Raw genomic sequence first — 57,044 nt, 5'->3', positions numbered from 1 at the left:
CGCCGCCGGCGAGCGCGAACTGCGTGGCGTACGAGCCGAGTCCGCCGCTCGCGCCCCAGATGAGGACGTTGTCGCCCTGCTTCATCTGGGCGCCGTTGCGGGAGACCAGCTGGCGGTAGGCGGTGGAGTTGACCAGGCCCGGGGCCGCCGCCTCCTCCCAGCTGAGATGGCCCGGCTTCGGCATCAGCTGGTTGGACTTGACGAGCGCGATCTCGGCGAGGCCGCCGAAGTTGGTCTCGAAGCCCCAGATGCGCTGCTCGGGGTCGAGCATCGTGTCGTTGTGCCCGTCGCTCGACTCCAGCTCGACGGACAGGCAGTGCGCGACGACCTCGTCACCGGGCTTCCAGGCGTTGACGCCCGGGCCGGTGCGCAGGACGACGCCCGCGAGGTCGGAGCCGATGACGTGGTACGGCAGGTCGTGCCGCTTGGTGAGCTCGCTGACCTTGCCGTAGCGCTCCAGGAACCCGAACGTGGACAGCGGCTCGAAGATCGAGGTCCACACCGAGTTGTAGTTGACCGAGGAGGCCATGACGGCCACCAGGGCCTCGCCCGGGCCGAGTTCGGGCACGGGCACCTCGTCGAGGTGGATCGACTTGCGCGGGTCCTTGTCGCGGGTCGAGAGCCCCGCGAACATCTCCGTCTCGTCCTTGTGCACGGTGATCGCGCGGTACGACTCGGGGAGCGGCAGGGCGGCGAAGTCGGCGGACGTGGCGTCCTTCGACTGGATCGCGTCCAGGATGTCCTTCATGGTCACGGTGTTGCCTCCGGCGGTGAACGCCCCTGAGGGAGGGGGCGCTGAGGGTTCGTCGGTGCTGCTGAGGGTTTTCGGTGCTGAAGGTGCCGTCGGTTCGGCGCAGTGGTGTTTCGGCAGCGCTTTGTGGCGCGGGAGGTTGCCTGTGACGCAGGCGTCCGGCGCACGAGCTGGTGGGCTCGCCGGGACAGGCCGGACACCTTCAACGTATGACACCGCGTGTCAGGTGGCAAGGCACTGAGTGCCAGAACAAGCCCTCAGATGAAATCTTTACGTAACAAATGAGCGATGATCGATCGAACGCGTCCGGAATTCTGCTCAAAAACGGGCCCTGACATGGCAAAACGGCCACCCCGAGGGGTGGCCGTCATCACAGCCGGGAGACGGGAGGAGAGGCGCTCAGCGCTCCTTGAGTGCCTGCTCGATGGTCCGCATGACCTCCTCCAGCGGGGCGTCCGTCCGGGCCACCGTCACCAGGACCTCCCCCTGTACCGACGACGTGGCCGGGGCGGCGGGCGTCCGCGGTGCCGGGCCGCGGCCCGCGCCGATCCCCGTGCCGAACGTCTTGCGCACGATCGCGAAGGCGTGGTCGAGCTGCGTCTCCACGTCCCCCTGCCCGCCCGCCCGCAGCCAGCGCCGCAGGACGTGGTTGTGGGCGGTGACGACGGCGGAGGCGGCGACCTCGGCCAGCAGCGGGTCGTCGCCCACGTCGTCGGCGTGCGCGTGCTCGTCGAAGTGGCCGAGCAGGTAGCGCGTGAACAGGCGCTCGTAACGGGCCACCGAGGCGATCTCGGCCTCGCGCAGGGTGGGCACCTCGCGGGTGAGCTTGTAGCGGGCGACCGAGATGGCCGGCTGCGCCGCGTACATCTTCATGACTTCCTTGATGCCGCGGCACACGGTGTCGAGCGGGTGCTCGTGCGCCGGGGCGGCGTTGAGGACCGCCTCGGCGCGGACCAGCGTGTCGTCGTGGTCCGGGAAGATCGCCTCTTCCTTGGAGCGGAAGTGGCGGAAGAAGGTGCGGCGGGCCACCCCGGCGGCGGCCGCGATCTCGTCGACCGTGGTCGCCTCGTACCCCTTGGTCGCGAACAGCTCCATGGCTGCGGCCGCCAGCTCCCGGCGCATCTTGAGCCGCTGGGCGGCGGCGCGACTGCCTGCGGCACTTTCCGGCGCGTCGGGCGTAGCTGGTGTACGTGAGGACTTGGCGGGCTGGGACATGCCCCGAACGTACTGCATGTGCGCAGCTCTTTGCGCAGGTGTGGGGGTTTCCCCACCCGGGACGGGCGGGGGACCGCCTGCCCGGGCGGGGAGGAGACGCGCGGCGGGATCGAGCAGCCCGCCCCAGTCCGTCTCCGCGGGGGACCAGTCGCCGACGCCGTCAGCGGCGGGCATACTCGCGAAAGCCGCGGCCGGTCTTGCGGCCGAGGCAGCCCGCCGCCACCAGGTGCTCCAGCAGCGGGGCCGGGGCGAGGCCCGGGTCGCGGAACTCGCGGTGCAGGACCTTCTCGATGGCCAGCGAGACGTCCAGCCCGACCACGTCCAGCAGCTCGAAGGGGCCCATCGGGTAGCCGCCGCCGAGCTTCATCGCGGCGTCGATGTCGTCGAGGGACGCGTAGTGCTCCTCGACCATCTTGATCGCGTTGTTCAGGTACGGGAACAGCAGCGCGTTCACGATGAAGCCGGCCCGGTCGCCGCAGTCCACCGCGTGCTTCCTGATCTTCGCGCAGACCTCGCGGACGGTGGCGTGGACGTCGTCGGCCGTGAGCACGGTCCGCACGACCTCGACCAGCTTCATCGCGGGCGCCGGGTTGAAGAAGTGCATGCCGATGACGTCCTGCGGGCGCGAGGTGGCGCGGGCGCAGGCGACGACGGGCAGCGAGGAGGTGGTGGTGGCGAGGACCGCGCCGGGCTTGCAGACCTTGTCCAGCGTCCGGAACAGCTCCCGCTTGACCTCCAGGTCCTCGGCGATGGCCTCGACGGCCAGGTCGACGCCGGCGAAGGCGTCGTAGGACCCGGCCGGGGTGATCCGGTCCAGGACCTGGGCGGCGGCCTCGGCGGTCAGCCGGCCCTTGTCGACCGAGCGGGACAGGGACGTGCCGATCCGGGCCTTGGCGGCCTGCGCCTTCTCCTCGCTGCGGGCGGCCAGCACGACCTCGTAGCCCGCCTTGGCGAACACCTCGGCGATGCCGGAGGCCATCGTGCCCGAGCCGGCGACGCCGACCGAGCGGACGGTGCGGCCGGCGGCACCGGTGGTCCCGTCCGCCGGGGTCAGGGCGTCCGGGACGACCGTGGCGCTGCCCGGCGCCTCGTAGCTGTAGAAACCGCGCCCGGACTTGCGGCCGGTCAGGCCCGCCTCGCTGAACTGCTTCAGGATCGGCGCGGGGGCGTGCAGCCGGTCGCGGGACTCGGCGTACATGGCCTCCAGGACCGTGCGCGCGGTGTCGATGCCGATCAGGTCCAGCAGGGCGAGCGGGCCCATCGGCAGGCCGCAGCCGAGCCGCATGGCCGCGTCGATGTCCTCGCGGGAGGCGTAGCGGGCCTCGTACATCGCGGCGGCCTGGTTGAGGTAGCCGAACAGCAGGCCGTCGGCGACGAAGCCGGGGCGGTCGCCGACCGCGACGGGCTCCTTGCCGAGCTCCATGGCGAGGTCGGTGACGGCGGCGACGGCGCTCGGCGCGGTCAGCACCGAGGAGACCACCTCGACCAGCTTCATCGCGGGCGCCGGGTTGAAGAAGTGCAGGCCCAGCACCCGCTCCGGGTGCGCGGAGTCCGCGGCGAGCCGGGTCACGGACAGGGCGTTGGTGCCGGTGGCGAGGATCGTGTCGGGGCGGACGACGGTGTCCAGCTCGCGGAAGATCCGGTGCTTGACCTCGTACGACTCCGGGGCCACCTCGATGACGAGGTCGGCGTCGGCCGCCGCCGCGAGGTCGGTGCCGGTGCGCAGCCGGCCGAGGGCGTCGGCGCGCTCCTGCTCGGTGAGCCGACCGCGCTCCACGGCGCGGGCGGTGGAGGCCTGAAGGGCGGTGACGCAGCGCGCGGCCTGGGCCTCGCTGACGTCGATGCCGATCACCTCGCGGCCGGCCTTCACGAGGACCTCGGTGATGCCGGTGCCCATGGTGCCGAGACCGACGACGGCGATCGTCTTCGGTGTGGCGGCGGTGCCGGACTGGGGGGACAGGGGAGTGGCCATCGCGGGACTCCAGAAAAGAGGGTGACGACGAGGAGCGCGCCGGGTGCGCCGAAGACGCACCACGGGGCGTGAGGAATGCGGGTGTTGCCGGGCTGCGAGCGCACACGCCCGGTGGTGCCGGTGCCACGGGCGCGCACAACGCCCGTACGAACGGCGGGAATCCGACCGGCCCTGTCCCGGAGCCCGGCCGTACATCGGTACTGGCGTACCGAACCGACTACGCGTGCGGCGGCTGCGTCACCAAACCGTCGCCAGCGGAAGATGCGAGTGGGTAACTCGCTCGTCTGAGCTTAACCGGCGGGTAACGAGCGCGCCAGAGGGGCGCTCGCATCGGACTGTGTGATGTAGCTCCCCCCGCGGCCGCCACCCGCCTACGCTGGACTTCGTGGACGAAGAGTTGCGATCGCTCACGGAGCGCTTACGGCAGGAGTCGCGCGGCTCGGCGGCGTTCGACCGGCTGCTGGCGACGCAGGACGACGACGAACTCGCGGAGGTGCTCACCGCCCCAGGACAGCCGCTGTGGGCCAGGGAACTGGCCGCGTTCCGCCTCGGGCGCGCGGGCGACCGGCGCGCCTTCGAGTCGCTGGTCCTGCTCCTCAACCACCGTGACCCCCCGCGCTGCGCCTCCGCCGCGCACGCCCTGGCCCGCCTCGGCGATCCGCGCACCGCCCGCGCCGCCGCCGCCCTCGCCACCAACGAACTGCGCGTCGCCTACGCCCTGCACCCGGTGCGCCTGCTGGCCGCACTGCGCGCCCCGGAGTCCGTGCCCGCGCTCATCACCACCCTGGAGCGCCGGCTGCGCCCGCACGACCCCTACCGCAGGGTCGCCCTCGCGTGCGTGGAGGGCCTCGGTACCCTCGGCGATCCCCGCGCCCGCCGGGTCCTGAACGAGGCGCTAGCCCACCCGGCCCTCGCGGAGGCGGCCGTGCACGCCCTGGCGTGCATCCCCCAGCAGAGGGAGGCGAGGTGACACCGGGTCAGCGGCCGCCCGGGGCGCTCACCCGGCCACCACCGCGAGCGCCTCGACCTCCATCAGGAACTCCGGCGCGACCAGCCCCGCCACCCGGACCGCGGAGGACGCGGGCAGCCGGTCGTCGGGTATGTGGGCGGCGCGGGCCGCGCGGATCGCCGGCAGATGGGCCGTGTCCGTCACGAAGTAGGTCAGCTTGACGACGTGCTCGAATCCGGCGCCCGCGGCGGCCAGGCACCGCCGCAGATTCTCAAACACCTGCCGGGCCTGCGCCGCGGCGTCGCCCGCGCCGACCAACTCCCCCTTCTCGTCCAGGGGAAGCTGACCGGACACGGCGACGAGCCGCCCGCTCGCGGTGACCACATGGCTGTACTGGGCGGCGGGCGCGACGCCCTCGGGGGCGGGAATGCGGATCGGTTCGCTCATGGGTCCTATGGTGACCCACGGCACTGACAACGCCCCGAAAAGGGGCCGCCGCCGGCGCCCTTACGGGCGCGTCCCGAGCAACCGGTGAAGTGCCCACCCCGGCGAGGACGCCGACGCCCGCCCCGTCCGCGGCTTCGGGTCGGCGGTCTTCGCGCAGACCGCGTCGGCCGTACCGGCGGCAGCGCGCGGTACCCAGCCGTCCGCCAGATAGGCGCTCAGATACCGGTCCAGGCAGGGGTTCCCGCCCAGCGTGATCCCGTGGTTGCCGCCGCCCTGCTCGACCACCAGGCTGGAGCGGGCGAGCAGCCGGTGCACCCGGACACCGCCGGGGTACGGCGTGGCCGCGTCCTCGGTCGCCTGGAAGAGCAGCACCGGCGGCAGCTCGGCGTTGGCGACGTTCACCGGCGCGCGCCGCACGCCCGGCCAGAACGCGCACGGCGCGTTGTACCAGGCGTTGTTCCAGGCGAAGAACGGCGCCTTGTCGTACACCCGCCAGGTGTCCGTGCGCCACCGGTTCCAGGAGGCGGGCCAGGAGGTGTCCCGGCACTGCACCGCCGAGTAGACGCTGTAGCCGTTGTCTCCCGCGTGGTCCACGGCGCCGAGGTTCTCGTACGCCTCCACCAGCGGCCCGGTCTCGCCCTCGCGGACGTACGCCGAGAACGCCTCGGCGAGGTAGGGCCAGTAGCCGTCGTAGTAGCCGCCGGGGACGAAGGTGTCCTCCAGCTCTGCGGCGCCGATCTTGCCGGCGGCCGGCTTCTTCGCCAGGGCCGCGCGCATCGCGTACCAGCGGGCCTCGATCCTCGCGGGGTCCGTGCCGAGGTGGTAGGTGGCGTCGTACCGGGCGATCCAGGCCATCAGGGCGCGGTGGCGGTCGTCGAAGGCGTAGTCCTGGCCGATGTTGTCCCGGTACCAGACGCCGGTCGGGTCGACGATCGAGTCGAGCACCAGGCGGCGCACCCGCGTGGGGAACAGCTTGGCGTAGACCGCGCCGAGATAGGTGCCGTAGGAGTAGCCGAAGTAGTTGAGCTTCGGGGCGCCGAGGGCCGCGCGGATGGCGTCCATGTCGCGTACGGCGCCGACGGTGTCGATGTAGGGCAGTACGTCGGCGTGTCTGCGGAAGCAGGCGGCGGTGAAGGCCTTCGCGCGCGCGAGGTTCGCCTGTTCCAGCGCCGGTGTCACGGGCAGGGAGTCCGGGCGCACCGGCTTGGCGTGGCCGGGCGAGCAGTCCAGCGCGGGGGAGGACGCGCCGACGCCGCGCGGGTCGAAGCCGACGACGTCGTACTGGGCGGCGACGTTCTTCGGCAGCGCGGAGGCGACGAATCCGGCGAGCCGCAGCCCGCTGCCGCCGGGGCCGCCGGGGTTGACGAGCAGCGGGCCCTGGAAGGTCTTCGCCGTGTGCGGGACGCGGGACAGGGCGAGCGTGATCTGCCGGCCCGCCGGGTTCGCGTGGTCCAGCGGCACCTTCAGAAAGGCGCACTGGAGCTTCGGGTAGTCGCCGGAGCCGCACTTCTTCCAGGCGAGCCGGGCGGCGGGGGCGGCCGGGGTCCCGTGCGCGGGGACGGCGGTGACCGAGCCCGCCACCACGGCGGCGGCAGCGCACAGCACGGCTGCGCGTCTTCTCATGGGTCCTCCCGGGACGGCGGGGTCGGCGGACCGTGATGATCACGCCGTTCGCCGCATCGTCCCGGCCCAGGGGGCCGAAGCTAACGTATTACGGGCTTACTTGACCCGATTGCGCCGTCCGATGCCCTCGAACGCTCCCACCCGGACACGGTCGTGCGCGCCGCCGTCCGGCCGCGGTCACAGGAGGGTCAGCTGGACCGGCCCGGCCGCGGCGTCCGGCGCGTCCGGGGCCGCGTCGGCGGGCGGCGGGATCCGGCGGGCCGGCCCCGCGCGCGTGGGGCCGATGCCGTACTTCCGTGCCAGCTCGTGCACCTGACGGGTGATCCGGCGCTGGTACCACGTCGGCGCGTAGGCGCCCGCCGCGTACAGCCGCTCGTAGCGCCGCACCAGGTGCGGGTGGTGCCGGCCGAGCCAGGACATGAACCACTCCCGGGCCCCCGGGCGCAGATGCAGCGTCAGCGGCGTGACCGAGGTGGCCCCGGCCGCCGCGATCGCCCGTACCGTGGCCCGCAGTTGGTCCGGATGGTCGCTCAGGAACGGGACGACCGGTGCCATCAGCACCCCGCAGCCGATGCCGTGCCCGCCGAGGGTGCGCACGACGTCCAGGCGCCGCTCGGGCGCGGGCGTGCCCGGCTCCACCGTGCGCCACAGCTCGGTGTCGAGGAAGCCGACCGAGACCGAGATGCCCACGTCCGTCACCTCGGACGCCCGCACCAGCAGGTCCAGGTCCCGCGCAGGATCAGCGTGCCCTTGGTGAGGATCGAGAACGGGTTCGCGTGCTCGGTCAGGGCGCCGATGATGCCCGGCATCAGGCGGTAACAGCCCTCGGCGCGCTGGTAGCAGCCGACGTTCGTGCCCATCGCCACGTGCTCGCCCCGCCAGCGGGCGGCGGCGAGCTGGCGGCGCAGCACCTCGGGCGCGTTCACCTTGACCACGATCTGGGTGTCGAAGCCGACGCCCGTGTCGAGGTCCAGATAGCTGTGCGTCCTGCGGGCGAAGCAGTACACGCAGGCCGCCTTCTACGACCTGATGGTCAAACACAACACGAAGCTCATCAGCGCCGGGTTCTTCGGCCGCCCCACCTCCGTCGGCAAGAACGACGACAGCGCCGAGGCCGAGACCGCCCACAGCCTTAGTGGTCGGCTCCGGAAGTCCTTCGGGGGTTGACTTGAGCACTCGTCTTATGGAGTCCAGGTAGCGGAGCGGACGTGCCACCGGTGTCGTTGCGCATGACGCCAGCGTGGCCCATCTGCACGTCAGCTGGGGGATCCGGATGTGGACCTGGTCTGTGGCAGCTTTCCGTCCACGGTTTCCGGGCTGGTTGGCCGCTGCGGGTCAGCCGCGCACCGCAGCCATGCACTCGTCGTATAGGTCCATGATTTCGCCCTTGCCGTCGTTGGTGACCCACGTCATCGATGCGGCATCCAGGCATGCGAACGCCGTCGCGATCACCGCGCGGGCCTTCGCACTCTCGTTGCCGGTAGCTGCGTCCATACGGGTCTCGATGAGCGGCAGCAGGTTCTCCTGGAACCGCAGTCGCTTTTCGAGCCAACCAGCACGCAGTGAGGCGGTGTTGTGCAGGAGGCGGAACCGCTCCAGGGCCTGTTCTCGGCTGTCGTGCAAGGCCAGTACGGCAGCAACCCCTGCGCGCAGGGCCTCCCAGACACCGGCGTCGGCGGGCTGTTCGCTGATGGTGTCCATCAGGACCTGCCCGAACCGGTCCTGGCCGCCGCCGAGAAGGTCTTCCTTGGCGCCGAAGTAGCGGAAGAGGGTGCGCTGGGAGACGCCGGCCTCCCGGGCGATCTGGGCGATGGTCGTCTCGTCGTAGCCCTGCTCGGTGAACAGGCGCAGCGCCGTCTCCAGGATCTCCTGGGAAGCCAGCTGCCGTGTTCGGTCCCACAGCGTGGTCGGTGCGCCCGTCGCTGACTTGGCTTCCTGATTCATGCCACCAGACTAGCCCAGCACTGTCAGGTCGACAGTCACATCATGTTTGGCAGTCACTGTCAGACTGTCGTACGCTGCCAGCGGCGGTGGCGCGACACCGCCCACTGCCCACGGACAGAGCTGCTCACCTCCCGCCCAGAAGTACGCAAAGGAGCGCATCATGCCTGCACCCACAGCTTTGATCACCGGTGGAACCAGCGGCATCGGCAAGGCGACCGCCGAACTGCTTCACTCCCGCGGCTACCGCGTCATGGTCACCGGCCTCGGCAATGTCACCGACACCGGACTTCCCGAAGACGTCACGGCTGTCCGGGCCGATGCACGATCCCTGCCGGACATCGACCAGGCGATGGACCAGGCGCGCCGGCAACTCGGCTCCCTCGACCTGCTCTTCCTCAACGCGGGCATCTCCCGCCCCGGCCCGATTGAATCAACCGACGAAGTCGCCTTCGACGCCCTGTTCGACACCAATGTCAAGGGAAACTTCTTCACCCTGCAAAAGGCGCTGCCGCTCCTCAACGAGGGCGCCTCGGTCGTATTCACCGTGGGCGCCGCCGAAGGGCTCGGAGCCGCGATGACAGCTGCCAAGGGCGCACTGCTGCCCCTCATGCGGTCCCTCGCGCTCGAACTCGCCCCCCGCCGCATCCGCGTCAACGCCGTCAGCCCGGGAATCATCAACACCCCCGCCTACAGCAAGATGGGTGTCTCCCAGGAAATGATCGACTCCTGGGCTCAAGGCGTCCCGCTCGGCCGCGTCGGCGCTCCCGCCGACATCGCCGAAGCCGTGGCCTTCCTCGCCTCGGACGCCGCCAGCTACATCACCGGCGACAACCTCACCGTCTCCGGTGGCATCGGTGTTCACGCCAACGCCTGACGAGTAATTCGGCTCTGCCCCGAAAGGTTCACGGGGTCTGATGCTCAGGCTGCGGCCCTGGCGAGCCAACGGCCCCTGTGGGAAGCCGACCCCGCCACTTCGTTCTCCACCACGGACAGATGGGCCGCCCTCCTTCCATGCCCGTGTGCTCCGCCGTGCCCTTGGAACTGACCGCTGCCGAACGCCACCGGCTCAAGAAGTTGGCCCACGGCCACAAGACCCCGCACCAGGCACGCCAGCGGGCGACGATCGTGCTCCTGGCAGCACGAGGCCGCAGCAACGCCCGGATCGCCGCCGAAACCCACCCGCACGTGGACACCGTGCGCCGCTGGCGCGGCCGATTCGCGGCCGGCCGGGTGCCCGCCCTGGCCGACCGCAAGCGGTCGGGGCGGCCTCCGACGTTCACCGCGCTGCAGATCGCCGAAGTCAAAGCACGGGCCTGCCAGTTGCCCACCGAGTCCGGAGCCCCGCTCTCGCGCTGGTCGTGCGCCGAGCTCGCGCGTGAGGCCGTCACCCGGGCTGTCACCGACACGATCTCCGCCTCCACTGTGCGCCGCTGGCTCAGGGACGACGCACTCAAGCCCTGGCAGCACCGTTCCTGGATCTTCATCCGCGACCCGAACTTCCGCGCCACGGCTCAACGGGTCCTGGACCTGTACGCGCGCATCTTCGATGGCACCGCGCTCGAAGAGGGCGAGTACGTCATCTCCGCGGACGAGAAGACCTCCATCCAGGCCCGCTGCCGCTGCCATCCCACCGTGACCCCGGGCCAGGCCCGTTCGATGTGCGTCAACCACACCTACGGGCGCGGCGGAGCCCTGGCCTACCTGGCCGCCTACGACATCCACCGGGCCGAGGTTTTCGGCCGCTGCGAACAGCGCACAGGCATCGCGCCGTTCATGAGACTCGTTGAGCAGGTGATGGGCAACGAACCCTACGCCAGCGCGAAACGGGTCTTCTTCATCGTCGATAACGGCTCCTCGCACCGCGGCAGGTCGGCCATCGACCGGCTGGCCTCCCGGTTCCCGAACGCCGTCATGGTCCACACACCCGTCCACGCCTCCTGGCTGAACCAGATAGAGATCTTCTTCTCCATCGTGCAGCGCAAGGTCGTCTCACCCAACGACTTCACAGACCTCGACGAGGTCCGAAACCGGCTCCGAGCATTCGAAGACCGCTACAACGCCACGGCACAGCCGTTCCAGTGGAGGTTCACCACCACCGACCTGGACGATCTACTGGCGAGGCTCGACCGGCACACCGCCGATCACCAGGAAGAATCCTCCGCCGCGCTGGCAGCGTGATCAACCCCCGAAGGACTTCCGGAATCGACCACTTAGCACGAAGGAGAGCTGACCGTGCAGAAGCCGAAGTTCAACCCGCCCTACGGTGGCGCCATCAATCATGTCACCGATCCCGCCGAGCATCACGGCTACCTGCACATGGTCGCCTGGGCCGTAGAGATCGGATCCCACGCCGAGTACATCAAGGATCGGTGCGCGAAGGCGAAGGCCGCAGGCGCTCCGCTGGACACCCTGTACGAGCGTTCGGGTCCCTGCGGGGTCGGTACCGGAGAGTGGGTGCGGTTCAGCGACATCGACACCACCGGCCACGACGCGGCCCGCGGGTTCGTACGCATCGAGCAGTATGTGCGGGAGCTGGTGCGCTACCAGCACGCCGTTGCTCAGGACCGTAAGTGGCACAGGACGGCGCCGCCGCTCAAGACGTTCACGGTCACGATCACGGCCCCGATCACAACCACCGTCCGTGCGCTGGACGAGGAGGACGCGCGCCGCACGGCGATGGCCGGCTGGGCGCCGAACCCGAACGGCTCCGCAACGGCCCGCCTGACCGGACCGCCCGGAGCGTGGGTCGCGAAGTTCAACGGCACCCCGAGCGTCAAGGAGGTCTGGCGATGAGCCCGATCGGGCCGCGCACACTGATCCATACCGTGCTGAACAAGTAGGCCGGCACACAGTACGGCGACATCCTCACCGTCGAACCGATCCCGCCCGTGCCCAGCGAGCCGGTGCGCCTGCAGGCGCCGGACCCGACGGGCGCGATCCGCACCTGATCGAGATCATCCGCCTGCTTCCGTCGCCCCCCGGGCCGGTCTCAGGAGCACCCGCCGGGCCGTCCAGACGCTCTTCCCACCACACCACGGAGTCTCAATGATGAAGTCAAGCCGCTTGCGTGACCGGCGGGGCGGAGGTGAACACCCGGTTGTCGCGCAGAAGTGCCCACAGAACGCCGGCCCGTCGGCGGGCCAGAGCGATGACGGCCTGGACGTGCTTGCAGCCCTCACCGCGCTTCTTGAGATAGAAGTCCCGGTTAGGTCCTTCGCGGATGATGCTGGTCTGCGCGGACATGTAGAACCCCCTGCGCAGGCGGCGGCTGTAGCGCTTGGGCCGATGCAGGTTGCCGGTGCGCCGTCCGGAGTCGCGGGGGACGGGCACCAGCCCGGCCGCGGAGGCGAGGTGGCCAGCATCCGCGTAGGCCGCAAGGTCACCTGCGGCGACGATGAACTCGGCGCCGAGTATGGGGCCCATGCCGGGCAGGGACTCGATGATCTCGGCCTGCGGATGGCTGCGGAAGGTGTCGCGGATCTGCTTGTCGATCCGTTTGAGCCGGTCGTCCAGATCCAGGATCTGGGCCGCCAGGTCGGCGACGATCTGTGCGGCGACGTCCTCCCCGGGCAGCGCGGTCTGCTGCGCCTGAGCCGCTTCCAGGGCGGTGGCCGCGACCGCGTCGGCACTGCGGACACTGCGGTTGGCGAGCCAGGCCGTCAGCCTCGCCCGACCCCGCCGGCGGATCGCGGCCGGGGTCTGGTAACCGGTCAGCAGCACCAGCGCGCCCTTGTGGCTGCTGTAGTCGAAGGCCTGCTCCAGGGCGGGGAAGACGCCGGTCAGCACGTCGCGAAGCCGGTTGATCATCCGCACCCGGTCGGCCACCAGGTCGGCGCGGTGGGCAGTCAGCAGCGCGAGGTCGGCGGCCAGCTGGGCGGGCACGTCAATGACAGCGAAGTCGCCACGGTGGCGGGCGGTCTCCGCGATGACGTAGGCGTCGCGGGCATCGGTTTTCGCCTCACCCCGGTAGGCGCCCGACATGCGGTTGACCGTGCGGCCCGGCACGTAGACGGCCCGCTGACCGTGCGCCGCGAGCAACGCCAGCAGCAGCGCGGAGGACGTCCCGGAGATGTCCACCGCCCAGTGGACCTCGTCCGCCAGGTCCAGGATCTCGCCGAGCGCGGTGAGGATCGTCGACTCGTCGTTGTCGACCTTCTTCGACCACAAGGTGGCGCCAGTGTCGTCGACCACCGCCGCCCAGTGGTAGCCCTTACCGGCATCGACACCGGCCCAGACTCGGGCCCGCCGCTTGCTCACTCGCCCCTCCTCGTTCCGCACAGCATGCCGTCGGCCCAAGGAACACCCCGCTGTCATCTCCATAAACAGCGACCGCACAAGGCGCGCACATCTCAATCAGCAGCCAGGGCGCCCCGGAGAGCCGGACGGCCACTCCGTGGGAGCCACTGAAGGCAAGAACCCATTAGCCACATCCGGCCCTCCCGGGCCGTGCAACACCTTATGGAGAATCCATGCCTGACGAAGCGGCGCGCGCCCGCCCAAGGTGTTTCGGTCGAAACACCTTCCGAGGGATCATCACACCGCAGGTGGTTCGCCAGACTGGGGCCAGGTGCGACGACGCTTCCTGACGTGCCGTTCATGACAACGGGTGCAGTCGTGATCAGGTCGGCCGTCGGCAGTGTCGCATGGGTGAGCATGTCGTCGAGGTCGTAGATCTCCGCCGGACCCGGCACGGACGGGACGACGGCCGCCGCCTCGTTTGGAGCGAGCACCGCCTCACCGAGTTCGGCGGCCACGGTCAGCGTCGAGGCGGCCAGCACGTAGTCGAGGAATCTCCGCCGCCCCACCCCGACCGCCGCGGGTTCTTGTCCCCGTCGCGCGGAGGGGGTCTCCATGTCCGTCAACTGTCCTCGCGGCGGTGCGTGTCGCCTGCCTTCACCACGGCTCCGTGTGATGCGCTTCCCGTTCCTGCACCCGCTTGAGGATCTCCCCGGTCGAGACCACCGGCAAGACCTTCGCGGCCCCGCACCCGCCCCCGATGACGACGTGGCCGCAGGTCTCACGTGATGTCCTTCGTTCCGTCATGTCTTGTGCACACGCTCATGGGTGCTGTCTCGGTGCGAACACGCCGTCGGTGATGCCACCGTTCACCCCGGGTCAGGAGTGGGTGCCCGACGGCTGCCCGTGCTGTCGGGTGACCGTCACGGTGACGTCGTAGCGTCCCTGGCCCGGTGGGCAGCGCATCGCCTCGCCGCACGAGTCGCGCTGGGCGGTGATGTGAACCGTGCCGGGCCGCAGGGCGGTGAATCGCGCGGAAGACGTGCCGCAGCCGCGGCCGGGCGGGCAGGTGGCGGTGGCTGTGGTCCCGCCGCCGACGGGCGTGAGCACCCGCGGGTTCGAGCTGGCGGGGGTCGACCAGTAGGCGCCGTGCAGTCGCACCACGATGAGCGTGCCGGCGGTCACCCGGACCGTGGTTCCGCGTGACCGTTCGTCGAGGGCGGCCGACCCGGTGGAGGACGCGGATGACGCGGAAGACGCGGGAGTGCGCGACGGCGGGGGAGGGGGCGATCCGGCGGGGCCGGACGAACAGCCGCCCAGGACGCCGGTCGCGGCTGCTGCGGCCACGGCGGCGAGCCCGGCGCGCAGTGCGCGCCGGGCGGGGCTCGTGCGGGCTGACGAAGGAAGCACGGGTCCTCCGGTGGATGCCGCCCGGAGCGGGCGCTGGGACGGGGGTGGGGGCGAGCCGTCGGCTCGCCCCCACCGTGCGGTGCGAGGTCAGGAGACGGTTACGTCGTCGTAGTAGGTGTACGTCGCGTCACCCGCGTAGTTGTCGTCCTTGTTGGTGAGGGTGAGCGTGTAGGTGTGGCCCGCGGTCACTGTGCCGGAGACCTGCTTCCAGCCCGCACCCTGGGTGCAGGTCTTGCCGAGCAGTGTCGTGGTGGTGCCCGCCGTGGTGTCCTGGAGGGTCGCCGTCGCCCAGTCGTAGCTCACGGTGTCCGGGCAGGTGACGTCGTACCAGAAGGAGACCTTGCTGCTGCCGGACGGGGCGGTGAAGGACTGGGAGACCGACGAGGTGTTCGTCGGGTTGGTGGAGCCGACCATCGCACCGTAGGTGCCGCTGTGCGCCGCCGAGGTGGTGGCGGAGGTGGTGCCGCTGGTCGTCCAGCCCGACAGGCTGCCGGTCTCGAAGGTGCCGTTGGTGAAGGTGCCGCCGGTGCCGCCGCCACCGCCACCGACGATCGGGTGGGAGATGGCGCAGTTGTTGGTGTCGTTGGACCAGCTCGCCTGCTCGGCGAAGGTACCGGTGCCCATCGTGACGTTGGCCGCCCCGCCCGTGCTGCCGGGCGAGATCCAGGCGCACTCGTCGGAGTTCTCCTGGCCGTTGTAGGAGCTGCCGGTCTGGTTGGTCCAACCGCCGGCCGGGTTCTGGTCGGACATCATCTCGTGCCATTCATGGCCGAGCGTCATGGTCCAGCCGTCCAGCGTGCCGGGCGAGTTGACGAAGCCGACGCCGCAGCCGGAGCCGGAGTCCATGTTGTACGGCTGGTTGCTGAACGCGATGTCCCCGTAGGAGGAGGACACCGGCCCGCCGGTGAGCGTGCTGTCGCCGTTGTAGTCGTGCCAGGCGCAGTACTGCCCCTGGTAGTTGTCCGGGTTGGTGTTGTGCGGCGAGAGGACGACGTAGTAGGCGTCCCGGTTGGACGCGGCGGTGGTGTTGCCGAAGTGCCCGGCCGCCTTGACGGCTTCGGCGCCGAGTTGGTGCCCGGTCGCGGCGCTGGGTGAGGCCGCCGAGTTGTCGTACCACACGCCGGCCAGTACGCCGCCGCTCTGGTACGGGATGAAGTTCGCGTTGGACGGGCAACTCGTGGCGCCCGCCGACACGTTCGGCCCGTCACACCACTGGGTGAGGTCCGCGGACCACAGCTCGTTCCCGGTGCCGATGCCCTTGAACATCTCCTGGGTGACCGGGGCCGCGCCGTCCGGGTCGCCGGAGAACGTGGCGTCGCCGTTGCCGTTGGTGCTCTGTGTGCCCCACTGCGAGCCGTAGAAGACCAGGTAGACCTTGGAGTGGCCGCTCTGGACACCGATGCCGTCGATGCCGCCGCCGTAGGACAGCGTCTCCGGTCCGGTCGCCGTGGTGGCCGCCGGCTGCTCGGCGGCCCAGGACTTCATCTTGGCGTTCTGCCGGATGGTCGGTATGGCACCGTGCCGGTACGGGTGCTGGTAGGCCGGGCTGTAGGGGTTGGGGCTCGCGGTGCGAGCCGGAACCTGGGTGGCGGCTGCCGCCTGGGGTACGAAGGCGAGTGCCACGCCGGTGACGAGGGACAACGACGCGAGACCGGTCAGGGTCGCGCGGGCTGCGCCGCGTATGTGGGGTCTGCCCATGGGTGTTGGGGCCCTTTCTTCGCACGGATCTCCGCCGTCGGTCCGGCGGAGGTGAGCTGAACGGGACGTCGACGGGGCGTATCACCCGGTATGCCTAACCCGGCCACCGACGTTGACGTCGGTTCCGCCGAGGAACAGGAGAAGAGGCCCGAGCCGCGCCGGGTGACTGCACGGGCGATGTGCTCGGCAGCTGGGGAAACTCACGCACGGCGTTGTGATGCGCGGGGGAACTCTCGTCCTGGACCTGACGAATGAAAAAGGCAGTGAGAAGGGTTCGCACTGCGACTTCTTGCTGGCCGGATTGGTGATGCCCTGTCAGACGCGGAGAAGCAAAGCAGTTTGACGGGTTCAGGTCAATGGGCGCGCGTGGCCTTCTCGTGGGGGGAGGTCGTGGCCCTCCCGGACGGGCGGCTTCGACGTCGACCGCCCGCTGATTCCGCAGGTCGAACGCGAAGTCCGGGCACGCGACGGCCGGTTGCCACGGCGAGGCCGACTGCGGGTCGTGGCAGGTCATTCATCGACTTGGGGCCTCCTATGAACCGGCTCTGAATTCGGTTAAGTCAGAGGAAATGCTCGGTCAAAGGGAAGTAATCGGCGTAGCAATTGGGTGTCGTGGCCGCTGTTCGGATTCCGCTCCCCTGATGAATCCCAGGCCTTGCCCCAGCTCTCCATACCCCTGGTCACCCACGCGGGGGCACGGCTGCCGCACCGGGCGCATCGCTCTTGACGCCCGTCCCGCCGACGCCTGCCGCGAGATACGCCGGACACTCATCGCCATCGAGGCGGCCGAGCTCCAGCGCCGCTACGAAGCGAACAAGATCGGCAACGCTACTTGGCGCCGGATCCAGCACGAACCCGGCCTCGAAGAGGGCGCGCGCCTGGTGGCAGAACGTCAGCAGCCGTGCCAGCGGGAGGGCGATCCAGTCCCGGGCGTCGCCCGTCGACTCGTCCAGCAGCGTCTGGGCGGGTGTCTGGACCAGTGCGTGCCTGCCCCGGCACGCGTGCCTCCCCCGGCATGGGAATCGCTGACCACCGAGGAGATCGACCGCATCAAGGTCGTGGTGCTGGCTGCGGTGCGTTCGGGCCGCAGCTGCGTGAGGTGTACGCCGAGGTGGGGATCACGTTCCCGACTCTGCTTCACCTGCGCCGGGCCGACCCGGAGTTCAACCGGGCAGTAATCGACAACTACTACCCGCGGGCTCGCAGACGCTGTTCGGTATCCGGCTGCCCGGCAACCAAGATCCGGGCCGAGAGCCTGTGCTCTCGGCACAACTACCAGTGGTACCGAACGGTGTAGGTCCAACACCCTGGGACCTCACCGGTGGCGGGCCGTTCCCCCAGGTCACAAGGGGTACGACATGGCAACGGCCACTCTGACTCGCTCCGCCCGGCAAGAATCGCGCCCTACCAGCGGTATGGAAACGACCACTCAAAACGGGTCTGCGCGTGCCACGGTCGCCCGTGGGTGGACCTGCTGCTACCCAAGTCCAAGATCGTGCGCGAGGGCGAGCGCGCGTTGTCCATCCGTGCACAGGAAGACCGGGGCCGTGAGTGGGCCGACGAACACGGGTACTGCGTTCGTAAGGTCTGGAGAGAGAACCTGTCCGCGTGGTCCGACGTGCAGCGCCCCAAGTACGACGCTGCCATGTCCGCCGTGCTGAACGGTGAGGTTCCGTAGTTGCCGCCCTGGTCGCAGGGGTGTTCCTCTGGCTCAACCACATGAAGGAGCAAGACGCCCAGGAGCGCGCTGCCATGGCGAGCACGAAGATCGTCTACATGGCAGACCCCGTGCAGAAGCTCGTCAAGCGCGCCGACGGCTCTTACTACAAGGCGACCCCCCCCGAGGCGGAGACTCCGTACACCGGCACCTACGACTGCACGACCATCGAAGACCACGACGTCGTCGTGCCCAGAAGCGTGTCGGTGAAAGAACAACGTGAGCAGCGTCAGTTCCCGTGGCACCACTCGACGTTCATCAACGACATCACCGTCCGAGTCATCCAGCCACACGAAGCAGACCGGACGCCGCGCGTCGAGCGGCTGCGCTGCACGGTCGAGCCCGTCGATGCGTCGAAGCCGAGCTACACCGGTGACCCGCACGACAGGAGTCGGCTGAAGATCGGGCCCGACCAGGAAGGCACGGACACAGGAAGCCTGAGTGGTCTCTTCTCGAACGACGGCCAGCAACTGTGCCAGGACCGGATCACGATCCTCGTGCCGGACGGCAGTATCCAGCCGTAGCCGACTGGGTGTTGCCCGGCACTCAAAATGCCGATGACTTCGGCATTCACGGTTCCGATGTTCGGCGACGACGACGCCCCGCCGACGGGGCGGCTCATCGGCAAGGTGCCGCCGCCCACGAACACCCGCCCTCGCCGGCATGCCACCGAACTCGTCGGCAATATCAACGCCGCAAACCCGCCCGCGACATGGGCATCTTGAAAGTCGCTCCACACCCCGGCCGCCCGGTTCGCCGACAAGGTGAACACCTCGGGCCCCTGGTCACTCCGCCGGGACTGCCCCGGCCCCTGCCACCCGTGGGACGGAGCCACCACTGCGAAGCGCCGGAACGCCGGTCACCGTGGCCTCGCCGGCGGCCGGCGGGAATCGTGCCTGACGCCGGTGCTACGCCCTGACGGCCTCGACGTCGCGCGGCGACCGCGGATCGATCTCGTAGTGGCTGCCGAACTGGCTGCTGAAACCGGTCACCCGCACGGTCTCGCCTTGCTGCAGTCCAGCGACCCCGATTCCCGTCTGCAGGTTGACGTAGATCTGCACCGCACCGGAGCCGTCGTCGACGAAGAACTTGTACCCGTACGGGAGGTCGCTCGCCGGCGCCTGGATGATCCTGCCGACGACCTTGACGATCCGTCCCTCAGTGGCCTCACCGATCCCCGCGGTGCTGACCCGTTTCGGTTTCACCGCCCGGCCCCGCGCGCCGAGTTCGACGCCGGAAGGGTCGGCCGGCGCCAGGGTGAGCAGCCCGGAACTGTCCCGGAGCGTGCCGGTGACGCGCGCGTGCCGGCACGGGCTGGCGTGCACGTCGGTCTGCAGGCTGACGTAGATCCCGGCGGTCCTGTCCTGGAGAGCGAACCCCTTGTCGCCGAAGCTCGATGCGAAGGCTCCCGAGGGAGTGCTCACCGTGCCCTCCACCGTGACCACCGTCCCCAGCGGCAGACTGCGCGCCTGGGCGATCGGGATCGCTGTCACCCGCGGCGCGGCAACCGCGGAACCGGCCCCCGGTGCGGACGTCGCGATCAGCGCGAGCAGTGGTACGACGAGCAGAGTGAGGAGACGACGGGACAGGCCCATGGGCTCTGGATTCCTTCCGTGGACGGACGACAACTGTCCGCCAATTCTTGCGGCTTGACTATCGGCGACCGGCGGCGCACCGGCGTGTCGAGGCGCTTCGTGCCCGAAGTCACGGGCCCGTTCGGTACGTCGTACGAGGTGCTGGTCGAGTGGGGACCTCGACCAGCACGTGATCCGACCGGCCTGGCGTGCGTGGCCGGAGGGGTCAGCCGAGGTGGAGGCAGGTCAGGACGACTCACCGCAGGGGGCCGATGTTCGAGAGGAGGAATACCTCTACCGCGACGAGTCACGGCTCAGGGCAGGGTCGCTGCTGACCTCCCGCACCATGGCGCGGCGTCTACCCTCGCTCGTACGGCGCTCGGTGCAGATGGCCTGGCGGGTGGACCGCGGCGCGACCATCGGACTGCTGGTGTGCCAGATCGGGACGGGCGTCCTCGCGGCCCTCGGCCTCCTGGCCGTCACGGGCACGATCACCGCGCTGATCTCCTCGGGCGACATCACCGAGCGGCTGTGGGGCGCCGCTCCGCAACTGAGCGTCATCGCCGCCACCACCGGCCTGCGCGCGCTGCTGGGCATCACCGTCGTCTGGCTGACCGGGCGTCTACGCCCGGTGCTCGGCCGGGCAGCGGAGCTGACGATGGTCGAGGCCGCGCTCGGAGCGGAACTGGCCGCCAACAACAAGCCCGGTTACAACGACGCCTACGACATCGCCGACCGCGGCGCCCAGGTCACCCCCGACCTCGTGGAAGAAGCACAGGACGTCCTCGCGGCGACCGCGACGCTCGCGGCCGGCGCAGCCGTCCTGGCCGTCCTGCACCCGCTGCTCCTCCCCCTCGTCTTCCTCGCATGCCTGCCGCAGGCCGCCGCCTACGTCCGGTCCGCCCGCGTGATCTACCTCGCCAGCCTGGAGACCTCCGGGCGGCGCCGGATGCTGGGCAAACTGCGATGGCACATGGCCTACATGGAGTCCAGCGAGGAGATGCGAGCCGGCCTGGCCGGCCCCTTTCTGATCGGCCAGTATCGGAAGCTGGCCGCCTCGGTCAACGCGGCCGAACGCAAGGCCGCCAACACCGGCGCCTGGACGGGACTGGCCGGAGCCGTCGCGGGCGGGATCGCCTCGACCGCCGTGTGGGCAGCACTGCTGTGGCTCCTGGCCTCAGGCCGCATGAGCCTGGCGGCCGGAGGCGGCGCCGTCTTCGCCCTCCAGACGGCCACCGGCTCGGTGCGCGGCATCATCAACGGCGGGGCCCGCCTGGTGCGCACCGGCTGGTACGTGCAGGACCGGCAGAACTTCCTCGACAACGCCCACGGCCAGGCGATGACCGACTCCCGCGGCACCGCGTCCCTGACCGCAGTCCCGGAGCGTTTCGAGGTCCGCGACGTCACCTACCGCTACGACGGCGCCCCGAAGGACAGCCTGAGCGGCGTCTCCCTCCACGTGCGCCGCGGCGAGATCGCGGCGCTGGTAGGAGAGAACGGCTCCGGCAAGACGACCCTCTCCCGCCTGCTGTGCGGACTGTTGCTGCCCACCGAGGGTGACGTGGCCTGGGATCACGCTTCCACGGCGGACCTGGACCCGTGGGGGTCGTGGGAGCACGTCGCTCTGGTGCCGCAGAAGTTCACGTATCTGCCGCTGACCATGCGCCAGCGCACGCAACTCGGCGGCCTCCTGGAAGCCCTCGACCGGCCCACCGACATCACCAGTCGCTCCACCTTCTCCGGCCACGTCACCTGCGGCGCCGTCGTCGATCCGCTCGGCCGCGTCCTGCACGTGCTGCACCTCGCGAGCGGGAAGGTCCTCGCTCCCGGCGGACACACCGAACCCGGAGACGACTCCCTGGCCGAGGCGGCCCTTCGGGAGCTGCACGAGGGGGTGCTCACGGAGGACCGGGACGGCTGCTGAGGTCGGTTGTGTGCGATGGGTCACTCCGGGCGTGATTTACGCGTCCGTAATGCGGAGGTCTCCGGCGGGATCAAGAGCACCTTGAGAGTGATCGTCACGGAAGCCGCTTTCCGTATCGCAGAAGTCCATCCCCGGCTTCTGCGTGCTCACGTCCCCTCTAGGAGTGCCCCGTGCCGCCGACTGCACCCTCCCTGCCGCGACGCGTCGCACGCATACTGCGTACCTCTCTCTTCGCGCAGGTCCTCTGCGCGCTCGTGCTCGGGATCGTCATCGGGAAGCTGTGGCCCGGCTTCGCCGCGGATCTCAAGCCGCTCGGCGACGGTTTCACCCGGCTCATCAAGACGATCATCTCGCCGCTGGTGTTCTGCGTGGTCGTCGTCGGCATCGCCAAGGCCGGTGACCTCAAGGCCTTCGGCCGGATCGGGCTCAAGGCCCTGATCTGGTTCGAGGTCGCGAGCACCGCGGCGCTGATCATCGGCCTGGTCGCCGCCAACGTCGTCCAGCCCGGCTCGGGGATGCATGTCGACCCGTCCACCCTGAGCACCAAGGCGGTCGACGCGAAGACGGGCGGCGCCGCGCTGCCCTCGACGACCGAGTTCGTCGTCAACGCGCTGCCCACCAGTTTCATCGGCGCGTTCGCCGAGAACTCCCTGCTCCAGGTGCTCATCCTGGCCTGTCTGGTGGGCGCCGCGCTGCTCCACCTCGGCCACACCAAGGTGCCGAAGGTCCTGCCCGCCGTCGAGCAGGCCCAGGAGATCATCTTCGCGATCGTCGGCTTCGTCATGCGCCTCGCCCCGATCGCGGTGTTCGGCGCGATGGCCGTCCTCATCGGCCAGTACGGGCTCGGCGTGATCAAGACCTACAGCGAGCTGATCATCCTGTGCTACGTCGCCGCCGCGCTGTTCGTCGCGCTGCTCGCAGTCGCCCTGCGCATCGTCACCGGGCTCAGCCTCTGGAAGTTCCTGCGCTACATCCGCGAGGAGATGCTTCTCGCGCTGGGCACCGCGTCCACCGAGTCCGTCATGCCGCGCGTGATGCAGAAGCTGCGCGGGGCCGGCGCCCGCGACGACGCCGTGGGCCTGGTGCTGCCCACCGGCTACTCCTTCAACCTCGACGGCGCCTCGCTCTACCTCTCCATCGGCACCCTGTTCATCGCCCAGGCCGTCGGCGTCGACCTCAGCCTGAGCCAGCAGATCACCGTCGTCCTGGTGCTGATGCTGACCAGCAAGGGCATGGCGGGCATCCCCGGCTCCGCCTTCCTCGCCCTGTCCGCGACCGCCTCCTCGCTCGGCGCCATTCCCGCCGGGGCGGTGGCGCTGCTGCTGGGCGTGGACCGGATCATGGACTCGATGCGGGTGGTGACGAACCTGCTCGGCAACTGTGTCGCCGTCTTCGCCGTCTCCCGCTGGGAGGGCGCGCTGGATGTGGAACAGGCGAAGAAGGTGCTGGACGGTTCAGCTGCCGCTGCCGCTGCCGAGTCGGAGGCCTCGGTGCTAGAACCGTCGGTGCGTGTCACCCAGTAGCTCTGGGCGCGTTGTTTCACGGCTGACGCGCAGGGCCGGGATCGATCCCGCGTCCGAACGGAGTTCCAGCACGTGGGCAGCTTTCCTGCGTTCCCAGGCCGACGCCCTTGTGGCGTGCGGCTTCTTCGAGATGGTCACCCTGACCGGGGCGCGGCTGTACGTGTTCGCGGTGATCGAGCACGCGACCCGCCGGATCCGGGTCCTGGGGGCCACCGCGCACCCGACCGCCTCCCGGGTGGTACAGGCCGCGAGGAATCTCGTCATGGACCTTGAGGAGTCGGGCTGCCGGGCACGGTTCCTCATCCGGGACCGGGACGGCAAGTTCCCCGAGTTGTTCGACAGCGTCCTGGAAGACGCGGGGATCGAGGTCGTACTCAGCGGCATCCGTATGCCGCGCATGAACTCGATCACGGAACGCTGGGTACTGACCTGCCGACCGATCACCGACCCGGACGCCATCGCCCACCTCGACGTACGACGACGCGACCGCCTCGGCGGAATCCTCCACGAGTACGAACATGCCGCGTGACCTTCGCGGACGAGTTTTCCGGCAAGAGCAATGTCACCGAGTTGCGGACCTGGCCGGATGAGCGCTTCAGAGTGTCGGCAGGCCGAGCGCGATCATGGTGGACGACAGTCCGTGCCAGGTGCGTACATCCCAGTCGGTGAGTTGCTGCCAGCGCTGAAGGCGGTACTTCACAGTGTTCGGATGCACGTGCAGGACGCGGGCTGTCGCGGTGAGCGAGAAGCCGTTCTCGGCGAACCTGAGTACGGTCTCTGCCAGGTCGGGGTGTTGTTGCGCGGCCTCTCGGCGCGGTTCGAGCAGCACCGCGAAGCGTTGCGCCGTGGGCGCCAAGGTGGCGAGCAGCCAGTGGTCTGCGAAGGATTTCACCTGTCCCGGATCCGCCAGGGGCAGCGCCGCTCTCGCGTCCGCCATGCTCATCGCGGCGCCGGGGAGCCCGGTCCGCGGCAGGCCGATGCCGAAGCTCGCGTCAGGGTTCTGCCGCTGGGCCGCTTCGACCACGGCCTGCGGCGGGATGTCCTGGACCAGGGCGATCATGAGGTTGCCGCGGGTCGCGCAGCGCAGCGTGCCCGGCCACCGGCGGTGCCGCAGATCCATCATGCGCTCGTCGGTCCAGGCCTCGGCCGGTGAGCACAGCGCCTGGAACCCGCCGGCAGGGTCGAAGGTGAGGGCGGCAGCCAGTTGCTCGAGGTCGACGCCGGCGGGCGCGGCGGTGGCAAGTCCGTCGAGGAACTGGTGGGTCAGTCTCAGGAGCGTGGCATCGGCAGCGCGGACGGCAACGCCGTACGCCTCGGCGGCCGCGCTGCTGGAAGCCTGCACCCACGTCCAGACCATCCCGACGATCGACAGGAGTTGCGCGCCGGCCTGGGTGTCGTGCGACTGAGCACGCGCGAGCAGTACGTTCCACATCTCGCGGTAGCCGACGTGGTAGGCCTCGATGAGGGCGTGCAGCGGCAGGCCGGTGGCGGCGCGTTCGGCTCCGAGCGCATGTGCGGCCTCGACCTCTTCGCGGGTGGGTGAGCGGCGTGCGGCCACGCCGGTCAGCAGTCCCTGGTAGTGACGGGTGACGTCGCGTTCCTGCTGCTCGCGGTCCACGATTCTGTAGCTCGGGATCTCGAGCCGTATGCGGTCGACGATCCTCGGGATCACCGTGGGCAGTTCTGCGGCGAGTGATGCGCAGAGTTCGACGACGGGCTGCCACGCCGCGGCGGTGTCGCCCTGCGCCCCGGCCCCTTCGGTCACGGGCTCCACCATGGCCCCTCCCGATATGTGGATTTCGTAGTGCTCTCTCTCGCGATTGCATGGCAGCGGCGCTGCGACCACGCCTCGACGATAGGAGATCAAGAACGCGCACGCTGCACTTTTGTGGACTTCGCAAAAACGGTGCCGGGAAGTTCTCGGATTCGGTTCTGGTCCCGCTGACCGGCCGTCAGCAGGCTGGACAGCGGACGCCGCAGGGGCCTGGCCTGGCCCCGGTGAGGGGTCCTGAAGATCCGGGTGCACGGGAGGACACGTGGAGACTCCGATGGAGTTCAGTCATGAATCGGTCGTGGTGCGACGCGGGCGGCGAAGCCGGCTGCCGATCGTCGTCGCAGTGCACTCCACTGCTCTCGGCCGTGCGGTCGGCGGCTGCCGGATGTGGGCGTACGACAGCTGGGAGGACGGCCTGCGCGACGCGCTGCGCCTGTCAGAGGGCATGACCCGTAAGTGTGCTGCCGCCGGACTGCCGAACGGCGGCGGCAAGACGGTCGTGGTCCTTCCCGCCGGGCGGAGCCTCACCGCGGAGGAACGCCGCGCGGCGCTGCACGATGTCGGCGACATCGTGGCGGAGTTCGGCGGCGCCTACGTGACCGGCCCCGACGCGGGTACCGGACCGGCCGACATGGCGGTCATCGGCGAACGGACCGAGCACGTGTTCTGCCGACCGCAGGCCGCCGGCGGAAGCGGTGACCCCTCGCCGTTCACGGCCCTGGGCGTCGTCGCCGCGCTGCGCTCGACCTGCCTGGCGCTGTTCGGCTCGCCGGCCTTGGCGGGCAGGAAATTCGCGGTGATAGGTCTCGGACACGTCGGGGAGCAGATAGCCCGGCAGTTGGCGGCCGCGGGAGCCGGCCTGATCCTGAGCGACGTCGACCCGGCGAAGCGCTCCCTCGGCGCGGAACTGGGCGCGGTGTTCGCCGCACCCGACGCGGCGGCCACCGCCGAGGTGGACGTGCTCGTCCCCGCCGCGCTCGGCGGCCTGCTGACCCGGGATCTGGTGGCGCGGCTGCGCTGCGGCGCGGTGGCGGGCGCGGCCAACAACCAACTGGCCGACCCCGGCGTGGCGGAGCTGTTGCGGGAGCGCGAGATCCTCTGGGCCCCCGACTACATCGCCAACGCCGGCGGTGTCGTCAACGCGGTCTCTCGCGAAGTCCTGGGCGACGAACCGGAGGAAGCGGTCAAGCGCATCGAGTCGATCGCCGACACGCTGACCGGCCTGTTCGAAACGGCCGCGCGCACGAAGATCACGACCGCGCAGGCCGCCGACGACCTCGCGCGCCGGCGCGTTGCCGCACCGGTTCCCACCGCGCCGGAACCGGCATGAACCCCCGGGTATACGTGTTGGCCCTGGCCACTTTCACCGTCGGCACCGAGGGGTATGTCATCGCCGGCGTGCTGCCGGAGGTCGCGCACTCCATGCATGTGTCCGTGTCGGTGTGCGGGCAGCTGGTCACGGTCTTCGCGCTGGTCTACGCCCTGGGCGGGCCGCCGCTGATCGGCGCGTTCCGCAGAGTGCCGCCGAAGTCGGTGCTGATCGGGGCCATGCTGGCTTTCGCGCTCAGCAACGCCCTCGCGGCGTGCGCACTCGACTATGCCGTGCTCGCCGCGGCGCGCGTGCTGGCCGCGTTGAGCGCGGCCCTGCTGGCCGCGCCGGCCGCCGCCGCCGCGGCGGCGCTGTGCCGTCCGCAGGACATGCCCAACGCGATCGCGGTCACCGCCAGCGGCAACGCGCTGGCGCTCACTCTGGGCGCGCCGATCGGCACCTTGATCGGCGGACTGTTCGGCTGGCGGGGTACGTTCCTGTTCGTCACGGTCCTGGCGCTGGTCACTGCGTTGATGCTGGCGGCTTTGCTGCCGACGGTGCCGGTGGCTCCCGTCGGCACCGGCCGGGCCGAACTGCTGCGCAACCCGGCCGTCCGGTGGAGTCTGCTGACCACCTTCGGGGTCTTCCTCGCCGCGTACTGCACCTACACGTATCTTGCGCCGATCGTCGAGCGGGCGACCGGGATGGGAAGTCAGGGTGTCGCGGCGCTGATGATCGTCTTCGGTGCGGGTGCGTTGCTGGCCGGGCGCACGATCGGCAGGATCCTGGTCAAGGTGCCCGTGGCACGGGTGCTGCGCGTGGCTCTCTCGCTGATGGCGCTGCTCCTCGCAGCCATTGCCGTCGGCACTGCCTGGCATGCTCGCACCACCGCGGCGATCGCCGCGTTTCCGGCGCTGTTCTGCCTGGGTGCCGCCTGGTGCTGCGGCGGGGTCTCCCAGCAGACACGGATCGCCGCCCTGGCGCCCGCGCAGCGGTCCCTGGCGCTGGGGGTGCACTTCTCCGTGCAGTTCCTGGGAGTCGCCGTCGGCGGTGCCGTCGGCGGCCTCGCCCTGTCGACGGGGGGACCGGTGGCCGTTCCAGCCCTGTCTGCGCTGATCGCGTGCGTATCGCTGCTCTCCGTGCGGCGGACCGTTCCGGAACCGGCCGAGACGCCGGCTCGCGAGGCGCCCGCGAGGATCCCGCGGTGATCACCACGCGGGAGTGAGCAGGGGGACCAGCCCGGAGAGTTACTCAGAAGCGCCTTCGCATGCGGAGGCGCTTCTGGTGTGTCAAGGGTTGCTCCTGGGGTGCGGAGGCTCCGAATAGTTGGCACCGTCGTTCGGTGAAATCCACAGAATGGCAAGCCTCAGATGTGCGAGAACTGCAACCGGCGATTACGTATTGCCTGCTCGGCGCGCACAAGATGTGCCGTGAAACAAGGACTTAATATCGACTCCGTTGTGCTGCCGAATGCGGCCATTGTCAAGTCGCCTGAGGGGCCTGTAAGTTCGAGTTGAACGAGCAATAAAGGGCCCGCGGCTCTCCTCAACCGAGCCGCGGCTGCCAATGGGGTGCGTCAGCCGCAGGTCGGGGCGTTCTGGGGGATTGCTTATTCGAAGTCCCCGCTGATCTGGGTTGACTTCAAGCGTTTGGAGAGCTGCCATGCAAGTTTTGCGTGATGCTCGGTTGGATCACGTCGAGTTCTATGTCGAAGACATTGACGCGACCGTCAAAGATCTCGTGTCGAAATACGTCTTCCAGATAGCGGGAACGTCGAGCGCGAGCATCCAGTCCCACCGCTCGATTGCGTTGAGGCAAGGGGGCATCGTGCTCCTGCTCACCCAGGGGCTGACCGAGGATTCCCCGGTGTCCACCTGGGTCCGCACCCATGGCGACGGCGTGGCCAACATCTGGCTGCGCACGCCGTCGGTCGATGCGGCCTTCGCGGAGGCCGTGGCCAACGGCGCCGAAGCCGTGCTTCAGCCGGTCGAGCGCGCCGGTGTGCTGGTCGCCGGTTTCGGTGCGTTCGGCGATGTCCAGCACGGCCTGGTCGAACGCCCGGATGATGCCGCACCTGGCCAACTGCCGCCGGGCATCGTCCCGGCACCGGAGTCTGCGGCGCAAGTGCCTGCGGAATTCGGTGTGCTGGACCACTTCGCCTACCTCGTCGGAGCCGGCGACCTTCGGAACGCGGTGAAGTTCTATGAATCCGTCCTGGGTTTCTCGGTGATTTTCGAGGACCGGACCATGGTCGGCGGTCAGGGTATGGATTCCCAGGTCGTGCGCAACGCCGCGGGCGACGTCACGTTCACCATCGTCGAGTCCGCCGCGAAGCCGGGGCAGTCCCTGGACTTCATCGCGGAGTTCGTGCAGAACAACGCCGGGCCCGGGGTCGAGCACATCGCGTTCAGCTGCGCGGACATCGTGACGGCCGTTCAGAAGCTGCGCGGGCGCGGGGTGGACTTCCTCGACACTCCGGGCGCTTACTACGACCTGCTGCCGGACCGCCTCGGCGGCGTAGCCCGTCACGAGCTCGAGCAACTGCGCGAACTGGGCATCCTCGCCGACCGGGACCACGGCGGCGAGTTGTTCCAGATCTTCACGCACTCCACGCATCCGCGCAACACCTTCTTCTTCGAGGTGATCGAGCGGGTCGGTGCCGAGACCTTCGGCAAGGGCAACGTCAAGGCGTTGTTCGAGGCCAGGAAGGCGGAGCGGAGCCAGCGGGAGGAACGGTGACGGAGGTGACGGAGGCCGGGCAACCGAGTCGGCCGCAATCCGTGGCCGAGTTCTCCGACGCGGCCTGCGACGTGATATCGCCCGCCGCTTGGGATTTCATCTCCGGCGGCAGCGGTGCCGAGCGGAGCGTGGCGGCCAATCTGCGCGCCTTCGACAACCTGTACGTGGCGCCGCGGATGCTGCGGGACGTATCGCATGTGTCGACCGCATCCCGCCTGGTCGGCACCGAAGCGAGCCTGCCGGTGGCCATCGCGCCGATGGCCTACCACGGGCTGGTACATCCGCAGAGCGAGGCGGCCACCGCACGCGCGGCGAAGACGGCGGGCGTACCGTTCACCGTGGCGATGCTCAGCGGGACACCGGTGGAGCGCATCGCCGAGTCGGGTGCCGACCTGTGGTTCCAGCTGTACTGGCTGCGGGATCGGGGCGCCACGAAGGAACTGGTGAGCCGGGCCGAAGCCGCGGGCTGCCAGGCGCTCATGCTCACCGTCGACGTGCCCCGACTGGGCCGCCGCCTCAAAGACCAGCGCAACGGCTTCGCGCTGCCGCCCGACGTCTACGCCGCCCACTTCCGCGGCGAGGCCGCGATCGGAGCGCAACGGGCCCCGGCCGGAGGTTCGGCCGTCGCCTCGCACACCACCGTGATGTTCGACCCCTCATTGGCGTGGAGCGACATCGAATGGCTGCGGGAGCGCACCCGGCTGCCGCTCGTCGTGAAGGGCATCCTGACCGGCGAGGACGCCCTCATGGCGACGCGCTCGGGCGTGGACGCGCTGGTGGTCTCCAATCACGGCGGGCGTCAGCTCGACGGAGCCGTGCCCGGACTCACGGTGCTGCCGGAGATCCGGGCCGCAGTGGGAGACACGGTGGAAGTACTCGTCGACGGCGGCATCCGATCAGGCTCGGACGTACTCAAGGCCCTCGCTCGCGGCGCCGACGGCGTCCTGCTGGGGCGGCCGATCCTCTACGGGCTCGCCGTCGGCGGCGAGTCGGGCGTCGACGCCGTGCTGTCGCTGCTGCGCGAGGAACTCGAGACGGATCTCGCCCTGTCCGGCTGCCGTACCGTCGGCGAAGCCGCCCACCTGACAACCTACGAATTCAGCGCTTCCAGCAGTACGGGGACTGCATCATGGTGAAGGGCATCATCAAGACGCTCGGACCGTCGGGGACGGACGCGCACGCGGAGGCCGTCCGCATCGGGGGCGAGAATATCGAGCTCTTCCCCTCCTTCCGCGCCGCCATCGATGATTCCGAGACACACGGCGGCAGGGCGCTGGTCGCCGCCGGGTATCTGGACATGAACAACGGGTCAGTGATCGACTCCTGGGTCGACCTTCATTTCAGCAAGCTGCGTTCGATGACGATGGTCGGGGTCTGGGAGTCGCCGACCAAGCCCATGTGCGTCGCGGTCCATTCGGACTTCTCCGGCGGGATCGCGGACATCCGCTCGGCGGCGTCCCACCCGGCCACCCTGCAGTTCGTGCGCGAGCACATGCCGGCCGACGTGGTGGTCTCGACGGTCCGGGCGAAGCCGGAAGCCGCGCGGCTGGTGAGCGAGCAGGCCGTCGATGCCTGCATCGGATCGGTGGACGTCGTCGAATCCATCGAGAATCTGAAGATCTTGAAGAAGCTGGAGGCGACGATGGTGTGGTGCCTGTATGAGCATCGCTGACGTCGCCGAGGACGCGTGGGTCCGGATCGGGGCCCTGCGGGTCGCGCGCGCGTTCCGGGATTTCGTGGAACGGGAGGCTCTCCCCGGCATCGGCGTGGCTGCCGGGGAGTTCTGGGCCGGATTCGAGCAGCTGATCGACGACCTCGCGCCGCGCAATCGCGCACTGCTGGACCGGCGCCGCGCACTGCAGGACAGCGTGGACGCCTGGCACACCGAGCACCGCGGCGAGGACTTCGACGCGGACGCGTATCGCCGGTACCTGACCGAGATCGGTTACCTGGTCGCGACACCGGAGCCCTTCTCCGTGGACACCGCCGGTACGGACGCGGAGATCACGCGGATCGCCGGTCCGCAGCTGCTGGTGCCGGTGGTCGACGAGCCCTTCGTGCTCGAAGGGGTCAACGCCCGATGGGGATCGCTGTATCGCGCCCTGTACAAGACCGACGTGATTCCTCAGGGCGACACCGGTGAACGCCGCGAGGCGGTCATCGACTTCGCCCGAGGCCTTCTCGACGTGATGGCGCCGCTCGACGAGGGCTCGCACGCGAAATCGACGCGCTATCAAGTCGCCGACGGTGCGCTGCGCGTGCAGATGGCCGACGGCAGGTTCAGCACACTGGCCCCTGCGGCGCGGCTGGCCGGATTCCGCGGTGATCCAGCTCGGCCGTCGGTCGTGCTGATCGAACATCATCACCTGCACGTCGAGATCCAGTTCGACCCGGATGGCGCGTTCGGCCGTCTCGACGCGGCCGGCATCCAGGATGTGGTCCCGGAATCCGGGATCTCCACGATCATGGACTTCGAGGACTGCGTCGCTGCCGTTGATGTCACGGACAAGATCGAGGTCTACCGCGCTTGGTTGCGTCTGATGCGCGGCAGCTACACCACGCGGCACGGTGGCGGCATGCATCCCGATCGCCGGTACACCGCCCCGGACGGCAGCCGCATATCGCTGCCCGGGCGGGCACTGCTGTTCGCCCGGATCGTCGGGCAGTTGATGACCACGGACGCGATCCTCGACCACGAGGGCGCCGAGGTGCCGGAAGTCATCGTCGACGCGGTGATCGCCACCCTCGCGGCGCTGCACGACCTGCGGGGCGACACCTCCCGCGTGAACTCCCGTGCCGGTGCGGTGTATCTGGCGGTGCCGAAACTGCACGGGCCTGACGAGTTCGCCTTCATCGATGAGCTCTTCGGCCGCATCGAGCGCTTGCTCGGACTGCCGGATCACACGGTGAAACTCGGTCTCCTTGACGAGGAGCGGCGCACCACCGTCAACCTGGCGGCGTGCCTCGAGGCGGTACGGCATCGAGTCGTCTCCACCAACAACGGCCTGCTCGACCGAACTGCCGACGAGATCCACACGTCGATGGCGGCCGGGCCCATGGTGCCCAAGACCGCCATGAAGACCCAAGACTGGCAGATGGCGTACGAGCAGTGGCACGTCGACACCTGCCTGGCCCATGGCCTTCAGGGGCGGGCACTGATCGGTCTCGGCATGTGGCCCACGCCCGAGCGGATGAGCGACCTGTTCGCGTCCAAGATCGGCCAGCTCTCTCTGGGCGCGGGGACGACCTGGGTGCCGACCGCCGTCGCCGCGACTCTGCACGCCGTGCACTACCACCAGGTGGACATCGCCGACGTGCAGCGCGAGATCGCGGCGGCCGGACCGCGACGTTCGCTCGGCGAGCTCCTGCGCCCGCCGGTCGCCGAAACCCTCACCGACCTGCGGAGGGAGTTGGACGCCCACTGCTACACCGTTCTCGGCTATGCGGTGCGCTGGGTCGAGCGTGCCGTCGCCAGTTCCCCGATGCCCGCCTTCGACGGTGTCGTCGTACTCGAAGACCGCGCCACGATACGGATGTCGACCCAACTGCTGGCGAACTGGCTGCACCACAACGTGATCACCGTGCGGGATGTGGACGAGGGTCTACGCCGGACGGCGGCGGTCCTCGACGAGCGCCTCCACGACGAACCGGGTTACCGGCCGCTGCTCCCTGCACGGGAAGCCTCCCTCCCGTGGCAGGCGGCCCGCGAACTGATCATCCGGGGCGCGACGGCGCCGAACGGCTATACCGAACCGGTGCTGTACCGATTCCGTCGCGAACAGAAGGCCCGGACAGCGTGATGCGGCCGAACCGACGAGAGCGAGAAGGGGAGACCTCGTGCACGCAGTAGTGGTGACCGAGCCCGGCGGCCCTGATGCCCTTCGTTACCGGCGGATGCCGGACCCGGTTCCCGCGCCGGGCGAGGTGCTGGTGCGGACCAGAGCGATCGGCGTGAACTACCGCGACGTGTACGTGCGCAGAGGGGAGTACCCCGCTGAACTCCCCGTTCCGGGCCTCGAAGGAGCAGGCGAGGTCGTGGCGGCGGGCGAGGGAGCCGAGGTCGCCGTCGGGGATCGAGTGGCCTGGGCGTACGGCAGGGCCAGCTACGCCGAACTCGTGGCCGTGCCGGCCGATCAGTGCGTGCCGGTGCCCGACGGGATCGACTGGCAGGTCGCAGGTGGGGCGCTGCTGCAGGGAATGACCGCGCACTACCTCTTGGAGTCGGTGTACCGACCGACGCCGGGAGACTCGATCCTGGTTCACGCGGGTGCCGGCGGCATGGGCCAGCTTCTGGTGCAGTGGGCCGCGGCGCGAGGTGCCGAGGTGATCACCACCGTGTCCACCGACGAGAAGGAGAAGCTCGCCCGGGAGGCCGGGGCCTGGCACGTGCTGCGATACGGAGACGATCTCGCCGAACATATCCGGGAACTGACGGGCGGCGAAGGTGTCTCCGCCGCCTACGACGGCGTCGGTGCGGCCACCTTCGAGTCGAGCCTCGCCTCGCTTCGGCCGCGGGGCACACTCGCGTTGTTCGGATCCGCGAGCGGCCGAGTGCCGCCGTTCGATCTGCAGCGTCTCGCCGAACTGGGTTCGCTGTTCGTGACCCGGCCGGTGCTGCCGCACTTCGTCCGTACCCGCGCTGAGGTTCTGTGGCGCGCGAACGAGGTCTTCAGCGCGATATCCGAAGACATACTGCGCATACGGTTCGGTGGCACCTACGCCTTGCCCGACGCGGCGCAGGCCCATCGGGCGATCGAGTCCCGCGCCACAGCCGGTTCACTCGTGCTGCTGCCGGCATGATGGTGGACCTTGGCTTGACTCTGAGGTGGAAACCTCCCGCAGTTGAACGTCAGGCTGCGGGAGGTTCGGCGGTGATCTGGTAGCACTGCCCCGTCACCTGCCTGGCGCCGTCGTACCGGCAGTTCCGCGCACTTTTCCTGGCAATGGCTCGTTGGGACACGCGAGACACCGATCGGCTCTGGCCCGCTGACCACTGCGGCAGACGGTAAGGGCCCGGCGTCCCGAAGCCGGGATGCCGGGACCTTACCGGGGCGCGCGATCAGGCGGGGCGGATGTTCTCAGCCTGCGGGCCCTTCTGGCCCTGCGTGACGTCGAACTGGACCTTCTGGCCCTCCTGCAGCTCGCGGTAGCCCTGGCTGGCGATGTTGGAGTAGTGGGCGAAGACGTCGGGGCCACCGCCCTCCTGCTCGATGAAGCCGAAGCCCTTCTCGCTGTTGAACCACTTCACTGTGCCCTTGGCCATGACTGTCTCCTTGAGGGAAACCGGGCACGCACTCTGCGTGACCGGGAGGTGATCGCCCTGGTCCGGAGAGGCGCTGAACAGCAAGAACGCCCGTGAGGCGATCACGGGCGAACGGAACTTCGGAACCACGACTGCTGACCAAAACGCTATAACGGCATGACGGAAGCCGCTAGCGAAAACGCGCCAGCATCCGGGTCGAGTTCGATGGGGCATCACATCGGGTTCCGGCATGGCGGGCGGGGGCGGCGAGCGCTTCGGGGACACTGCCATCTGTCTGCCTGGCGAAGGAAGCTGCCCCGGGGCCCTCTCGGCCCACTTGCTCGTGAGCGCCGAGGGCACCCGCGTCTCGACCACTTCGAGTGGACCAACGCCGAGGCCCGCCGGGAGGTGACGAACGCCGGAAGACGCGACAGGGTGCACGAGATCTTCTCCAGCACCGGGCGAACGGTTCGGCCACGGAAGGTGGTACCGCTTTCACCCCTGCCTGTTCCCGGTCGCCGGCGTGATCCGATCGTGCCGAGGCACGCTGCGGGTATCCCGCTCCGTCGGGAGAAGGAGATCACACGGGCAATGGATCACCCCGTCCCGCTGTCCGGGTACCGTCAGGGTATGAGTCATCCGCACCCTGAACTGAAAGCCGCCCCGCCCCTTCCCGAAGGAGGGCTGCGGGTCATCGCCCTGGGCGGCCTGGGTGAGATCGGCCGCAACATGACCGTCTTCGAGCATGCGGGCAAGCTGCTGATCGTCGACTGCGGGGTGCTGTTCCCGGAGGAGACCCAGCCCGGCGTGGACGTGATCCTGCCGGACTTCACCTCGATCCGGGACCGGCTGGACGACATCGTGGCCGTGGTCCTCACCCACGGCCACGAGGACCACATCGGCGGCGTGCCGTACCTGCTGCGCGAGCGGTCCGACATTCCCGTCGTCGGCTCCAAGCTGACGCTGGCGTTCCTGGAGGCCAAGCTCAAGGAACACGGGATCCGGCCGCGCACGGTGCGGGTGCGGGAGGGCGACCGGCGTGGTTTCGGGCCCTTCGACTGCGAGTTCGTGGCGGTCAACCACTCCATCCCCGACAGCCTCGCGGTCGCGATCCGCACCCGGGCCGGGATGGTGCTGCACACCGGCGACTTCAAGATGGACCAGTTCCCTCTCGACGACCGCATCACCGATCTGCGCGCCTTCGCCCGCCTCGGCGAGGAGGGCGTGGACCTGTTCCTCACCGACTCCACCAATGCCGAAGTACCCGGCTTCACCACTTCCGAGCGTGAGCTGAACCCGGCGATCGAGCAGGTGATGCGCACCGCGCCGCGCCGGGTCATCGTCTCCAGCTTCGCCAGCCACGTGCACCGCATCCAGCAGGTCCTGGACGCCGCCCACCAGCACGGCCGCAAGGTCGCCTTCGTCGGCCGGTCGATGGTCCGCAACATGGGCATCGCCCGTGACCTGGGCTATCTGAAGGTCCCCTCCGGTCTGGTCGTGAGCACGAAGGAGCTGGAGAAGCTCCCGGACCACAAGATCACGCTGGTGTGCACCGGCTCCCAGGGCGAACCGATGGCCGCGCTGTCACGGATGGCCAACCGCGACCACATGATCCGCATCGGCAAGGACGACACCGTCCTGCTCGCCAGCTCCCTCATCCCCGGCAACGAGAACGCCATCTACCGGGTGATCAACGGACTCACCCGGTGGGGCGCCCACGTGGTCCACAAGGGCAACGCCAAGGTGCACGTCTCCGGGCATGCCAGCGCCGGCGAACTCGTCTACTGCTACAACATCGTCAAACCCCGCAACGTCATGCCCGTGCACGGCGAATGGCGCCACCTGCGGGCCAACGCCGACCTCGCCGTCCGAACCGGTGTCGACCCCGACCGGGTCGTCATCGCCGAGGACGGCGTCGTCGTCGACCTGGTCGACAAACGCGCGTCCATCACCGGCAAGGTCCCCGCCGGCAACGTCTACGTGGACGGCATGGAAGTCGGCGGCGCCACCGAAGCGTCCCTCAAGGACCGCCTCACCCTCGCCGCCGAAGGCGTGGTCACGGTCGTGGCGATCGTCGACGCGGACACCGGCGCCCTCGCCGAGGCTCCCGACTTCCTGGCCCGCGGCTTCGTCCACGACGACACCACCTTCGAGCCGGTCATCCCCGTCATCGAGAAGACCCTGGCCACCGCGGCCGAGGAAGGCGTCGGGGACGCACGCCAACTCGAACAACTCCTCGCCCGCGCCGTCGCGAACTGGGCGTTCCGCACCCACCGCCGCAAGCCCCTCATCATCCCCGTCATCATCGACGCCTGAACCACAGCCCAGCAGCACGGTCGGTTCCGGTGGCAGCCCCGCGAGCATCGAGGTCCGGCACGCCCGGACCGGACGGTGGCGAAGCCGCCGGGCTCGACCAGGCTTATCGCCTCGCCGTGGGCGACCGGCAGGTCCGCGAGGGAGTCGGTGTTGCGGGCGACGGCCCTGTCGCCGCGCTCCAGGGCCGCCTGCGCGAACTCGCGGCCGAAGCCGCGGGAGGAACCGGTGACATGGCGGCGGTGCACCCCGCCCAGATGTTGCACCAGATCGGACAGCATCCACTCGGGGCAGGCCGGCACCTGCACGTCGTGGCTGGGCACGAAGGCGACCGCTGCCGGGAACGCGACCGACTGTTCGTCGATCAGCCGCAGCAGGACGGGGAACGAATGTCCTTGCCACGCGGATGCCTACCGTCACCCCGGACAACCGCGGTCGTTTTTCACAGCGGTACAGGGGCACGCAAGGCGCGCACCACCGGCCGCGCACCCTCGGACAAGGCAGTGCCCTCATCCCGGAATTCCAGTTCGGCGGCGCCACCGACCCGAGCCAACCGCATCTGGGCCATTTCCCCAGGCGAGTCCGCCGGCTACGCCCCGCCCGCAACGCGCGCACGGGCATGCGCACGTCGCGGGCCACTGCACGGGACGCGCGAGTGGATAGCGCGAGTGCCGGTGAAGCGGTTAGATCGCGGTACTCATCGACTCAGCCGCCGCTCTTGCGCCTGAACGACCGCTGGCTCGCAGCCGGGCCGTGCGCCGAACGTACCTTCGACGCATCGGACTTGGCGGCAACATCAGCGGCGTCCGCCTGCGCACCGCGCTTGCGCGCCAGGGCTTCGCGGAACTTGCGCTTGAGGTCGTAGTTGCCGTCGCTGTCCGGCTCCAGAGGGGACGTCTCGGGGGCAGCCGGCTCCGAACCTTCCGTAGATACGGGCTCTGCGGTCATGGTGACCTCCTGGGTTCGGGGGTGGGCAAGCACAGCTTGTCATGCCGGGCGCAGTGCGAGGCGCCAGCAACGTCATCCTGCTCCGTTTCGGCGGGTATCCCTCTCGCGGCCAAAGGCGTTGACTTCGGAGGTGAGGCACGCAGGACGGCTTCGGGCCGGGCCCAGGGTTGTCGATCCCTTGTCCGCTGGCGGGGCTGTGACGCGGATGGCTGACCGACAAGTTGGTGCGGTATTCCGGACGACAGTCTGTGCAGGTAGAGCAGCGGCAGCACCTCGCTCACCTTGGGCGACTTGCGGCACCACGGGGCCAGGATCTTCGAGGAGAACCTCTTGCGCTCGCCCGTCTCGTCCTCGATGCGGCGGTCGTTCACCCGTGGAGCCTTCACCTCGACCGGACGGCGTCTTGGGCGACTGACGCGTTTCCTGAAGTGTGTGGCTGCTTCTGGTGCGTCGGTTACAGGCGCTTCGCTGTGCGGTCGCGCAGCAGCAGCCACTGGCTCGCGTCGGCGCCGCCTGAGCGCGCAGCCGGTCCGTGCAGCAGCACGGCGTAAGCCGTCCTCTCCGCCTTGCCCGGGGCGGCATACTGGTCTGGCGCCTCCGGGGTCGGGAATGACCTCGTCATGTCTTTCCAGGCCTTGTCCGCGTTCGGAGTGCTGAGCATCGGTCCTCCCGGGCTCAATAGGGTCATGCAGTGAAGTACGAGCACGCGTGGCTGCAGCCGCGGTACGGATTGACGGTCCATTCGAACGGCATGCGCGAGGCGCCCGGCACCCGGTTCAGCACCGAGCGCGCCCGGACCTCGTGGAAGGTGATCCCGCGGAACTCGGGCGTGTCGAAGGTGCGGCTGGCCACGGCGTCCGCGCCGAACAGCGCGGGCTCGGCGGCCCGGCCGTGCGCGGCCGGCTCCTCCGCTCCCGCCGGCTGCACGGTCGCGGCGGGCCGGACGGTGAGGTTCTCCCAGCGCATGACGCCTCCTCGGTAGCACTGCCGCACACAATAGAACACCTGTTCCCATGATCGTGCGGCCCGTGTTGACGCCCCCCGATTTGGGGGGCCGGGCACCGGGGTGGTTGGCTTGCCCCAACCCCGAGAAACGCAGGTCCTGGAGGAACGCAATGGCGCAGGTCGAGGCCACTACGGAGCGGGTCGTCGCGGCGGACGCGGAGAAGGTGTTCGACGCCCTCGCCGACTACAGCGGCACGCGGCACAAGCTGCTGCCGGAGCAGTTCAGCGAGTACGAGGTCCGCGAGGGCGGCGACGGCGAGGGCACCCTCGTCCACTGGAAGCTCCAGGCCACCAGCAAGCGGGTGCGCGACTGCCTGCTGGAGGTCAGCGAGCCCACCGACGGCGAGCTGGTCGAGAAGGACCGCAACTCCTCCATGGTCACCACCTGGCGCGTCACCCCCGCCGGCGAGGGCAGGTCCCGGGCCGTCGTCACCACCACCTGGCAGGGCGCCGGCGGCATCGGCGGCTTCTTCGAGAAGACCTTCGCCCCCAAGGGCCTCGGCCGGATCTACGACGCCCTGCTCGCCAACCTCGCCGCCGAGGTCGAGAAGTAGGTCCAACGCTCCGCCGGTGAAGGGGTGTTGGACCCCTTCACCGGTTCGAGTGCATCTCCGCCCTGCCCGGAACGATTCCGTAACTCACCGCAGTTGTTCACAGTTGACGCCTTACGCGGGAAATGTGAGCAGGTGTGACGAGAGGAGCGGCACGTGGGCGGAACGACTCTGGCGGAGCAGGAGCGGGCCGTGGCGCCGGCCGGACAGGAGACCGCCGCCGCACCGCAGGCCCCCGCACCCGCGCCCCGACTCGGTGCACGCCGCGTGCGGTTGGTGTTCCTCGGGCTGATGCTCGCCCTGCTCCTCGCGGCGCTCGACCAGATGATCGTCGCCACCGCGCTGCCGAAGATCGTCGGTGAACTGCACGGCCTGGACCGGATGAGCTGGGCGATCACCGCCTACCTGCTCACCTCCACCGTCGGCCTGCCCCTGTACGGCAAGCTCGGCGACCTGGTCGGCCGCAAGGGCGTCTTCCAGTTCGCCATCGCGGTCTTCGTGCTCGGCTCCGCGCTCGCCGGCCGGGCCCAGTCCATGGACCAGCTGATCGCCTTCCGCGCGCTCCAGGGCGTCGGCGCGGGCGGGCTCATGATCGGCGTGCAGGCGATCATCGCAGACATCGTGCCGCCCCGCGAACGCGGCCGCTACATGGGCCTGATCGGCGCCGCCTTCGGCCTCGCCTCCGTCGCGGGCCCGCTGCTCGGCGGCTACTTCACCGACCACCTCTCCTGGCGCTGGTGCTTCTACGTCAACGTCCCCTTCGGCCTGGTCACCCTCGCCGTCGTCACCGTCGTCCTCAAACTCCCGAAACCCGCCGCCCGAGGCCGCCTCGACGTCCTCGGCGCCCTGCTCCTCGCCGCCGCCTCCACCTGCCTGGTGCTGCTGACCAGTTGGGGCGGCACCGAGTACGCCTGGGGCTCGCGGCAGATCGCCGGCCTCGGCGCGGGCGCCCTCGCCGCGTCCGTGCTCTTCCTCGTCGCCGAGCGCTTCGCCGCCGAACCCCTCATCCCGCTCCGGCTGTTCCGCGACTCCGTCTTCAACGTCAGCGGCCTGGTGGGCCTCGTCATCGGCGTCGCCCTGTTCGGCGCCGCCAGCTATCTGCCCACCTTCCTCCAGATGGTCGACGGCGCCAGCGCCACCGAGTCCGGCCTGCTCATGCTGCCGATGATGGCGGGCATCGTCGGCGCCTCGGTCATCGGCGGCCAGCTCATCAGCCGCACCGGCCGCTACACGGTCTTCCCCGTGCTCGGCAGCGCCGTCTCCGCCGTCGGCATGTGGCTCCTCTCGCGCCTCGAAGTCGACACGCCCCGGCTGCACTACAGCATCTGGATGGCCGTCCTCGGCGCCGGCATCGGCCTGGTGATGCCCGTCCTCGTCCTCGCCGTGCAGAACTCCGTACGGCCCGCCGACCTCGGCACCGCCACCAGCGCCAACAACTACTTCCGGCAGATCGGCGGCAGCGTCGGCGCCGCGATCTTCGGCACCCTCTTCGCCGACCGCCTCACCGCCGCGCTGCGCCGGGAGCTGCCCCCGCGCGCGGGCGCCGGGCTGCCCGACGCCGACTCCCTCACCCCGCAGCTCGTGCACGCGCTCCCGCCGGCCCTGCGCGACGCCTACATCCGCGCCTACGCCGACGCGATGCCCCGGATCTTCCTCTACCTCGTCCCGGTGCTCGTCGCCGGCCTGCTCGTCGCCTTCTTCCTCAAGGAGAAACCCCTGGTGTCCCACCCCACCGCCGAACCGGACCACGAACCCGATGCCGTGCACGTGACCGTGACCGTCCCCGCGAACCCCCCGATCCCGCAGGCCCGCTCGGCCTACGCCGCCGGCGTCCCGGTCTGCGGTACCGTGCAGCACCCCGATGGCACCGTGGTGCCCCGCGCGGCCCTCACCCTCATCGATGCCGCCGGACAGCAGATCGGCCGCGGTGCGAGCGGCGACGACGGACGGTACGCGCTCAGCACACCCGGCTCCGGCTCGTACGTCCTCATCGCCGCCGCCGGCGGCCACCAGCCACAGGCCGTCTCCGTCACCGTCGGCGAACGCCCCGTCGAACTCGACGTCGTCCTCGGCGGCGCCGGACGCCTCGCGGGCAGTGTCCTCACCGCCGACGGCAGCCCCGTGCGCGACGCCACCGTCACGCTCACCAACGTGCACGGCGAGGTCGTCGCCACCACCCGCAGCGGCCGCGAGGGCGGCTACGTCATCACCGAACTCGTCGCCGGTGAGTACACGCTGGCCGCCAGCGCCCCCGCCTACCGCCCCGCCGCCCTCCCGATCAGCGTGCAGGCCTCCCGGGAGACCCGGCAGGACGTCGAACTCGCGGGCGGCGCCGTGCTGCGGGGCACCGTCCGGGCGAGCGGCGGACGGCCCGTGGAGGACGCGCGCGTCACGCTCCTCGACGCCGCGGGCAACGTCGTCGACACCCTCACCACGGGAGCGGACGGCACCTTCCGTTTCGTCGACCTCTCCTCCGGCGAGTACACCGTCATCGCCGCGGGCTACCCGCCGGTCGCCACCGTCCTCCAGGTCGCGGGCGGCGGCCGCACCGAGCGTGACCTGCAACTGGGCCACGAGGACTGACCGGCAGCCGCAGCGGGAGCCGACGGGGGGCGCCCGCGCGGCACCGGGCCGCGCGCCGGTGCGATCCGGTGAATCCAATTCCAGGATTGCCACACATCGCGACCGTACCCCGCCGTACGGTAGTGGCAGGCTTCACAGATCGTTTGCGAACAGCCGTGGGGAGAAAGGGCCTGGGCCATGGATTTCGGCGACGACCGTGGCAGCACGCGGGACACACCTCCCGGCCGCGGCGAGGGGGACGCCGCCGCTGGCCGCATTCCGCTGGGCGTGGTCGTCGTCGACCGCGCCGGCCTCGTGTCCCACTGGAGCAGCGGCGCCGGGCGGCTGTTCGGCGTAGGCCGCGAGGACGCCGTCGGGCGGCCCGCCGCCGACCTGCTGCCGGTCTCCGGCGCCCTGGCCGAGGACACGCACGGCGACGACACGCGGGACGCGTACCCGCCGTACGACGCACCCGGACCGGACCTGGAGGCCTCGCTCGACGGGCACACCGGCTACGCCACGGCCGGCCGCGCCCGCCAGAGCGGGCACGACGGGGCACCCGGCGAGCGGCTCGACGTGCTGTGGTGGGCCTACCCGCTGGTCGGCCCCGGCCCGTCCCGGCTGCTCGTGCTCGCCGCCGACGCCACCCGGCTGCGCGACGAACGCGGCTACGACGACGAGACCGCCGAGCGCATCGCGCCCGGCTTCGCCCGCCACACCGAACTGCCCGCCTCCGACGAGCTGGCCCGGCGGCTGCCCGAGATCCTGCCCAACATGGGCCCCGGACTCAGCTCCCGCATCGTCGCCCAGGTCCTCGAACTGGGCTATCCCGTCCTGGAGTTCAGCCAGTACGACCGGGTGCCCGTCACCCCGTACTGGGGCGTGCCCCGCCGCCCGGGCCGCCGGCACGCCGAGGCCGTCGTACCCCAGCAGCGCTCCGCACCGCCCCTCGTCCCGGCCGGCGCCGAGACGGACCTGGAGTACGCCGCGGTGCGCGAGCGGCTGGAGTTCCTCAACGAGGTCAGCTCCGGCATCGGCTCCTCCCTCGACCTCGGCGAGACCATCCGCGAGGTCACCAGCGCCGCCGTGCCCCGCTTCGCGGACTTCGCCGGCACCCATCTGCGCGCCGCCGTCCTCGCGGGCGAGGACTTCCCGGACGGCCCGCCGGACGCCACCACCGTGATGTTCCGCGTCTGGGTCGAGCACAACGACGAACCCGGCCGCTGGGACGACACCGTGCCCGTCGGCGAGGCCTTCGCCTTCCCCGAACACACCCCGTTCTACAAGTGCATGGTCACCGGCGAGCCGGTGCTGATCCCGCGGGTCACCGAGGAGCTGTCCGAGCGGATCTCGGGGGAGTTCGAGAAGCGCGACCTGCGGCCGCTCATCGGCGGGCGTTCGCTGCTGATCGTGCCGCTCAAGGCCCGCAACGTCGTCCTCGGCTTCATGGTGCTGATGCGCCGCCCCGACCGGCCGGCCTTCGACGACATGGACCGCACCACCGGCGCCGAGCTCGCCGCCCGCGCGGGCCTCGTGCTCGACAACGCGCGCATGTACACGTACCAGGAGAACGTCGCCGACACCCTCCAGGACAGCATGCTGCCGCAGGTGAACCCGCGGATGGCCGGGTGCGACGTGGCCACCCGCTATCTGCCCGGCACCCGTCTCGGCCGGATCGGCGGCGACTGGTTCGACACCATCAAACTGCCCGGCTCGCGCACCGCCCTCGTCGTCGGCGACGTCATGGGCCACGGCCTCAACTCGGCGGCCATGATGGGCCAGTTGCGCACCGCCGTACAGACCATGGCCACGATGGAGACCCCGCCCGCCCAGCTCCTGCGCAACCTCGACGACCTCGCCCGCCGGCTCGGCGACAACTACCTCGCCACCTGCCTCTACGCCGTCTACGACCCCATCCGCGGCGAACTGCACCTCGCCAACGCCGGTCACATCCCGCCCGTCCTGGTGCGCGCCGAGGACGGCAGCAGCGAACTGCTCGACCTGCCCACCGGCGCCCCCATCGGCGTCGGCGGCGTCGCGTTCGAGTCCCTCCGGATCGCGGTCGGACCCGGCGACCGGCTGGTGCTGTGCACCGACGGCCTGGTCGAGGTCCGCGGCTGCGACATCGGTGAGGGCCTCGCCGCGCTGTGCGAGTCCGCCGCGCACCCGGCCGCCTCCATGGACGACGCCTGCGACACCATCATCCGGGCTCTCAACACCCGTGGCGGCCGCAAGGACGACGTCGCCCTGCTGATGGCCCGCCTCAACGGCATCCCCGGTGACCATGTCGCCGAGTGGCGCCTCGACCCCGATCCGCGCGAGGTGGCCCGCGCCCGCCGCCTGGTGCGTGCCCAACTGCTCGACTGGGGGCTGCCGCAGGCGGTGGACACGGCCGAGCTGCTGGTCAGCGAGGTCGTCACCAACGCCGTCCGGCACGCGGGGAGTGAGCCGGTCGGTCTGCGGGTGATCCTCGCCGACGCCCTCCTCTTCGAGGTCACCGACGACGAACCCGCCCTGCCCGCCATGCTCGGCGCCGGCCCGTACGACGAGGCAGGCCGCGGGCTGCGTGTGGTCAGCCGGCTGGCCCGCGAATGGGGCGCCACGGCGAGCGGGCACCGCAAGACGGTCTGGTTCGAGCAGACGATCACGGCAGGGACGTGAGCGAGGGGCGAACCGGAGGAGCGGCGAACCGAGGAAGGGCGAACGGGGCAGGGTGAACGGGGAGGGGCGTGCGCCCTGACCTCGCGCGCCCCCGGCACGCCCGGGGCGCCCGCACATCTCGTGAAGGTGCCCACCCGGCCCTTGCCTCGCTCCCGGCCTGCGCGATATCCCGATCACGGAACCGAACCGTGGGGAGATCGCATGAACGTCTCGGACAACTACCGCAACGCCTGGGAAAGTTACTGGAGAGAGACCTCCGACGAGGCGGGCGAGGCGATCTGGGACTGCGATCCCGCCCTGTCCGCCGAACCGCACAGTGCTCTGCTGCTGCCCCACGCCGACGCGGAGCGGACCATCGTCGACCTGGGCTGCGGCAACGGCACCACGACGCGCTACCTCGCCACCCGGTTCGCCCGCGCCGTCGGCGTCGACCTCTCGCACGCCGCCGTCGAGCACGCCCGCCGCGCCAAGAACGACGACACGGTCGAGTTCCAGCAGCTCGACCTGACCGACGCCGACGCCGTCCGCGCCCTGCACGGGCGGCTCGGCGACGCCCACGTCTACCTGCGCGCCGTTATGCATCAGAGCGAACCGGAGGCACGGCCCGCGGTCGCCGCCGCCGTCGCCAGGATCATCGGCACCGAGGGGCGCGCGTTCGTCGTCGAGCTGACCTCCGGCTCCCGGGACGTCCTGCGGCGCGCCGCGGCCCAGCCGTCCGGCCCGGGGCCCAAGCTCCAGCGCGTCTTCCAGCACGGGCTCAAGCCCGCCGACGCCGACGACGAGGAGATCCCGCGCCTGCTCGACGCGGCGGGCCTGACGGTCCTCGCCGAGGGCGTGACGAGCCTGCCGCAGACCGAGTACCTCACCGACGGCACCCGCATCGACCTGCCGGCCCGCTGGTTCGTGCTCGCGGGGCGATAGAACCCGCCCGTTGCCGTCCGTTGTCGCCCATTGCCGCCCGGCTTTGCTCGGGCGGCAATGATAAATACCTCTTTGGGTTTCACCAAGCATTCATATGAGGTGAAATTCGGCCCTCTATGGACGATTTGGTGATCCGGTCGACCGTGTGCCGGTAGAAATTCATCGCCACGCCCGCACGCCGCGACCTGCGGCGACCAAGGCCACTCGGGCGTGCGTACGATCACGGAATCTGCGTACGGATAACAATTCCTGCCATCAGCAGATAAATGCTCTCTTGTGACGAACAGGTCACCAGGAAGACGATCGCTCCTCGTTCCCACGCCCTACCTGCGAGGAGTTCACATGAGCGAGCGGTTGAGCCTCGGCCCGGACGCCGCACGGCAACTCGCCGACACGACCAAGACGACACCGCAGATGCGCGGCATCACGCCGCGCTATCTGCTGCGCGCGCTGCCCTGGGTGGACGTCGACTCCGGCGTCTACCGGGTCAACCGGCGCCGCACCTACGTCCTCGGCGACGACCGCATCAACACGACCGACGGCGACACCCCGTGCGTCATCCCGGGCGACCTGCGCGAACTGCCGTACCTGCGCGAGGCGGACGAGGCACTGCTGGAGGAACTGGCCGGCGCGTTCACACAGGTGTCCTTCGCACCGGGCGAGATCCTGGCCCAGGAGGGCGCCCCCGCCGACCGGCTGTGGGTGATCGCGCACGGGCGCGCGGAGAAGCACGCGACCGGGCAGTACGGCGCGGACGCGCTCCTCGACGTCATCGGCGACGGCCAGTTCTTCGACCTCGCCGCATGGACCGCCGCCGAGACCCTGCCCTACCGGGTGCAGGCGCTGACCGCGGGCACCGCCCTCTGCCTGGAGCGCGCGGAACTCGCCCGGCTCGCCGAGCGCGACGCGACGTTACGCGCCGCGCTGGACGCGTATGTCACCGGCGCCCACGTCATGGCCGGCGCCGAGGTCCCCGTCGACCTCACCGCGGGACACGACGGCGAGCCCGATCTGCCGGGGACGTTCGTCGACTACGAGGACACGCCCCGCGAGTACCACATGACGCTCGCCCAGACCGTGCTGCGCGTCCACACCCGCGTCGCCGACCTCTACAACGGACCGATCGACCAGACACGGGCCCAGGCCAACCTCACCGTGCACGCCCTGCGCGAGCGGCAGGAGGCCTCGATGCTGTACCACCCGGAGTTCGGGCTCTTCCACAACGTGGCCCCCGGACAGCGCGTCCAGACGCGCACCGGCGCCCCGACCCCCGACGACCTCGACGAACTGCTGACGCGGGTGTGGAAGCAGCCCGCGTACTTCCTCGCCCACCCCAAGGCGATCGCCGCCTTCGGCCGTGAATGTACGCGCCGGGGCGTGCCCCCGGTGATCGAGAACCGCTTCGGAAGCCCGCTGCTGACCTGGCGCGGAGTGCCGCTGCTGCCCTCGGACAAGGTGCGCTTCTCCGGCGGCGCGGGCGTGGGCACGACCGAGATCCTGCTGATGCGCCTCGGCGAGGCGGAACAGGGAGTGGTGGGCCTGCGCCCGTCGAAGGTGGCCGACGAGGTCGAGCCGGGCCTCGCGATGAAGAACATGGGCGTGGACCAGAAGGGCATCACGTCGTACCTGATGACGGCGTACTTCAACGCGGCGGTCCTGGTGGAGGACGCGCTCGCCGTGCTCCAGAACGTCGAGGTGTCCAAATACCATGACTACTCCTGACGTCGCCGCCGAAGTCCCCACGCCGGCCGGCCCGTCCGGTGCCTCCCCGGGCTTCTCGCCCGAAGCGGCCCGCCGGGACGTACCGATCCTGCACCGGACGGTCAACGGCCACCCGCTGGTCTGGCTGGACAACGGCGCCACCACGCAAAAGCCCCGGCAGGTCATCGAGGCACTCACGGCGTTCTACGCCGCCGCCAACTCCAACATCCACCGCGGCGCGCACACCATGGCGCGCGAGGCCACCGAGATGTACGAGGCGGGCCGGGCCACAGTCGCGCGGTTCCTGGGCGCGCCCTCTCCCGAGAGCATCGTCTTCACCCGGGGAACGACCGAGGCGATCAACCTGGTCGCCCAGAGCTGGGGGCGCGCCAACCTCGGCCCCGGGGACGACATCCTCGTACCGGTGCTGGAGCACCACGCGAACATCGTGCCCTGGCAGCGGGTCGCCAAGGAGACCCGCGCGCGCGTCGTGCCCGTACCGCTGCGGCCGGACGGCTCCGTCGACCAGGACGCGTACGCCGACCTGCTCTCCGCGCGCACCCGGCTCGTGGTCGTCAGCCACGCCTCCAACGTCCTCGGCACCGTGCCACCGGTGCGGGAGATGACGGCGCTGGCGCACCGCTACCAGGCGAAGGTGCTGGTGGACGGGGCACAGGCGGTGGCGCACTTCCCCGTCGACGTGACGGACCTGGACGCCGACTTCTACACCTTCTCCGGCCACAAGATCTACGCCCCCACGGGCATCGGCGCGCTGTACGCCAGGCCGGAGATCCTCCAGGCCATGGCGCCGTGGCAGTCGGGCGGCAACATGATCGAGTCGGTGAGCTTCGACCGTACGACGTACGCCCCGGTCCCGCACCGCTTCGAGGCCGGCACCGGCCACATCTCGGGTGCGGCCGGGCTGCTGGCCGCCCTGAACTGGCTGACGGCCTTCGGCCGGGAGGCGGTGGCGGACTACGAGACGGGGCTGACGGCGTACGCGCAACAGGCCCTGGCCCAGGTCCCCGGCCTCGAACTGCTCGGCTCCGCGGCCGAGCGGATCGGCGTCCTGACCTTCACCCTGCCCGGCCGCACCCCGGCCGAGATCGCCGACCGGCTCGACGGCGACGGCATCGCCGTACGGGCCGGCCACCACTGCGCCCAGCCGGCCCTGGCGCACTACGGCCTCGACGCGGCGGCCCGCGCGTCGCTTGCGCTGTACAACACGCGGGAGGAGGTGGACCGGCTGGTGACGTCGCTGCTGGAGCTGCAGACCGCCTGAGGCCGGGGCCCGCCCGGTCGGTTCCGTGCCCGGGCGGGCTCGCCAGGTGTAGGCCGCCGAAACCCGGGCAGGGGGGCGGTGAAGAACCGACTGCGATCAACGCAAGACGAACAACGGGGTGAACACCATGCACGGCGGCGGAGGATTCAGCGGGGGCGGCCACCACGGGGGCGGCTTCAGCGGACACCATCACAGCGGTGGGTTGAGCCATCACCATCACAGCGGTGGATCGGGTCACCACGGCAACCACCACCATCACACCGGGGACGGGCAGAGCTTCGTCTGGATCCCCTCCTTCCGCCGTCGTGAGCCGTTGGGCCACGTCACGCGAGCGGATCCCCGGCGCGTGACACTGGGTCTCGTCGCGGTGCTGGCCGTGGGCGTCCTCGCGGTGCTGCTGGCGGCTCACTAGGCGCCCCGGCCGAAGCCCTTGCCGCCGCGGCCCGCCGCGCGTCGTCCCACAGGTGTTCGGGCCGCTAGGATCACCGCCTGACGGTGTGTGGAGGCGGCCTCCGCGTCCGTCTGAGGGGGCGGTTCATGGCGCGGTGGCGTGCGTTGCCGGAGGGGCTCGATCCGGCGGTTGCCAAGCTTGTGTCGCGGTTGCGGCAGCTGAAGGACGCCAGTGGGAGGACGATTCCCGAACTCGCCAAGGACACGGGATACAGCACCTCCTCCTGGGAGCGCTACTTCGGCGGTCGGGCGCTGCCGCCACGCGAAGCGGTGGAAGCGCTGGCACGGGTGGTGGGCGCGGACGCCGTCCGGCTGCTGGCTGTGCACGAGGTGGCGGAAGAAGCATGGCGCACGCAGCCGAGCGCCGCCGCCGTCGACGTGTCGCCGCGGCTTGAGGAGACCGAGAACGGGCCGCCGGCCTCTGCCGGGACGGCTGGCGGCGCGGAGCCGCGCCGGTCATCGGTCTGGCGGTCGGTGCTCATCGCGGGCGCCGGGGCTCTCGTCGGTGCGAGCGCCACCGCGCTGCTGATGGCGCCGGGCGCCGGCGCCCGTCCCTCGGCAGCCGTGGCTCGACGCGTCATCTACACCTGCGTGTACAGCCGCCGGGACGGGCTGTGGTACGCGGGGAACAGCACCACCCGCACACAGCAGCTCGTCGTCGACACGACCGGCTCCGATGTCGCCGAGCTGCAGTGCCTGCTGCAGCGCGCGGGCATCACACCGGGTGGCATCGACGGTTCCTTCGGGCCGCTGACCGAGGCCGCGGTGATCCGCGCGCAGAAGAAGTTCGGCCTGGACGTCGACGGGCAGGTGGGCCCGCGCACCTGGGCGGCGTTGCGCGGATGAACCCGACGCCGCCCGAGTGCGCGCGGCTGGCGGCCGAACTGCGCCGGCTGCGGGAACGCTCCAAGCTGACCCTCGCCACGCTGGCCGAGGAGTCCGCGTACAGCACATCGTCCTGGCAGCGCTACCTCAGCGGCAAGGCGCTGCCGCCCTGGCTTGCTGTGCGCGGGCTGTGCCGCCTCGCGGGCGAACCGGAGCCGCGGATGCGCGCGCTGTGGGAACTGGCCGAAGCCGAGTGGAGCCGCCGCGGTTCGATCCGGCCGGCCCGAACGGGGGGTCAGGACGATGCGCCCACCGGTGCGGAGGCCGTACCCCCGCCGGCCGTCCGCCGGCTCGGGCGCCGCCGGGCCTGGCTCGTCGCGGTGGTCGGCGGGGTGCTCGCGGCGTGCGCGGCGTTGGCTGCCGTGTCCACCGCCGGCACGGGCGGTGGCGGGGGCTTCCACGTCTCCTGCAGCGGTGCCGCCTGCAATGGTCAGGACCCGGGTGTGACGCTGTGCGGGGTCGAGCCGCAGACGCTGCTGGACGTGGTCACGCCGGGCGGGGCGGGGCTGGAGATCCGGTCCAATCCGCTGTGCCGGGCGGCGTGGGCCAGGGTCTGGAACACCCGGCTCGGCGACCGCCTCACCCTGAGCACACGCGGCGAGCCGGAGCAGAGCGTCACCGTCGACGATCCCAGCCTCGTGGACGCCTTCGTCTACACGCCCCTGATCGCACTCCCAGCCCGGCACGCGCCGCTGACGGCCTGCCTGACGACTCCGCCGGGACGTACCCGGCTGTGCTACTCCGCGCCCGCCCCGTGAGGGACGCCCGCCGAGCCTTCTCCGGCCGAAGCGGAGGGAAGCGAGCGGCGGTCGTCCGGCACCGGGCGATCGTGCCGGCCTAGGCGCTGACGGTGCCGCAGTTCTCGGCGTCGTTGTAGTACTTACCGCCCTGGTATTCCCAGAGGATCGAACAGTAGGTACCTGCGGCTATGTTCTTGTTCGGGTATATCTGGCAGCCGACGACCGCGGATCCGTCGCTGGTGGTGACGGTCGCCGAGTTGCAGACCACACCGTTCGGCCCGGTGACCTCTTCGTGGACCGGGTACCCGAAACCCACATGCGTGGACCACCCACGCACCTCGGAGGCGTAGAGGCCGGCGCCACTGATGTACATGCAGTTGTCGACGCCGGAGTCGCCGTTGTGGCCACATTCGTCGAACGTCATCGGACGGACGGTCACAGCCGATGCGGACGCCGTCTGAGCCGCAATGCCCAGCAGAAGCACGGATGCCGATACGAGTATCCGCTTGATGCTGTTCGTCATTGGAGACCTCTCCCCGGTGCATGGATCTTGATTCCTGGACGTCCGAGCCCGGGCAAGCCCACTTGGGACAGCCCCGGGCCGGACGTGGTACGGCCGACCGGACGGAATCCTGGCGGGGTCTGGCAGCCGGAGGCCAGGAGCCCACGGGGAAGTGATGACTTCGTGGGACGACAAGACGCCTGACCAGCGGCGGAGCGCCGACCCGTGACGGCGGCGCGGGCCGTCTCACGGGCCGGAAGTGCGTACGCGCTTCAGTGCGGCGGAAGGGCCGGGCCTGTGATGGCCGCGGGGCTCGCTGGTGGTCCGGAAGGAATTCGGGCACGCCGACGGGAGGCGGGCCCATCCGTGTGTTCTTCGACTGCCGGCTTGCCTCCGCCGGCCTCGGCCGGGCGGCCCGTGAGCAGTCCGGTCTGTCCTGCCGGCCGCGTCGACGCAGGCCGGCTGTCCGATCTGCGACGAGTCCGCCGTGCTCCTACCGGAGCCTCAGGCCCCCGGGAAGTTCTTCTTCGATGATCTCGACCAGCCAGTCGAAGGCGGTCGGGCCACGTCCCGCGCGGGCTTCTGCGAGCCTGGCGGCCATGCGGTCCTTGTGCGTCGGGTGACAGCGGGCGAGCCACATCTCAAGCTGACGAGCCGTTTCGTGGTGTCCGAGGTGCCGGCGGGACACTTCGTGATCACGCCACTCGATCTCGAAGTCACCGTCGTCCGGTGTCCCGAAGCCGCCGCGGAGGCAGTCGGCGAAGGCATCGAGGTTCCGCCCGAAGTAGCCGCCGCAGCCCATGCTTTCGCCGACGACACGCCAGAAGTCCTCCAGCGTCCTGATCCTGCTGCCGCCCCACACGTATCTCACCGTCACAGCCCGCAGAGTACGCCCGGCGTGGCGGCTGGCCTGCCCCTCGACAGAGTTCCAGGCAGTGGGCTCGGCCTCCGTTCCGCCTCGTAGGAAGTTCCCCCGCCGACGCGTACCGTGAAGCACCATGAAGATCCTCATCAGTGCCGACATGGAAGGGGCCACGGGCGTCACGTGGCCGGCCGACGTACTGCCGGGGACACCGCAGTGGGAGCGTTGCCGGTCGATGTTCACCTCGGACGTGAACGCCGCCGCGCAGGGCTTCTTCGACGGCGGCGCCGACCAGGTGCTCGTCAACGAGGCCCACTGGACCATGCGCAACCTGCTGCTGGAGCGGCTGGACGAGCGGGTCGAGATGATCACCGGACGGCACAAGACCCTCTCCATGGTGGAGGGCGTGCAGCACGGCGACGTCGACGGTATCGCCTTCGTCGGCTACCACGCGGGCGCCGGCACGGAGGGCGTCCTCGCCCACACCTACCTCGCCAACCAGATCACCGGGGTCTGGCTGAACGACGTCCGCGCCAGCGAGGGTCTGCTCAACGCGCACGTCGTCGCCGAGTACGGCGTGCCCGTCGTCCTCGTCACCGGCGACGACCTCGCCTGCGAGGACGCGCTCGGCTACGCCCCCGAGGCGCTGAAGGTCGCCGTCAAGGACCATGTGTCGCGCTACGCCGCGGTCTGCCGCACACCGGCCCGCACCGCCGCCGACATCCGCGCGGCCGCCAAGGAGGCGGCCCGGCTGGCGGTCCGTCAGGAACCGGTGCAGGCCGGGCCGTTCACCGTCGCGGTCGAGTTCGACGCCGAGCATCTGGCGATGGCCGCCACCGTCGTCCCCGGGGTCGCGCGGATCGGGGAGCGGAAGGTGGCGTACACCAGCGCCACGATGTACGAGGGGATCCGGACGTTCAAGGCGGTCACCACGATCGTCTCCGCCGCCGTGGAGGAGCAGTATGGCTGACCGGCAGGTCGACGAGCAGACCGCTGAGCGGGTCGACGAGCAGGCCCTGGCCGAGGTCGTGGAGTTCACCTCCGGCCTGATCCGCATCGACACCACCAACCGGGGCGGCGGGGACTGCCGGGAGCGGCCCGCCGCCGAGTACGCCGCCGAACGGCTGGCCGGCGCGGGCCTTCACCCGATGCTGCTGGAGCGCACCCCCGGCCGCACCAACGTCGTCGCCCGCATCGAGGGCACCGACCCCGGCACCGACGCGCTGCTCGTCCACGGTCATCTCGACGTGGTGCCCGCCGAGGCCGCCGACTGGAGCGTGCCCCCCTTCTCCGGGGAGGTCCGCGACGGGGTGGTGTGGGGGCGCGGCGCCGTCGACATGAAGAACATGGACGCGATGATCCTCGCGGTCGTCCGCTCCTGGGCCCGCCGCGGCGTACGGCCCCGCCGGGACCTCGTCATCGCGTTCACCGCCGACGAGGAGGCCAGCGCCGAGGACGGCTCCGGCTTCCTCGCCGACCGCCACCCCGAACTCTTCGAGGGCTGCGCCGAGGGCGTCAGCGAGTCCGGCGCCTTCACCTTCCACGACGGCGCCGGCCACCGGATCTACCCGATCGCGGCCGGGGAGCGGGGCACCGGCTGGCTGAAGCTCACCGCGCGCGGCCGGGCCGGACACGGCTCCAAGGTGAACCCGGAGAACGCGGTCACCCGGCTCGCCGCCGCCGTCACCCGCATCGGCGAGCACCAGTGGCCGCTCCGCCTCACCCCGACCGTGCGGGCCGCGCTCACCGAACTCGCCGCCCTCTACGGCATCGAGCCCGACTTCCGGGACGTGGACCGGCTGCTGCACAAGCTCGGCCCGGCCGCCAGGCTCGTGGAGGCGACCGTCCGCAACAGCGCCAACCCGACCATGCTGCAGGCGGGTTACAAACTCAACGTGATCCCCGGCGAGGCCGTCGCCTACGTCGACGGGCGGTATCTGCCGGGCGGCGAGGAGGAGTTCGCCGCCACCCTCGACGAGCTGACCGGCGCCGACGTGCACTGGGAGTTCGCACACCGCGAGGTGGCCCTGCAGGCGCCGGTGGACTCGCCGACCTTCGCACGGATGCGGGCCGCCGTCGAGGAGTTCGCACCGGACGGGTACGTGGTGCCGTACTGCATGTCCGGCGGCACCGACGCCAAGCAGTTCTCCCGGCTCGGCATCACCGGCTACGGCTTCACCCCGCTCAAGCTGCCCGAGGACCTCGACTACCAGGCCCTCTTCCACGGCGTGGACGAACGCGTACCCGTCGAGGCGCTCCACTTCGGCGTCCGCGTGCTCGACCGCTTCCTGCGCACGGCCTAGACCAGTCCCGACGAAGGAGGACACCGGAGTGCTGACCGCGCCGTACGGAACCTGGCCGTCACCCGTCGACGCGACGCTGGCCGCCGCGCACGACGGACACCCGGAGTGGGTGGAGTTCGTCGGGGACGAGGTGTGGTGGACCGAGCCCCGCCCCGCCGAGGGCGGCCGCCGGGCCCTGGTGCGCCGCACCGCCCACGGCACGCAGGAGACCGTGCTGCCCGCGCCGTGGAACGTGCGCAACCGGGTCGTCGAGTACGGCGGCCGTCCCTGGACCGGAGCGACGCGGGACGGCCGGCCGCTGATCGTCTTCACGCACTTCGCCGACCAGCGGCTGTACCGGTACGAGCCCGGCGGCGAGCCGCGCCCGCTGACCCCGCTCTCCCCGGTCGGCGCGGGCCTGCGCTGGGCGGACCCGCACCTGGACCCCGCCCGCGGCGAAGTGTGGTGCGTGCTGGAGGAGTTCACCGGGGACGGCCCCGGCGACGTCCGCCGCCTCCTGGCCGCCGTACCGCTCGACGGATCCGCCGCCGAGGACCGCCACGCGGTGCGCGAACTCACCGACGGCCGGCACCGGTTCGTCACCGGCCCGCGCGTCTCGCCCGACGGCCGCCGGGCCGCGTGGCTCGCCTGGGACCATCCGCGGATGCCGTGGGAGGGGACGGAACTGCGCGTCGGCGAGATCGGTGCCGACGGAACACCGCATACCGTCCACACGGTCGCCGGCGGGCCGGGCGAGGCGATCGCCCAGGCGGAATGGCATACGGACGGCAGTCTTCTGTATACGAGCGACCGCAGCGGCTGGTGGAACCTCTACCGCGACGGCACCCCGCTCTGCCCCCGCGAGGAGGAGTTCGCGGGCCCGCTGTGGAAACCGGGCCTGCGCTGGTTCGCGCCGCTGGACAACGGGCTGATCGCGGTCGTACATGGTAGAGGGTCGACCGTACTCGGAATACTGGATACAGAATCCGGTGAGGTCGTCGACGCCGCCGGACCCTGGACCGAGTTCGCGCCCGCCCTCGCCGCCCACGGCAGCCGGGTCGTCGCGGTCGGCGCCGGCCCCCGCACCGCCCACGAGGTGGTCGAACTGGACACCGTCACCGGCCGGGCCCGCGCCGTCGGCGCCCGGCACCGGGACGCCGTCGACCCCGCCTACTACCCGGAGCCCCGCACCCGCACCTTCACCGGCCCCGGCGGCCGCGAGGTGCACGCCCACATCCACCCGCCCCGCCACCCCGCCCGCACCGCACCCCACGGCGAGGCCCCGCCCTACGTCATCTGGGCGCACGGCGGACCCACCAGCCGGGCACCCCTCGTACTGGACCTCTCCGTCGCCTACTTCACCTCGCGCGGCATCGGCGTCGCCGAGGTGAACTACGGCGGCTCCACCGGATACGGCCGCGCCTACCGCGAGCGGCTGCGCGAGCAGTGGGGCGTCGTCGACGTCGAGGACTGCGCGGCCGTCGCCCGCGCTCTTGCCGAGGAGGGCACCGCCGACCCCGCCCGGCTCGCCATCCGCGGCGGCAGCGCCGGCGGCTGGACCGCCGCCGCCTCCCTGGCCACCACCGACGTCTACGCCTGCGGCACCATCGCCTACCCCGTCCTCGACCTCACCACCTGGGGCCCCGGCGAGACCCACGACTTCGAGTCCCGCTACCTGGAGTCGCTGATCGGGCCGTTCGCCGAGGTGCCGGACCGGTACGCCGAACGCTCGCCCCTCACCCACGCCGACCGGCTCGCCGTGCCGTTCCTGCTGCTCCAGGGCCTGGACGACGTGATCTGCCCGCCCGCACAGTGCGAACGCCTCCTCGCCCGGATCCGGGGCCGCGGTGTGCCGCACGCCTATCTGACGTTCGCGGGGGAGGGGCACGGATTCCGGCGGGCCGAGACGATGGTGCGCGCGCTGGAGGCGGAGATGTCGCTGTACGCTCAGGTGTTCGGGCTGGATGCGCCCGATGTCCCGAGACTGGAGCTGCACCCGTGAAGGACATGAAGGAACTGGCCCGGCCGAGGCGGCTGGCCCCCGGCGCCCGCGTCGCCGTCGTCGCCCCCAGCGGGCCGGTGCCCGAGGAGCGCCTCCAGGCCGGGCTCGACGTGCTGCGCGGCTGGGACCTCGACCCGGTCGCCGCACCCCATGTCCTCGACCGGCACGGCGAGTTCGCCTACCTCGCCGGCAGCGACGCCGACCGTGCGGCCGACCTCCAGAACGCCTGGTGCGACCCCACGGTCGACGCCGTCCTGTGCGCCCGCGGCGGATACGGCGCACAACGCATGATCGACCTGCTCGACTGGGACGCGATGCGCGCCGCCGGGCCGAAGGTCTTCCTCGGCTTCAGCGACATCACCTCCCTGCACGAGGCCTTCGCCACCCGCCTCGGACTCGCCACCCTGTACGGGCCGATGGCGGCCGGCATCGACTTCATCAAGAACACCCGGGCACAGGAACACCTGAAGGCCACCCTCTTCGCCCCGGAGACGGTCCGCACCATCGCCTCCGGCGGCACGGCCCTCGTGCCCGGCCGCGCCCGCGGCATCACCCTCGGCGGCTGCCCGGCCCTGCTCGCCACCGACCTCGGCACCCCGCACGCCCGCCCCTCGGCGGCCGGCGGGCTGCTGTGCCTGGAGGACGTCGGCGAGGAGGCGTACCGCCTGGACCGCTACCTCACCCAACTCCTGCGCGCCGGCTGGCTGGAGGGCGTGCGCGGGATCCTGCTGGGTTCCTGGGAGAGGTGCGGCGACTACGCCGCGGTGCGGCCCATGCTCGCCGACCGGCTCGGGGCGCTCGGCGTGCCGGTGGTGGAGGAGTTCGGCTTCGGGCACTGCGCGGGCGCGCTGACGATCCCCTTCGGCGTCGCGGCCGAACTCGACGCGGACACCGCCACGTTGACCCTGGACGAGCCGGCCCTGCGCTGACCCCGCCGGGCCAGCCGCCGGGCCCGGCGCGCGGATGCGGCACGGCCGGTGACGTCGTACGCTGGCCGGATGCCGCACACCGCGCCCCACTACCTCGCCCAGGGCCCTCGCGTGGCCGTCTGTCACTTCACCCTCCAGGACGGACCCGAGTTCACGGCCCGCACCCGCGAGAGCAAGGACCTGCACCGGCCCTGGCTGTTCCCGCCGGACAACGACGAGGCCTACGCCGCCTACGCGGGCCGGCTGATCGAGGACCCGACGAAGGCCGGCTTCCTGGTCTGCGAGAAGGACGACCAGGGCAGCGGGGGCGGTGGGGCCATCGCGGGCTTCATCAACATCAACAACATCGTGCGGGGCGGCTTCCAGTGCGGCGCGCTCGGCTACGGCGCCTTCGCGCACGC

General features: G+C 70.5%; 49 protein-coding genes and 3 pseudogenes (2 of these 52 running past the window's edge). 33 read left to right on the top strand and 19 right to left on the bottom strand.

The window, feature by feature from the left end; all coding sequences use genetic code 11:
• The 3 genes from ccrA to ACFC8N_RS18140 all read right to left on the bottom strand — a co-directional run.
• Positions 1-748, bottom strand: the 5' portion of a protein-coding gene (ccrA, locus tag ACFC8N_RS18150; protein WP_376288790.1) for a crotonyl-CoA carboxylase/reductase. 590 nt of this gene lie to the left of the window's left edge; only the first 748 of its 1,338 coding nucleotides appear in the window; the start codon lies at positions 746-748; its stop codon lies off the left edge, out of view.
• Between the two features lie 402 nt (positions 749-1,150).
• Complete coding sequence (locus ACFC8N_RS18145) at positions 1,151-1,966, bottom strand: TetR family transcriptional regulator (RefSeq protein ID WP_356025421.1); 816 nt, start codon at positions 1,964-1,966, stop codon at positions 1,151-1,153.
• Between the two features lie 160 nt (positions 1,967-2,126).
• Positions 2,127-3,938 carry a 3-hydroxyacyl-CoA dehydrogenase family protein gene (locus ACFC8N_RS18140; RefSeq protein WP_376288761.1) on the bottom strand — a complete coding sequence of 604 codons (1,812 nt, stop codon included), beginning with the start codon at positions 3,936-3,938 and terminating at the stop codon, positions 2,127-2,129.
• 385 nt (positions 3,939-4,323) lie between these two features.
• Here ACFC8N_RS18140 and ACFC8N_RS18135 point away from each other — a divergent pair, with 385 nt between their 5' ends.
• Positions 4,324-4,908: an adenylosuccinate lyase gene (locus tag ACFC8N_RS18135; protein ID WP_376288760.1), complete on the top strand. Its 585-nt coding sequence runs from the start codon at positions 4,324-4,326 to the stop codon at positions 4,906-4,908.
• A gap of 27 nt (positions 4,909-4,935) precedes the next feature.
• On the opposite strand, the gene ACFC8N_RS18130 is transcribed toward ACFC8N_RS18135, so the two are convergent.
• The 3 genes and pseudogenes from ACFC8N_RS18130 to ACFC8N_RS18120 form a co-directional block, all read right to left on the bottom strand.
• Positions 4,936-5,334 carry a RidA family protein gene (locus ACFC8N_RS18130; protein ID WP_356025427.1) on the bottom strand — a complete coding sequence of 133 codons (399 nt, stop codon included), beginning with the start codon at positions 5,332-5,334 and terminating at the stop codon, positions 4,936-4,938.
• Positions 5,335-5,394: 60 nt separating this feature from the next.
• On the bottom strand, positions 5,395-6,957 hold the full coding sequence (locus tag ACFC8N_RS18125) for an alpha/beta hydrolase (RefSeq protein WP_376288759.1): 1,563 nt from the start codon (positions 6,955-6,957) through the stop codon (positions 5,395-5,397).
• A gap of 177 nt (positions 6,958-7,134) precedes the next feature.
• Positions 7,135-7,970 (bottom strand): annotated as a pseudogene (locus ACFC8N_RS18120) (radical SAM protein); the annotation flags it as partial.
• 16 nt (positions 7,971-7,986) lie between these two features.
• On the opposite strand from ACFC8N_RS18120, the gene ACFC8N_RS18115 reads away from it, so the two are divergent.
• On the top strand, positions 7,987-8,124 hold the full coding sequence (locus tag ACFC8N_RS18115; protein ID WP_376288758.1) for a hypothetical protein: 138 nt from the start codon (positions 7,987-7,989) through the stop codon (positions 8,122-8,124).
• A gap of 168 nt (positions 8,125-8,292) precedes the next feature.
• Here the strand turns inward: ACFC8N_RS18115 and ACFC8N_RS18110 are convergent, their stop codons facing one another.
• On the bottom strand, positions 8,293-8,901 hold the full coding sequence (locus tag ACFC8N_RS18110; RefSeq protein ID WP_376288757.1) for a TetR/AcrR family transcriptional regulator: 609 nt from the start codon (positions 8,899-8,901) through the stop codon (positions 8,293-8,295).
• A gap of 160 nt (positions 8,902-9,061) precedes the next feature.
• On the opposite strand from ACFC8N_RS18110, the gene ACFC8N_RS18105 reads away from it, so the two are divergent.
• The 3 genes from ACFC8N_RS18105 to ACFC8N_RS18095 all read left to right on the top strand — a co-directional run bounded on the left by ACFC8N_RS18105 (position 9,062) and on the right by ACFC8N_RS18095 (position 11,694).
• Positions 9,062-9,775 carry an SDR family NAD(P)-dependent oxidoreductase gene (locus tag ACFC8N_RS18105; RefSeq protein ID WP_376288756.1) on the top strand — a complete coding sequence of 238 codons (714 nt, stop codon included), beginning with the start codon at positions 9,062-9,064 and terminating at the stop codon, positions 9,773-9,775.
• A 137-nt stretch (positions 9,776-9,912) separates the two neighbouring features.
• Entirely contained in the window at positions 9,913-11,079 is a 1,167-nt protein-coding gene (locus ACFC8N_RS18100; protein ID WP_376288755.1) for an IS630 family transposase, read from the top strand.
• 54 nt (positions 11,080-11,133) lie between these two features.
• A complete protein-coding gene (locus tag ACFC8N_RS18095; protein WP_376288754.1) occupies positions 11,134-11,694 on the top strand; it encodes a hypothetical protein in 561 nt (186 codons plus the stop codon).
• 261 nt (positions 11,695-11,955) lie between these two features.
• Here ACFC8N_RS18095 and ACFC8N_RS18090 read toward each other — a convergent pair whose 3' ends face one another.
• From ACFC8N_RS18090 to ACFC8N_RS18080, 3 genes are all read right to left on the bottom strand, one after another.
• Positions 11,956-13,158, bottom strand: a complete 1,203-nt coding sequence (locus ACFC8N_RS18090; protein WP_376288753.1) for an IS110 family transposase — start codon at positions 13,156-13,158, stop codon at positions 11,956-11,958.
• An 858-nt stretch (positions 13,159-14,016) separates the two neighbouring features.
• Complete coding sequence (locus ACFC8N_RS18085) at positions 14,017-14,547, bottom strand: hypothetical protein (protein WP_376288752.1); 531 nt, start codon at positions 14,545-14,547, stop codon at positions 14,017-14,019.
• A gap of 87 nt (positions 14,548-14,634) precedes the next feature.
• Complete coding sequence (locus ACFC8N_RS18080; RefSeq protein ID WP_376288751.1) at positions 14,635-16,245, bottom strand: hypothetical protein; 1,611 nt, start codon at positions 16,243-16,245, stop codon at positions 14,635-14,637.
• Between the two features lie 1,465 nt (positions 16,246-17,710).
• Between ACFC8N_RS18080 and ACFC8N_RS18075 the strand changes: the two genes are divergently transcribed.
• The 3 genes from ACFC8N_RS18075 to ACFC8N_RS18065 all read left to right on the top strand — a co-directional run bounded on the left by ACFC8N_RS18075 (position 17,711) and on the right by ACFC8N_RS18065 (position 18,687).
• Entirely contained in the window at positions 17,711-17,923 is a 213-nt protein-coding gene (locus ACFC8N_RS18075) for a hypothetical protein (RefSeq protein ID WP_376288750.1), read from the top strand.
• 74 nt (positions 17,924-17,997) lie between these two features.
• Positions 17,998-18,486, top strand: coding sequence for a hypothetical protein (locus tag ACFC8N_RS18070; protein WP_376288749.1), 489 nt, complete (start codon positions 17,998-18,000; stop codon positions 18,484-18,486).
• 33 nt (positions 18,487-18,519) lie between these two features.
• A complete protein-coding gene (locus ACFC8N_RS18065; RefSeq protein ID WP_376288748.1) occupies positions 18,520-18,687 on the top strand; it encodes a hypothetical protein in 168 nt (55 codons plus the stop codon).
• A gap of 183 nt (positions 18,688-18,870) precedes the next feature.
• Here ACFC8N_RS18065 and ACFC8N_RS18060 read toward each other — a convergent pair whose 3' ends face one another.
• Entirely contained in the window at positions 18,871-19,557 is a 687-nt protein-coding gene (locus tag ACFC8N_RS18060) for a hypothetical protein (protein ID WP_362823795.1), read from the bottom strand.
• A gap of 214 nt (positions 19,558-19,771) precedes the next feature.
• Here ACFC8N_RS18060 and ACFC8N_RS18055 point away from each other — a divergent pair, with 214 nt between their 5' ends.
• From ACFC8N_RS18055 to ACFC8N_RS18045, 3 genes are all read left to right on the top strand, one after another.
• Entirely contained in the window at positions 19,772-21,460 is a 1,689-nt protein-coding gene (locus tag ACFC8N_RS18055; protein ID WP_376288747.1) for an ATP-binding cassette domain-containing protein, read from the top strand.
• A 170-nt stretch (positions 21,461-21,630) separates the two neighbouring features.
• Complete coding sequence (locus ACFC8N_RS18050) at positions 21,631-22,983, top strand: cation:dicarboxylate symporter family transporter (protein ID WP_376288746.1); 1,353 nt, start codon at positions 21,631-21,633, stop codon at positions 22,981-22,983.
• 130 nt (positions 22,984-23,113) lie between these two features.
• Positions 23,114-23,512 (top strand): integrase, encoded by a 399-nt coding sequence (locus ACFC8N_RS18045; protein WP_376288745.1) that lies wholly within the window; start codon positions 23,114-23,116, stop codon positions 23,510-23,512.
• 66 nt (positions 23,513-23,578) lie between these two features.
• Here ACFC8N_RS18045 and ACFC8N_RS18040 read toward each other — a convergent pair whose 3' ends face one another.
• Complete coding sequence (locus ACFC8N_RS18040; RefSeq protein ID WP_376288744.1) at positions 23,579-24,829, bottom strand: PucR family transcriptional regulator; 1,251 nt, start codon at positions 24,827-24,829, stop codon at positions 23,579-23,581.
• Positions 24,830-25,031: 202 nt separating this feature from the next.
• Between ACFC8N_RS18040 and ACFC8N_RS18035 the strand changes: the two genes are divergently transcribed.
• The 7 genes from ACFC8N_RS18035 (at position 25,032) to ACFC8N_RS18005 (ending at position 33,605) form a co-directional block, all read left to right on the top strand.
• Positions 25,032-26,087, top strand: a complete 1,056-nt coding sequence (locus ACFC8N_RS18035) for a Glu/Leu/Phe/Val dehydrogenase dimerization domain-containing protein (RefSeq protein ID WP_376288743.1) — start codon at positions 25,032-25,034, stop codon at positions 26,085-26,087.
• On the top strand, positions 26,084-27,274 hold the full coding sequence (locus tag ACFC8N_RS18030) for an MFS transporter (RefSeq protein ID WP_376288742.1): 1,191 nt from the start codon (positions 26,084-26,086) through the stop codon (positions 27,272-27,274). The genes ACFC8N_RS18035 and ACFC8N_RS18030 overlap by 4 nt, the downstream gene beginning before the upstream one ends.
• Before the next feature lie 478 nt (positions 27,275-27,752).
• Positions 27,753-28,805: a 4-hydroxyphenylpyruvate dioxygenase gene (hppD, locus tag ACFC8N_RS18025; protein WP_369393070.1), complete on the top strand. Its 1,053-nt coding sequence runs from the start codon at positions 27,753-27,755 to the stop codon at positions 28,803-28,805.
• Complete coding sequence (locus ACFC8N_RS18020; protein WP_376288741.1) at positions 28,802-29,941, top strand: alpha-hydroxy acid oxidase; 1,140 nt, start codon at positions 28,802-28,804, stop codon at positions 29,939-29,941. Before hppD ends, ACFC8N_RS18020 begins: the two co-directional genes overlap by 4 nt.
• Entirely contained in the window at positions 29,935-30,477 is a 543-nt protein-coding gene (locus tag ACFC8N_RS18015) for a hypothetical protein (RefSeq protein ID WP_356035358.1), read from the top strand. The genes ACFC8N_RS18020 and ACFC8N_RS18015 overlap by 7 nt, the downstream gene beginning before the upstream one ends.
• A complete protein-coding gene (locus ACFC8N_RS18010; protein ID WP_376288740.1) occupies positions 30,464-32,605 on the top strand; it encodes a malate synthase G in 2,142 nt (713 codons plus the stop codon). Before ACFC8N_RS18015 ends, ACFC8N_RS18010 begins: the two co-directional genes overlap by 14 nt.
• 94 nt (positions 32,606-32,699) lie before the next feature.
• The gene (locus tag ACFC8N_RS18005) at positions 32,700-33,605 is read left to right on the top strand and encodes a quinone oxidoreductase (RefSeq protein WP_376288789.1); all 906 of its coding nucleotides are present in this window, start codon (positions 32,700-32,702) and stop codon (positions 33,603-33,605) included.
• 259 nt (positions 33,606-33,864) lie between these two features.
• Here the strand turns inward: ACFC8N_RS18005 and ACFC8N_RS18000 are convergent, their stop codons facing one another.
• The gene (locus tag ACFC8N_RS18000; protein ID WP_364829291.1) at positions 33,865-34,068 is read right to left on the bottom strand and encodes a cold-shock protein; all 204 of its coding nucleotides are present in this window, start codon (positions 34,066-34,068) and stop codon (positions 33,865-33,867) included.
• A gap of 609 nt (positions 34,069-34,677) precedes the next feature.
• Between ACFC8N_RS18000 and ACFC8N_RS17995 the strand changes: the two genes are divergently transcribed.
• A complete protein-coding gene (locus tag ACFC8N_RS17995; RefSeq protein ID WP_376288543.1) occupies positions 34,678-36,363 on the top strand; it encodes a ribonuclease J in 1,686 nt (561 codons plus the stop codon).
• 702 nt (positions 36,364-37,065) lie between these two features.
• On the opposite strand, the gene ACFC8N_RS17990 is transcribed toward ACFC8N_RS17995, so the two are convergent.
• The 4 genes and pseudogenes from ACFC8N_RS17990 to ACFC8N_RS17975 all read right to left on the bottom strand — a co-directional run.
• Complete coding sequence (locus ACFC8N_RS17990) at positions 37,066-37,308, bottom strand: DUF5302 domain-containing protein (RefSeq protein ID WP_053663526.1); 243 nt, start codon at positions 37,306-37,308, stop codon at positions 37,066-37,068.
• 236 nt (positions 37,309-37,544) lie between these two features.
• A pseudogene (locus tag ACFC8N_RS17985) lies at positions 37,545-37,700 on the bottom strand (IS256 family transposase); the annotation flags it as partial.
• A gap of 62 nt (positions 37,701-37,762) precedes the next feature.
• Positions 37,763-37,969 carry a hypothetical protein gene (locus ACFC8N_RS17980; RefSeq protein ID WP_376288739.1) on the bottom strand — a complete coding sequence of 69 codons (207 nt, stop codon included), beginning with the start codon at positions 37,967-37,969 and terminating at the stop codon, positions 37,763-37,765.
• A 35-nt stretch (positions 37,970-38,004) separates the two neighbouring features.
• Positions 38,005-38,274: pseudogene (locus ACFC8N_RS17975) on the bottom strand (radical SAM protein); the annotation flags it as partial.
• Between the two features lie 149 nt (positions 38,275-38,423).
• Between ACFC8N_RS17975 and ACFC8N_RS17970 the strand changes: the two are divergent.
• The 9 genes from ACFC8N_RS17970 to ACFC8N_RS17930 all read left to right on the top strand — a co-directional run bounded on the left by ACFC8N_RS17970 (position 38,424) and on the right by ACFC8N_RS17930 (position 50,084).
• Complete coding sequence (locus ACFC8N_RS17970) at positions 38,424-38,867, top strand: SRPBCC family protein (RefSeq protein ID WP_356030515.1); 444 nt, start codon at positions 38,424-38,426, stop codon at positions 38,865-38,867.
• Positions 38,868-39,020: 153 nt separating this feature from the next.
• Positions 39,021-41,447: an MFS transporter gene (locus ACFC8N_RS17965; protein ID WP_376288738.1), complete on the top strand. Its 2,427-nt coding sequence runs from the start codon at positions 39,021-39,023 to the stop codon at positions 41,445-41,447.
• 177 nt (positions 41,448-41,624) lie between these two features.
• The gene (locus ACFC8N_RS17960) at positions 41,625-44,087 is read left to right on the top strand and encodes a SpoIIE family protein phosphatase (RefSeq protein ID WP_376288737.1); all 2,463 of its coding nucleotides are present in this window, start codon (positions 41,625-41,627) and stop codon (positions 44,085-44,087) included.
• A gap of 201 nt (positions 44,088-44,288) precedes the next feature.
• Positions 44,289-45,008 carry a class I SAM-dependent methyltransferase gene (locus tag ACFC8N_RS17955; protein WP_376288736.1) on the top strand — a complete coding sequence of 240 codons (720 nt, stop codon included), beginning with the start codon at positions 44,289-44,291 and terminating at the stop codon, positions 45,006-45,008.
• 342 nt (positions 45,009-45,350) lie between these two features.
• On the top strand, positions 45,351-46,730 hold the full coding sequence (locus ACFC8N_RS17950) for a family 2B encapsulin nanocompartment shell protein (protein ID WP_376288735.1): 1,380 nt from the start codon (positions 45,351-45,353) through the stop codon (positions 46,728-46,730).
• Positions 46,717-47,991 carry a cysteine desulfurase gene (locus ACFC8N_RS17945; RefSeq protein ID WP_356030510.1) on the top strand — a complete coding sequence of 425 codons (1,275 nt, stop codon included), beginning with the start codon at positions 46,717-46,719 and terminating at the stop codon, positions 47,989-47,991. Before ACFC8N_RS17950 ends, ACFC8N_RS17945 begins: the two co-directional genes overlap by 14 nt.
• Before the next feature lie 118 nt (positions 47,992-48,109).
• Complete coding sequence (locus tag ACFC8N_RS17940) at positions 48,110-48,403, top strand: hypothetical protein (RefSeq protein WP_376288734.1); 294 nt, start codon at positions 48,110-48,112, stop codon at positions 48,401-48,403.
• Between the two features lie 125 nt (positions 48,404-48,528).
• Positions 48,529-49,287, top strand: a complete 759-nt coding sequence (locus tag ACFC8N_RS17935; RefSeq protein WP_376288733.1) for a peptidoglycan-binding protein — start codon at positions 48,529-48,531, stop codon at positions 49,285-49,287.
• The gene (locus ACFC8N_RS17930) at positions 49,284-50,084 is read left to right on the top strand and encodes a DUF2690 domain-containing protein (protein WP_376288732.1); all 801 of its coding nucleotides are present in this window, start codon (positions 49,284-49,286) and stop codon (positions 50,082-50,084) included. The genes ACFC8N_RS17935 and ACFC8N_RS17930 overlap by 4 nt, the downstream gene beginning before the upstream one ends.
• Positions 50,085-50,163: 79 nt before the next feature.
• On the opposite strand, the gene ACFC8N_RS17925 is transcribed toward ACFC8N_RS17930, so the two are convergent.
• Positions 50,164-50,589, bottom strand: a complete 426-nt coding sequence (locus ACFC8N_RS17925; RefSeq protein ID WP_356030506.1) for a hypothetical protein — start codon at positions 50,587-50,589, stop codon at positions 50,164-50,166.
• A gap of 472 nt (positions 50,590-51,061) precedes the next feature.
• Positions 51,062-51,445, bottom strand: a complete 384-nt coding sequence (locus tag ACFC8N_RS17920) for a barstar family protein (protein ID WP_376288731.1) — start codon at positions 51,443-51,445, stop codon at positions 51,062-51,064.
• Between the two features lie 121 nt (positions 51,446-51,566).
• On the opposite strand from ACFC8N_RS17920, the gene ACFC8N_RS17915 reads away from it, so the two are divergent.
• From ACFC8N_RS17915 to ACFC8N_RS17895, 5 genes are all read left to right on the top strand, one after another.
• Positions 51,567-52,400 (top strand): M55 family metallopeptidase, encoded by an 834-nt coding sequence (locus ACFC8N_RS17915; RefSeq protein WP_356030504.1) that lies wholly within the window; start codon positions 51,567-51,569, stop codon positions 52,398-52,400.
• A complete protein-coding gene (locus tag ACFC8N_RS17910) occupies positions 52,393-53,733 on the top strand; it encodes a M20/M25/M40 family metallo-hydrolase (protein ID WP_376288730.1) in 1,341 nt (446 codons plus the stop codon). The genes ACFC8N_RS17915 and ACFC8N_RS17910 overlap by 8 nt, the downstream gene beginning before the upstream one ends.
• A 28-nt stretch (positions 53,734-53,761) precedes the next feature.
• Positions 53,762-55,714, top strand: coding sequence for a prolyl oligopeptidase family serine peptidase (locus ACFC8N_RS17905; protein WP_376288729.1), 1,953 nt, complete (start codon positions 53,762-53,764; stop codon positions 55,712-55,714).
• Positions 55,715-55,719: 5 nt separating this feature from the next.
• A complete protein-coding gene (locus ACFC8N_RS17900; RefSeq protein ID WP_376288788.1) occupies positions 55,720-56,643 on the top strand; it encodes an LD-carboxypeptidase in 924 nt (307 codons plus the stop codon).
• A 69-nt stretch (positions 56,644-56,712) separates the two neighbouring features.
• Positions 56,713-57,044, top strand: the 5' portion of a protein-coding gene (locus ACFC8N_RS17895; protein ID WP_376288728.1) for a GNAT family N-acetyltransferase. Its footprint extends 238 nt past the window's final position; only the first 332 of its 570 coding nucleotides appear in the window; it begins with the start codon at positions 56,713-56,715; the stop codon falls past the right edge of the window.

It is taken from the genome of Streptomyces sp. NPDC055966 (assembly GCF_042269865.1).
Lineage (GTDB): Bacteria > Actinomycetota > Actinomycetes > Streptomycetales > Streptomycetaceae > Streptomyces.
Note: the sequence above shows the minus strand (reverse complement) of the source record. Positions and strands in the feature narration are given on the sequence as shown.

Excerpts from the sequence above, each read along its gene's own strand:
- ACFC8N_RS18145 (WP_356025421.1), bottom strand. The coding sequence starts at position 1,966 with ATGTCCCAGCCCGCCAAGTCCTCACGTACACCAGCTACGCCCGACGCG.
- ACFC8N_RS18140 (WP_376288761.1), bottom strand. The coding sequence starts at position 3,938 with ATGGCCACTCCCCTGTCCCCCCAGTCCGGCACCGCCGCCACACCGAAG.
- ACFC8N_RS18130 (WP_356025427.1), bottom strand. The coding sequence starts at position 5,334 with ATGAGCGAACCGATCCGCATTCCCGCCCCCGAGGGCGTCGCGCCCGCC.
- ACFC8N_RS18125 (WP_376288759.1), bottom strand. The coding sequence starts at position 6,957 with ATGAGAAGACGCGCAGCCGTGCTGTGCGCTGCCGCCGCCGTGGTGGCG.
- ACFC8N_RS18115 (WP_376288758.1), top strand. The coding sequence starts at position 7,987 with ATGGTCAAACACAACACGAAGCTCATCAGCGCCGGGTTCTTCGGCCGC.
- ACFC8N_RS18110 (WP_376288757.1), bottom strand. The coding sequence starts at position 8,901 with ATGAATCAGGAAGCCAAGTCAGCGACGGGCGCACCGACCACGCTGTGG.
- ACFC8N_RS18105 (WP_376288756.1), top strand. The coding sequence starts at position 9,062 with ATGCCTGCACCCACAGCTTTGATCACCGGTGGAACCAGCGGCATCGGC.
- ACFC8N_RS18100 (WP_376288755.1), top strand. The coding sequence starts at position 9,913 with ATGCCCGTGTGCTCCGCCGTGCCCTTGGAACTGACCGCTGCCGAACGC.
- ACFC8N_RS18080 (WP_376288751.1), bottom strand. The coding sequence starts at position 16,245 with ATGGGCAGACCCCACATACGCGGCGCAGCCCGCGCGACCCTGACCGGT.
- ACFC8N_RS18070 (WP_376288749.1), top strand. The coding sequence starts at position 17,998 with ATGGCGAGCACGAAGATCGTCTACATGGCAGACCCCGTGCAGAAGCTC.
- ACFC8N_RS18065 (WP_376288748.1), top strand. The coding sequence starts at position 18,520 with ATGACTTCGGCATTCACGGTTCCGATGTTCGGCGACGACGACGCCCCG.
- ACFC8N_RS18060 (WP_362823795.1), bottom strand. The coding sequence starts at position 19,557 with ATGGGCCTGTCCCGTCGTCTCCTCACTCTGCTCGTCGTACCACTGCTC.
- ACFC8N_RS18045 (WP_376288745.1), top strand. The coding sequence starts at position 23,114 with ATGGTCACCCTGACCGGGGCGCGGCTGTACGTGTTCGCGGTGATCGAG.
- ACFC8N_RS18035 (WP_376288743.1), top strand. The coding sequence starts at position 25,032 with ATGGAGTTCAGTCATGAATCGGTCGTGGTGCGACGCGGGCGGCGAAGC.
- ACFC8N_RS18030 (WP_376288742.1), top strand. The coding sequence starts at position 26,084 with ATGAACCCCCGGGTATACGTGTTGGCCCTGGCCACTTTCACCGTCGGC.
- ACFC8N_RS18015 (WP_356035358.1), top strand. The coding sequence starts at position 29,935 with ATGGTGAAGGGCATCATCAAGACGCTCGGACCGTCGGGGACGGACGCG.
- ACFC8N_RS18010 (WP_376288740.1), top strand. The coding sequence starts at position 30,464 with ATGAGCATCGCTGACGTCGCCGAGGACGCGTGGGTCCGGATCGGGGCC.
- ACFC8N_RS18005 (WP_376288789.1), top strand. The coding sequence starts at position 32,700 with ATGCCGGACCCGGTTCCCGCGCCGGGCGAGGTGCTGGTGCGGACCAGA.
- ACFC8N_RS18000 (WP_364829291.1), bottom strand. The coding sequence starts at position 34,068 with ATGGCCAAGGGCACAGTGAAGTGGTTCAACAGCGAGAAGGGCTTCGGC.
- ACFC8N_RS17995 (WP_376288543.1), top strand. The coding sequence starts at position 34,678 with ATGAGTCATCCGCACCCTGAACTGAAAGCCGCCCCGCCCCTTCCCGAA.
- ACFC8N_RS17990 (WP_053663526.1), bottom strand. The coding sequence starts at position 37,308 with ATGACCGCAGAGCCCGTATCTACGGAAGGTTCGGAGCCGGCTGCCCCC.
- ACFC8N_RS17980 (WP_376288739.1), bottom strand. The coding sequence starts at position 37,969 with ATGCTCAGCACTCCGAACGCGGACAAGGCCTGGAAAGACATGACGAGG.
- ACFC8N_RS17970 (WP_356030515.1), top strand. The coding sequence starts at position 38,424 with ATGGCGCAGGTCGAGGCCACTACGGAGCGGGTCGTCGCGGCGGACGCG.
- ACFC8N_RS17960 (WP_376288737.1), top strand. The coding sequence starts at position 41,625 with ATGGATTTCGGCGACGACCGTGGCAGCACGCGGGACACACCTCCCGGC.
- ACFC8N_RS17955 (WP_376288736.1), top strand. The coding sequence starts at position 44,289 with ATGAACGTCTCGGACAACTACCGCAACGCCTGGGAAAGTTACTGGAGA.
- ACFC8N_RS17950 (WP_376288735.1), top strand. The coding sequence starts at position 45,351 with ATGAGCGAGCGGTTGAGCCTCGGCCCGGACGCCGCACGGCAACTCGCC.
- ACFC8N_RS17945 (WP_356030510.1), top strand. The coding sequence starts at position 46,717 with ATGACTACTCCTGACGTCGCCGCCGAAGTCCCCACGCCGGCCGGCCCG.
- ACFC8N_RS17935 (WP_376288733.1), top strand. The coding sequence starts at position 48,529 with ATGGCGCGGTGGCGTGCGTTGCCGGAGGGGCTCGATCCGGCGGTTGCC.
- ACFC8N_RS17930 (WP_376288732.1), top strand. The coding sequence starts at position 49,284 with ATGAACCCGACGCCGCCCGAGTGCGCGCGGCTGGCGGCCGAACTGCGC.
- ACFC8N_RS17925 (WP_356030506.1), bottom strand. The coding sequence starts at position 50,589 with ATGACGAACAGCATCAAGCGGATACTCGTATCGGCATCCGTGCTTCTG.
- ACFC8N_RS17915 (WP_356030504.1), top strand. The coding sequence starts at position 51,567 with ATGAAGATCCTCATCAGTGCCGACATGGAAGGGGCCACGGGCGTCACG.
- ACFC8N_RS17910 (WP_376288730.1), top strand. The coding sequence starts at position 52,393 with ATGGCTGACCGGCAGGTCGACGAGCAGACCGCTGAGCGGGTCGACGAG.
- ACFC8N_RS17900 (WP_376288788.1), top strand. The coding sequence starts at position 55,720 with ATGAAGGAACTGGCCCGGCCGAGGCGGCTGGCCCCCGGCGCCCGCGTC.